Raw genomic sequence first — 57,671 nt, 5'->3', positions numbered from 1 at the left:
CTGGCATCGTCCTGCCCGGCCTGGTAGGGGCATTCGGAATCTTCCTGTTCCGCCAGTTCATGAGTACGATCCCGGATGAGTTGCTTGAAGCGGCAAGGCTGGATGGAGCCAGTGAACTGCGGGTTTTCTGGCAGATTGTCCTCCCTATGTCAAAGCCGATCCTGGCAGTCCAAGGAATCCTGACCTTCATCGCAGGCTGGAACAGCTTCCTATGGCCATTGATCATTGCGAATGATGAAAGCTTATATACATTATCAGTCGGGCTGGCGCTCCTAAAAGGACAATATGGAGGCAACTTTGCCCTGCAGATGGCCGGATCGACCTTCATGGTAGTCCCAATCATTATCATTTTCATGTTCTTCCAAAAACACATCATCGACGGTTACACGATTTCAGGAATGAAATAAGGCTGAGGAAAGGCAGGGAGTTTTGTGCTCCCTGCCTTTTCTTTTAATGCAACCAATTCATCAAACGTTTGATGAAGAGAAGCTGCCGCTTAATAAGAATGATTTTAAATCGCTAAATAAATCCTATTTGCCGCTAAATAACCGCCCGGTACCGCTAAATAACCGATTCGATCCGCTAAATCAACTCCGAGTTTTCTGAAAAACGGTCCACGATCGGCTGAATCGATCATTTTCACGCTTAAAAGAAGCCTGAAATCGCTAAATCATCAAACTTCCTGCTAAATTAATTAACTCCGCCTCCACCCTAGTGAATGGACTGTTTGATATTTGGCTGATTCCACACTATTATAGAGAAAACACATCTAAAAGGATGGGGAAAATGAACCAGAAGATTCTCCCGGCTTCATCAAATATGAAAGATTTTGAGCAGTTTTTGAAAAGTCCTTATGAGATTGGCGTTTTCCTCGAAATGCATGTCGCGCAGCTGAAGCATGTAAATGCGATGGCTGAAGCTGCGGGGAAGAAAATGCTATACCATATGGATATGATCCATGGAATCAAAGCGGATGATTATTCTACAGAATTCATTTGCCAGGAATATAAGCCGTATGGCTTGATTTCAACCAAATCGAACGTGATCCTGAAAGCGAAGCAAAAGGGTGTCATTGCCGTGCAGAGAATCTTCCTGCTCGATTCGCATGCGCTGGAAAAGAGCTACAAGCTACTTGAAAAAACGCGGCCGGATTTTATTGAAGTGCTGCCTGGCGGGATGCCCAAGCTTATTGCCGAAGTGAATGAACGGGTGAAGATTCCGTTGTTTGCGGGAGGCTTTATCCGAAGCGCGGAGGATGCGGAAAATGCGCTGGCAGCCGGAGCTGTTGCCGTGACAACTTCCAAACGGGAACTTTGGGACCGATTTTCCTGATATTGGTACTATTGGAATAATAATAATCAAAAATAAAATAAAAAATCCGTTGACAGCGTTTTCATTTTTCAGTATACTTCTACTACAAGTTAAGAAACGTGATGGAGAATGGGAGACTCACACAGATGCACTAGGGGTTTTTATGGTGCTTAGCTGTCGTGGGTCTCCTTTTTGTCTGTCCGTTTCCATACTTTGTAAGATTACAACATCGTTAAAAGGAAGGGGAATTGTGTATGACAGCTTTTATGGGAGAACTGATTGGCACTATGATCTTGATTGTTTTTGGTGCCGGGATTGGCGCTGGTGCATCTTTGAAGAAGACTTATTCGAACAGCCCTGGATGGATTGTCATTACCCTTGCGTGGGGACTTGCGGTTACAATGGGGGTATTTGCGGTAGGTTCGATCAGCGGCGCGCATCTTAATCCAGCGGTGACTTTGGCACTTGCGATAGACGGCTCATTCCCTTGGGCGGATGTTCCAGGTTATATGATTGCCCAGATGATTGGCGGTGTCCTTGGCGCTGTGCTCGTATTCTTCCACTACCTTCCACACTGGAAGGCGACGGATAATCCAGGTGCGAAGCTGGGAGTATTTGCAACAGGGCCGGCAATTCCACATACATTTTCAAATTTGTTCAGTGAAGTTTTCGGCACTTTTATCTTGATTCTCGGTATATTATTCATTGGGGCGAACAAGTTCACAGAAGGCCTCAATCCAATTGTTATCGGTTTGCTGATTGTCGCGATCGGTATGTCGCTTGGCGGAACAACTGGCTACGCGATCAACCCGGCTCGTGACCTTGGACCAAGGATTGCCCACTTCATCCTGCCGATCCCTGGAAAGGGCGGCTCTAACTGGGGCTATTCCTGGATTCCTGTTGTCGGCCCGCTTCTTGGCGGCGCAATGGGCGCTGTCTTCTATAAAGCGGTTTTCAAAGGAGAAGTTACTGGCTCGTTCTGGGTTGTTACCGGTATAGTTGCAGTAAGCCTTTTTGCAGCTTACGCTTTTGGGAAAAGAAGTGAAGGCGAGATGGACGCCTCCAAAATCACGGCATAGACGATCAGTAGGCTTTCTAACAAGACGATTCATTCAGCCTAGACAAGGCGAGGGAGAACCCCGGCATACATGAGGGGTACCTTGCTGGATCAACGCTGTAAAGCGTCAAGTCCGCAGGTCTTTGCTGGTACATCAAAGGGAAGGACCTAATCAATGAAAAGAATTTCAACGGGGAATAGACCTATATAGAAAAAGTATGTTAGGGGAGGATTTTTTTATGGAAAAGTTCATTTTATCTTTGGATCAGGGAACGACTAGTTCGAGAGCGATTCTTTTTAACAAGGCTGGAGAGATCATCCATGTTGCCCAGAAGGAATTCACGCAGCACTTCCCGAAGCCGGGCTGGGTAGAACATAACGCAAGCGAGATTTGGGGCTCTGTCCTTTCAGTCATTGCAAGCGTTTTATCCGAAGCGAATGTTAAGCCAGAGCAAATTGCGGGAATAGGGATTACAAACCAGCGTGAAACGACAGTAGTATGGGACAAAGAGACAGGAGTCCCTGTTTACAATGCGATTGTCTGGCAATCACGGCAAACAAGCGGTATCTGTGATGAACTGAAGGAAAAAGGCTATAACGACCTTTTCCGTGAAAAAACCGGCTTGCTAATCGATGCTTATTTCTCTGGTACGAAAGTGAAATGGATCCTTGACAACGTTGAGGGCGCAAGGCAGAAAGCGGAAGAAGGAAAGCTGCTGTTCGGCACGATCGACACCTGGCTGATCTGGAAGCTTTCAGGCGGCCGCGCCCATGTAACGGACTATAGCAATGCTTCGCGTACGCTAATGTTCAATATCTATGACCTCAAGTGGGATGAAGAGCTTCTGGACATCCTTGGCGTTCCTGCTTCGATGCTTCCGGAAGTCAAGCCTTCTTCAGAGGTATACGCACAGACAATCGACTATCATTTCTTCGGGAAAGAAGTGCCGATTGCCGGCGCAGCGGGTGACCAGCAGGCAGCATTGTTCGGCCAGGCATGCTTCGAGGAGGGCATGGCGAAAAATACTTACGGAACCGGCTGTTTCATGCTAATGAATACAGGAGAAAAAGCAGTGCGTTCCGAGCATGGCCTTTTAACAACACTTGCATGGGGACTGGATGGCAAGGTGGAATATGCGCTCGAAGGCAGCATTTTCGTCGCCGGTTCCGCGATCCAGTGGCTCCGTGATGGCCTGAGGATGCTGAAGGACGCAAAAGACAGCGAGGATTATGCAACAAAGGTAGAAACAACAGATGGCGTCTATGTCGTTCCTGCATTCGTAGGGCTTGGAACACCATACTGGGACAGCGACGTGAGAGGCGCGGTATTCGGCCTGACACGCGGAACAAGCAAAGAACACTTCGTCCGCGCGACACTTGAGTCCCTTGCTTACCAGACAAAGGACGTTCTTTCCGCCATGGAAGCTGACTCAGGAATCGAATTGAAGACACTCCGCGTCGATGGCGGCGCCGTGAAGAACAATTTCCTGATGGAATTCCAGAGCGATATCCTGAATGTTCCGGTCGAACGTCCAGTCGTCAACGAAACAACGGCGCTTGGCGCGGCTTACCTTGCCGGCCTTGCAGTCGGATTCTGGAAGGACCAGCAGGAAATCGCGTCGCAATGGGCGGTCGATCGCCAGTTCGAACCAACCATGTCCGACGAAAAGCGCGACGGCCTTTACGATGGCTGGAAAAAAGCAGTCAAAGCAGCAATGGCGTTCAAATAAATCGAGAATACGGGGTAAAAAGGTTCGCAAACAATTGAAAAATCTGTTATACTGGAGTTAAGTTAATAACCGGCAGGAGATACGGAGAGACCGCGAAGCATTACCAGTAAAAGGGTAGTGTGCTTTGCGGTCTCTTTTTTCTGTACACAATAAGGAGGAAAACATCATGTTCACAAACTTGAAACGCAATGAAATCATCGATAATCTGAAAAGCCAAACCTTTGATGTGCTAGTCATCGGCGGTGGAATCACCGGTGCGGGAACCGCGCTGGATGCCACTACCCGCGGAATGAGCACAGCCTTGATCGAAATGCAGGACTTCGCGGCAGGAACATCCAGCCGCTCTACAAAGCTTGTCCATGGCGGCCTCCGCTACCTTAAGCAATTGGATGTGAAAGTAGTTGCGGAAGTCGGGAAGGAAAGAGCGATCGTATACGAAAACGGGCCGCACGTGACAACACCTGAATGGATGCTGCTTCCTTTCCACCAGGGTGGCACGTTCGGAAGTTTCACAACCTCCATCGGCCTCCGTGTCTACGACTTCCTTGCTGGCGTAAAAAAGAGTGAACGACGCACTATGTTATCAAGGGAAGAGACGCTGAGGAGAGAGCCGCTCATCAAGAAGCAAGGCCTCAAGGGCGGCGGTTACTACGTAGAATACCGTACTGATGACGCAAGACTGACCATTGAAGTCATGAAAGCAGCCGTTGAAAAAGGCGTGACTGCCATCAACTACGCAAAGGCTGTGGACCTGGTCAAGGAAAACGGCCGCGTTGTAGGCGTATTGGTAAAGGATGAACTGACAGGTGAAACGTATCAAGTCCTTGCGAAAAAAATCATCAATGCGACAGGGCCATGGGTTGATGAGCTTCGTGTAAAAGATGGTTCCAAAAAAGGCAAACAGCTGATTTTATCAAAAGGTGTCCACGTCGTCATCGATCAATCCCGTTTCCCGCTGAGGCAGGCGGTCTACTTCGATACACCGGACGGCAGGATGATCTTCGCGATCCCGCGCAACGGCAAGGCATATGTCGGAACGACTGATACGTTCTACAACGGCGATAAAGCCCATCCCGAAATGACGTTTGAGGACCGGGATTACATCATCAAGGCGATCAATTACATGTTCCCTGATGTAAAAGCTACAGCCGCTGACGTCGAGTCCAGCTGGGCAGGGATACGTCCGCTCATCCATGAAGAGGGCAAGAACCCGTCCGAGATCTCACGTAAGGATGAAATCTGGGAATCCGATTCCGGCTTGATCACCATTGCCGGCGGAAAGCTGACTGGCTATCGCAAAATGGCCGAAACAATCGTCGACCTTGTCGCAGGCAAGCTGGAGGCAGAAACAGGAAAAAAATTCAAGCAGACCCAGACGAAGCACCTGCCAATCTCCGGCGGTAACTTCGGGGGCTCAGCGAGGTTCATGCCATTCGTGGCGACTGCGACTAAACAAGGTATGGACATCGGCCTTACCGAAGAAGAGGCAAGGCATCTTGCAGCCTTCTACGGTTCAAACGCGCTGATCGTATTCGGCCTGCTGAAGCAGAACTGGGATGAAATGAAAAAATACAACATGCCAACGGTGATATTCGCCAAGCTTCTGTACGGAATGGAAGCAGAAATGATCGCCACCCCAGTAGACTTCTTCTTCAGAAGGACCGGCGACCTGCTCTTCGACATCGACACTGTGAAGGAAACAAAGGAAGCCGTGGTTTCCTATATGGCTATCCAATTCGGCTGGGACGAAAAGCAGCTTGAAAAGCATGTGGCTGAACTGGTCACAGAAATTCAGAAGGCAGAAGAACCGATCAATCATTAATGGAATAGACCAGGCACCTTAACGACGAGGTGCCTGGTTTTCTTTTGAAATCAGCATCTCCATTTGAATTAGGTTGGCCATTGCAAAAAGGCCATCGTAAATTTGGCAAGACAGACATCGATCACGGCTGCTATTGGCTGCCGATTCTTCGAGGAGCAAGGCGGGGCTGAATTGTCAGCGTTATTCTTTTCAATTAGCAGGATGGTGGCCGCTCCATAAGCAAGAAACCCGCAAGATGCCGCGGTGTCCCACCTAACAGAATCTCCTAATTTCGAAAAGCGGATATGCTAGAATATAACTATTATTGAATATGATCGCCTCCTGGACAAAGGGGGTTTTTTCATAGAAAAGGGGGTCTACCTATGTACAAGATGGCCGTTCGGGTCTGCCAGGAAAACGGGCTGCATGTCCGCAGTGCTGCTACCTTCATCGCTCTGCTCCAGAATGCTGTTAAGGACCATGCGACCCTGAAAAAGATCCAGGTTGAACATCAGGGAAGACAGGCAGGCGTCACCAATCTATTGTCGCTCGTTTCATTAAAGGTGAAGCAAAACGATGAGATCACCCTGAAATTTGCTGAAGAGATTCCCGGAGAGCTTGAAAAGGAAATAGTGGAATTTTTCACGGAAACACCGAATGCGGACATCCAGGATCTGGAAGCGGACAGACTTTTGATGGAAAACTCGGTGATTATGCAGGAAGCCATTTCACATATGCCAAATGGGATGATTGTTGTAAACACCGAGAACATCATTACGTTTGTGAACGAGTCGGCAATCAGGCTGCTAGAGGTCCCTGCGGAGGAGCTCTTGAATAAACGAGCCATAGAGGTGATCCCGCATTCCCGTCTTCATGAAATCCTGCAAACGGGAGAAACGAGGTTTGCCGAAAAGCAGTCGCTTCAAAATCATACGATCCTTGCCAACCGCGCGCCAATCTATTTGGATGGCAGCATCATCGGAGCCGTCGCTATTTTCCAGGATATATCCGATTTTGAAAAACTAAGTACGGAACTCATCAGGGAAAGGGAGCTGCAGGAGAAGTTGAACCTTGTCCTTGATTCTGTCACCGATTTGATTGCGCTGACAGATGAAAACGGCCGGTATATGTATATGAATGAACAGATGGAAAAACTGCTTCAGGAAATGGATGAAAAGACTCTTGTCGCTAAACTCATCGGGGAGAAACCATGGAAAGAGCTCTTGTCCGGGAAGATCGCTTTTTACAACGATATGAAGATCATTCAACAAGAATCATATTTGGTAAAAGCGAATCCGATCATGGTTGAGGGCGATTTCCGCGGCATCGTTGTTTCACTTAGCCTGTACAATGAGGTCGAGTCCCTGATGAAGAAGCTCGAGATCATGCAGGAGCGGACGAAGTACCTCGAGATGGAGCTGTCGAAGCATCTCGACCTAGATGATGCCTTTTCCTCGATCATTGGCAGGAGCGGAGCGCTTTTCGAGAGTTTGTCGATTGCCAACAAGGTCTCAAGGACGATTTCGACTGTGCTGATCACTGGGGAAAGCGGGACGGGGAAAGAGCTTGTCGCCCGTGCGATCCATGAGTCGAGCAACAGGAAGCACAACCCGTATATCCGGGTGAACTGTGCTGTCATTCCCCGGAACCTGATTGAAAGTGAATTGTTCGGCCATGAAAAAGGGGCCTTCACTGGGGCTGATAAAACGCGCCAGGGAAAATTCGAGCTGGCGGACTCGGGGACCCTTTTCCTTGATGAAATCGGGGCCCTTGATATCGAATTGCAGGCAAAGCTCCTCAGGGTCCTGCAGGAAAGGGAAATCGAAAGAGTCGGGGGAAACAGAACCATCAAGCTCGATGTCCGAATCATCGCCGCGACGAATGAGGATTTACCGAAATTGATCGATGAAAGGAAATTCAGGGAGGATCTTTATTACCGCCTCAATATCATCCCGATCCATCTGCCGCCGTTAAGGAACCGCAAGGGAGATATCCCGTTGCTCGTCGAACACTTCCGCAAGCAATACAACAACCAGTTGGGAAAAAAGATCAAGTATTATGAAAAGGGCTTTTTCGAGGCGCTCGGAAGCTATGACTGGCCCGGCAATATCAGGGAACTGCAAAACATCGTCGAGTTGACGATGAACCTGACGGAGGACGAAACGCTTCATTGCAGGGATTTGCCAGCCTATATCCATCATCATGGCCAGACGGAGCCCCTGCTGGATCTGAAAGGGAAGCTGCTGCCGCTGGAGGCTTATGAAAAACAGATTTTTGAGCATGCAGTCCAATATTATCCTAGCTATAATCAATTGGCAAAGGCGCTCGGAATCACGCACAAGACAGCTGCAAGCAAAGTGCGGAAATATCAGCTCGACCACCTTCTTGGGAAAAAGTATCAACCTTCTTGATAAAAATTACCTGAATTTTTCATAAAATCTACTCCTTATGCCCGGTTTTTAATGGCACACTTCTTGCAACATCCTAACTGATAGAAAAAGGAGGGCTCCACATGAAAAAACTGATCAATCAGCCTGAGAACGTTGTTACAGAAATGGTGGCGGGATTCGTCGCCGCGTATCCTTCCAGATTAAAACAAGTGCCGGGAACAAATGTGATTGTCCGCGCGGATGCTCCTGTAAAGGGAAAAGTGGGAATCGTCAGCGGGGGAGGAAGCGGACATGAACCTGCGCATGGCGGCTATGTCGGACAAGGGATGCTAGACGGGGCGGTTGCTGGTGAGGTTTTCACCTCTCCCACACCTGACCAGGTCTTTGAAGCCATTAAAGCTGTGGACGGGGGAAAAGGCGTCCTGCTCATCATCAAGAACTACACTGGCGATGTGATGAACTTCGAAATGGCCGCCGAGCTTGCCGAAGCTGAAGGCATCACAGTCGAGAAAGTGATCGTGAACGACGACGCAGCGGTCGAGAATTCTACATATACAATTGGCAAACGGGGAATTGCCGGAACGGTGTTCGTCCATAAAATCGCTGGTGCCCTTGCGGATGCAGGAGGGACGCTTGAAGAAGTCACAGCGGTCGCGAAGAAGGCAATCGCCCATTCAAGCTCAATGGGCATGGCTTTGACACCGTGCACAATCCCGGCTGCCGGGAAGCCTGGTTTCTCGATTGGCGAAAATGAAATGGAAATTGGAATGGGAATCCATGGGGAGCCGGGGATTGAGCGGACCGGAATCAAGTCTGCCGATGAAGTGGCAGACATCCTGCTCAAAAAGGTCCTGGCCCAGCTGGAACTGGAAGGCCAAAGCAAGGTTGCCCTCATGATCAATGGCCTGGGAGCCACGCCGTTGATGGAACTGTACATTATCAACAACCGTGTTTCTGCCGTCCTGAAAGAAAAGCAGATAGCGGTCCATGAAACATTCATTGGCGAATATATGACTTCGCTTGAAATGGCAGGATGCTCGATTACCCTCCTTAAGCTGGACGATCAGCTGACAAGGCTGCTTGACGCGAAATCAGATACTGTCGCATTCAAAAAATAAACAAAGGAGCGTGGAACATGCCTTTCGGAATAGAAGATGCAAAACAATGGCTGACCGAACTGGACAGAGTCTATCAGCAGGAGAGAATGTATTTGACCGAGCTTGACCAGGCAATCGGTGACGGCGACCATGGAATCAATATGGCAAGGGGCTTCAGTGAACTCGGCAAAAAGCTTGAAACCGCATCGTATGAGGACCTTGGTTCCCTGTTCAGGGATGCAGGCATGGTGCTGCTCTCGAAAGTCGGTGGAGCATCCGGACCGCTGTACGGGACAGCTTTTATAAAAGCGGCAGGAGTCCTGAAAGATAAGCAGGAGGCCACGATCGAAGACCTGGCAGAGGCGATGGAGGAAGCGCTCAAGGGGCTGGAAATGCGAGGCAAGGCGAGTGCAGGGGACAAGACAATGCTTGACGTCTGGATACCTGTGGCCGGTTATTTGAAATCCCGGCAAGGCAATGCCGACTGGCAGGAACTGATGAGTCTGTCCAAAGAAAGAATGGAAGCAACAAAGGACCTGGAAGCGAAGAAAGGGCGAGCCTCCTATTTGGGGCAGCGTTCCATCGGGCATATCGATCCTGGTGCAGCTTCTTCCCATTTCCTTTTCACGGAACTGGCAAAAAGCTGCAAAGGAGCCCAGTTATGAGCAATGTAGGAATCGTGTTGGTTTCCCACAGCATGAAACTGGCAAGCGGGCTTTCAGAGCTGCTCGACCAAATTCAGCAAGATGTCCCGATTGCGGCCGCTGGGGGAACAAGTGAGGACGGCATCGGGACGGACGCATTCAGAATCAAAGAAGCGATTGAGTCAGTTTATACTGATAAAGGCGCTGTCGTCCTTTTCGATTTAGGGAGTGCCCTCCTCAATGCAGAGATGGCTCTCGAATTGCTTCCCGATTTTAACGATGTGAGAATTGCCGACGCACCACTGGTTGAAGGGGCCTATGCTGCCGTTATCCAATCCGGGATTGGCGGAACCGTAGAAGAGGTTGCAGCAGCAGCAGAGGAAGCAAAGAAGCTGGAAAAAATCACAAGATAGCTACTTCCGAGGTGAACATGATGCTAGAAAGAGAGATAACGATTTCGCTTGACAACGGCCTTCACGCAAGGCCGGCAGCCCTGCTGGTGAAGGGCTTGAGCAGATTCAAGAGCAATGTGGAATTCCAGGCAGGGAAGAAGAAGCTGAACCCGAAAAGCATCCTCAGCCTGATGTCATCAGTCATCAGGCAGGGGGAAACCATCCATGTGACAGTGGAAGGCAAGGATGAGAAGGAAACGATGGATTGGCTAGTGAAATTCTTATAAAAAGGTGAACATATGAGCTTGAATGGACAATATATAATACCGGCTGCAAAGAACGAACGTCAGTATGAACTATTTCTGGAAAGCAGTTATGAGTATGGGGTGTACCTGGACACAAATATTGCTCATTTAAAGCCGATTTCCCTTCAGGCTAAGGAGCATGGGAAAAAGATTCTGATTCATACGGATTTGATCCAGGGACTGAAAAATGATGAGTATTCCACAGAATACATTTGCCAGGAAATGAACCCGTTTGGAATCATCTCGACAAAGCCGAATGTGATTGCGAAGGCGAAGCAGCGGGGGCTGATGACAGTCCAAAGGGTTTTCCTCCTGGATTCACAGGCATTGGAAAAAAGCTACTCCATCATCAAAAAAACTCAGGCGGATTATATCGAGATCCTTCCGGGCATCCTTCCGGATTTTATCAAGACAATCGCAAAGGATATAAGCGTTCCCATCCTGACAGGCGGGCTGATCACGAAAAAGGAAGAGGTCGCCTGTGCCCTGGATGCAGGCGCAGAAGCCATTACCACTTCGGCGGTATCGCTGTGGAAAAATCTTGAGAATACTTCGTTGAAGAGGGAGGGAAACCCTGCTCGTTAACGAAACACGCTCCTGGAATGGCAGATTCCAGGGCGTTTTTTTAGCTTGCATTCCCGTTAAGTGTCCAGTTCTGGTGCCATAGTCACAGGATCATTCAGGTTACGAAACAATGCTTGAGTATCTGAAACAGAGACATTGTAGCAGTTTAAACATAAACGAGGCTGGTTGAAAGGGAGCAAAAGGCATCAGTCCCCTGCAGAAGGCGTTGAAGGGTACTGATGCCTTTTCTATGTATTACATTTGGTTTGCGAGAATGGTAACACCAGCGCTGAGCAAGACAGCCAGCAAAATGAAAGAAACATATATTAGCTTCTTTTTCAGCTCTCTCTTTCGCTGTGCTTCCTCTGGTGTAAGAAAATATTTCTTTGGCATCAAATCTCTCCTTTTTATTTTGATGACATAAGATTCATGGAAAAGAACCCAATTGTACTGTAAGAAAAGTTTAAAGTTTCCATCCTATATAGATATACGGACAATTCAAAATGAATTTAATAGGAATAATGTCATGATTTGTCGAAAAGGGGTTTAATATTGTAAAAACATTAAAAATTTATTGTCTTATTCCATGGTTTTCAACCCGATGCATGGGGTTTATCCGCCTTTGTGACGATTGCTTGCCTGGCAATCAGGAAGTTCAACTTCGATGGTCTGCCGTATGTGCTAGGCACCTTTTAATGCCATATATGCAGATATAATTGGGCATTACTCCCTAATCGCCGTTGCGAAATGCAGGAAGAATTCAACACTTGACCTTTCGTGCCATCATGTTTTATACTTTCTGTAACCGGTTACATATAAAAAGAACGGAGAGATTGAATTTGGTGACAATTCGGGAAGTGGCTAAGCGGGCTGGGGTTTCAGTGGCTACCGTATCAAGGGTCCTCAACGATAAAGGGTATGTCAATGAAGATACCAGAAAGACAGTTTTAGCCGCAATCGAGGAAATGAATTACCGTCCTAACTCCGTTGCGCGCAGTCTGTATAAGAAGAAATCGAAAACAATCGGGCTGATCGTGCCAGACATCACGAACCCTTTCTTCCCGCAATTGGCGAGAGCGGTTGAAGATGTGACAAACGATTCTGATTTCACCGTCATATTGTGCAACAGTGATGATAATCTTCAAAAAGAAATCCGTTATTTTGAAATGCTGCAGCAAAAATATGCTGACGGTGTACTGATTGTATCCAATACGTTAAAGCCAGAACACCTCAAGGATTTCAATTTCCCGATTGTTGCCCTCGACAGGCCATTGGATTCACTCATTCCTTATGTTACCTGCGATAATTACGAGGGTGCGAGAAGGGCGACGCTCCATCTGATTGAAAGCGGGTGCAGGAAAATCGCCCATATCAGGGGCCCGGAAACTATCACGAACGCAAATGAACGGTTCAGAGGCTTCAAGGGTGCCGCAAGGGAAATGGGCATCTATGATGATGATTTGGTCATTTCAGCAGGATACCAATTAGAAAGCGCGAAAAAGTCAGCCTTTCAACTTTTATCCAAATATCCGGATATCGATGGCGTGTTTGCCGGGAATGACGTCATGGCCATTGGCGTCATCAAGGCGGCAGAGCGATTGGGGTATGAAGTCCCCGCGGAATTGAAGGTAGTTGGTTTCGATGGGATCGAATTCGGGGAAATCGTGTCACCGGAGCTGACGACCGTCGCTCAGCCGATCTACAAGATGGGATCAACAGCAGCCGCATTATTATTGGACTTAATCGAAGGCAGGCCGATTTCACAGAAAGACTATACATTTGAAGTAGACCTGGTTGTGAGACGCTCCACACAAAAATAGGAAGGGGCATGGATGATGGCGAAAAGAATCACTGTCATTGGCAGTATCAATATGGATTTAGTGACACAGACGGACATTGTCCCGAAAATGGGAGAAACCGTCATCGGGAATCGATTTTTTACGATTCCCGGCGGAAAAGGGGCCAATCAAGCTGTAGCAGCAGCAAAAATGGGCGCAGACGTAAAGATGGTCGGGCTTGTTGGCGATGACGTTTTTGGCCAGGAGTACTTGCAGCATTTGCAAAAATATGAGATTGATGTGAGCGATGTGAAACCGGTTACACATGAAAAGACCGGGGTGGCGACAATCATTTTGGCAGAAGGGGAAAACTCGATCATCGTCGTCCCTGGAGCAAATGACCATCTGACGCCGGAAGTGGTGGCAGGCTATGAGGATGTCATAGCGGCAAGCGACCTTGTCCTTCTCCAGCTTGAAATACCGATGGAGTCAGTTGAACTTGCGGCAGGACTTGCCAAGAAGCATAAGAAGAAGGTCATCCTGAATCCGGCGCCTTTTAAGCCGCTATCGGGAACATTGATCGAAAATGCCGATTATATTACACCGAATGAATATGAAGCAGAGCTCCTGCTCCAGTCCGCCGCAAACCAGGATCTGATCAAGAAGAAGCTCATCATTACCAGGGGGGCGGAAGGCGTCGACTTCTTCGATGAAGGTGAAAGCATCCATCAAGATAGCTTCAAAGTCGAGGTCGTCGATACGACAGGTGCCGGGGATACGTTTAACGGAGCCTTGGCTGTTGCGCTCCTGGAGGATCGGCCGTTAAGCGAGGCTTGCGAAATCGCCGCAGCTGCCGGAGCTTTGTCCGTCACAAAGCTGGGCGCCCAGTCTGGAATGCCGACAAGGGCTGAAGTTGAATCATTCCTTCAGCAGAGAAAGGGTGAAGAAGCATGAAGAAGCAGGGAATCCTGAACAGCCATATTGCAGAAGTTTTAGCGAACATGGGCCACACCGATACGATTGTGATCGCGGATTGCGGATTGCCCATCCCCGAAGGCGTGAAAAGAATCGACCTAGCCCTGAAAATCGGTTCTCCAGGTTTTAAGGAGACGCTTGAAGCGATCATCGAGGATATGGCGATCGAAGAGGTAACCATTGCCGAAGAAATTTTTGAAAAAAACCCTGGAACTGCCGCATTGATAGAAAACCGTTTCGAGAAGATCGAGGCTGTGCCTCACGAGGAATTCAAGGTGAAAACAGCCAAAGCGAAGGCAGTCATTCGAACAGGGGAAGCAACTCCTTACGCAAATATCATTCTTCATTCCGGGGTGATCTTCTAATGGCTGGTTCTGAAATCATTAAAATGAAAGGGATTACAAAATCCTTCGGTCCTGTCCAAGTCTTGAAAAAAGTGGACTTTGACCTGAAAACAGGCGAAGTTCACGCCTTGATGGGGGAAAATGGTGCGGGAAAATCGACATTGATGAAAATCCTGACTGGGATCTATCAGAAGGATCTTGGCGAAATCAAAGTCAAAGGAAAGGAAGCAAGCTTCAAATCAGCTAAGGAAGCAGAGCTGGCGGGCATCACGGTCATCCACCAGGAATTGAATATCATTCCCTATCTGACCGTGGCGGAGAATATGTTCCTTGGCAAGGAAATCACCTTCGGGAAAACTGGGCTGATCAAGACGAAGGAAATGAAGAAAAAAACGAAGGAATATCTAAAACGGCTTGGCATCGATCTTGATCCCGAGGAAGTAGCAGGCAGCCTGTCTGTCGGACAGCAGCAAATGATCGAAATTGCCAGGGCTGTGGCCACCAATTCGGAAGTGCTGGTCATGGATGAACCGACAGCGGCCTTGACTGACCGGGAAATCGAGTCCTTGTTCAAAGTGATTTCCGGGCTCCGCGAGCAGGGGGTGGGAATCGTCTATATTTCCCATCGCATGGAAGAGATTTTCCGGATGTGCGACAGGATCACCGTGCTCAGGGATGGCCAATCGATAGGGACAAAAATCACCAAAGACACAAGCTTTGAAGAAATCGTCAAAATGATGGTCGGCAGGGAGCTGGGCGAACGTTTCCCGGCAAGATCAGCCAGGCCAGGGAACGAAAAAATCCGCATCGAGGATTTTTCTGCCGAAGGAGCGTTCGAGGATATTTCGTTTTCTGTCAGGAGCGGGGAAATCCTCGGTGTCGCAGGCCTGATGGGCGCTGGCAGGACCGAGATCATGGAGGGTATCTTCGGGAAAAGGCCGCTGAAGGGCGGCAGCATCTATATAGACGGAAACAAAGCACAGATCAGGCACCCATATGATGCCATCAAAGCCGGGATTGGTTTCATTACCGAAGACCGCAAGGATGAAGGACTTGTCCTCGGCCTGAGCGTCCGTGAAAATCTGGTCCTGCCGAGCTTGAAAAGGTTTTCGAAGAAAGGACTCATGTCCGATAAAAAAGAAGCGGATTACGTAAAAGGCATGATTGAAAAATTGAAAGTGAAGACATCCGGCGGGGAACAGATCGTGAAATCCCTGAGCGGTGGGAATCAGCAAAAGGTCGTGATCGGAAAATGGCTTGGCATTGACCCGAAGGTATTGATCCTCGATGAACCGACCCGCGGAGTCGATGTCGGAGCGAAGAAAGAAATCTATTCCATCATGAATGAACTGACAGAGAAAGGTGTCGCAATCATCATGGTTTCATCCGAATTGCCTGAAATACTTGGAATGAGTGATCGCGTCATGGTCATCCATGAAGGGAAAATGACAGCTATTTTTGACAGACAGGAAGCGGACCAGGAAAAAATCATGCAGGCCGCCACAGGGGGGAATATCCATGAAAAAAATTAGTATCTTCCAAAAGCTCGGACCGCTAATCGGCTTATTCTTAATCTTGATTATTTTATCTGTAATGAGCCCGGACTTTTTAAGAGTCAATAACATCTTTAACGTCCTTCGGCAGGTATCGATCAATGCATTGATCGCTTATGGAATGACATTTGTCATTCTAACCGGGGGAATCGACCTGTCAGTCGGCTCCATCCTCGCACTGTCCTCTGCATTGACAGCCGGGATGCTTGCAGGCGGGACCGATCCGATCCTTGCTTTGCTGATCGGTTTATTAGCCGGTACGGCCATGGGAGCCGTGAATGGTCTGATCATCACGAAAGGGAAAGTCGCTCCGTTCATTGCGACACTTGCGACTATGACGATTTTCCGCGGACTCACTCTTGTGTATACTGAGGGGCGTCCGATTACAGGGCTTTCGGATGCAGTGTCCTTCCAGATGCTTGGGAAAGGGTATTTCTTAGGGATCCCATTCCCGGTTGTCACCATGCTGGTTTCTTACGGGATCCTCTATTTCATCCTGCGAAAAACCACATTTGGACGAGGAGTTTACGCCATTGGCGGAAATGAAGAAGCTTCCTTGCTATCAGGTTTAAGGGTTGACCGCATCAAAATTGGCGTGTATTCGCTTGCCGGGCTTTTATCCGCGCTTGCCGGCATTACACTGACATCGAGATTGAATTCAGCACAGCCGACAGCCGGGGCGTCATACGAACTTGATGCCATTGCCGCAGTCGTGTTGGGCGGGACGAGTCTCTCAGGCGGCCGGGGCTGGATTTTTGGGACGCTGGTGGGCGCCTTGATCATCGGGGTCCTGAACAATGGCTTGAATCTGTTGAATGTTTCATCATTTTACCAGCAGGTTGTAAAAGGCGGCGTCATTTTGCTTGCAGTATTATTGGACCGCAAAAAAGCGGCTTAATAATAAAAATTTAAAGGGGGATTCACGAATGAAAGGTCTGTTGAAAGGTTTTTTGTTAGCGATTCTGGCAGTTGCGCTCCTTGCGGGATGTTCGCTTGAACAAGGTCCGAAGGAGTCTGAAGGCAAGAAGAAGGATGAGAAAATCAAAATCGGCCTCTCGATTTCAACGCTGAACAATCCGTTCTTTGTGACATTGAAAGAGGGCGCCGAAGAGGAAGCGAAGTCACAGGGCATTGACATTACAACAGTTGACGCACAAAACGATTCAGCGAAGCAGGTAAGTGATATTGAAGATTTAATCCAGCGCGGAGTGGATATCCTGCTGGTGAACCCGACTGATTCTGCCGCTGTCGCAGCAGCGATTGAGTCTGCCAACAATGCAAACATCCCCGTCATCACGGTGGATAGAAGTGCTGACGGCGGAGAAGTCATCGCCCACATCGCCTCAGATAATGCTGCTGGCGGTAAAATGGCTGGAGAGTTCCTCGCTGAAAAGCTTGGCGGCAAGGGGAAGGTAGTTGAGCTGGAAGGAATCCCAGGGTCTTCGGCGGCCCGGGAACGCGGAAAAGGTTTTAATGAAGCAATAGCAGGCGAAAATGGAATCGAGGTTGTCGCAAAGCAGCCTGCGGACTTTGACCGTTCCAAAGGACTTTCTGTAATGGAAAACATCCTTCAAAGCAAAAAAGACATCCAGGCCGTTTTCGCGCACAATGACGAAATGGCATTAGGAGCGATCGAGGCATTGAAAGCAGCAGGACTTGATGACGTCATCGTGGTTGGATTCGATGCAACAGACGACGCAGTAAAAGCAGTCGAGGATGGAAAAATGGGTGCGACTGTCGCCCAAAAGCCTGAATTGATCGGCCAGGAAGCAGTCAAGACCGCAATCAAAGTCAACAAAGAAGAAAAAGTTGAAGAATTCATCCCAGTAGAACTGGAATTGATCAAAAAATAACAGAGTCTTAACCTAAAGCAGGCAGCTCATCACTAAAGCTGCCTGTTTTTTATGGCGTGGAATCACTGGAGCAAGCAGTTGGCCTTCATTTCCATGCATGGCCCAAATAAAAAAAGTGGCCTCGTACAGCCACTTTGAATGTTCTATAATCTTTTTGCGCCAATAAATCTTTTTTTCCAGTATGAGTTATTCAGGCTTGAATAGGAAACGCCATTTGTAACAGAGTGGATCATTTGGCCATTGCCTATGTAGATCGCTACATGTGTTACTCTTTTTCCGCCGCCTGTTGCGTAGAACAGCAAATCTCCCGGCTGATAAGAGGTTACCTTTGTACCGGCTCTGCTGTACATGTCTGCAGCTGTGCGCGGCAGGGAAACGCCAGCCTTGCTGAATGAGTAGGTAACCAATCCCGAACAGTCAAACCCGCTTGGAGTGTTTCCGCCCCATTTGTATTTGACCCCAAGGTTGCTCTTGGCTACGGAGATGGCCGTCGCTTTATAATTGCTCGCTGCGGAAGCTTTTTTTGCAGCTGCCTTTTTTGCAGGCGCCTTTGAAACGCTCTTTGGAGCGATATATTTCGAACTTACATACCCTTTTTTCCCTTTGGCTGTAACCTGCGCCCATCCCTTGGACTGGGAGCTAACAGTCAACTGCTGGCCTTTTGCCAGTTTGGCGACAATGGCGCCGGAAGTAGAAGGTTTTTTCCTTACATTCAGGGAACCTGAATCGATTTTCACATAATACGTTTTTCCAGAGGCAGAGGCTTTATCGATCGACGGTGCAACAGTTGCTACTAAAGTGAAAAGCAAAAGTGCTGCTAGTATTCTCTTAAACAAGTAAGTTTACCCCCGTATGTCAGATTTAAACATAGTATATAGCGAGCGGGGTTACAGGCGAATAACAGGAAAATTACATTTAGATTACAAGTTTTTGCATAAAGCCTAAAAATCTTCCTGGAAACATCATTTTTTTCCTGAAAATCGCGTAATATAACTGTTTGGAATGTCAAAAAAGGTCAAATCCGCAAGCTGGGGGTTGAAATTTAATTGTGACAAAAATATAAATATCCCGACATAGAGAGAGGAATTTGAGGAAGGAGAAGATTGGAAGTTTCAGTATTTGAAATGCTGGATTAAAAGTCTTTCGTGCCTGACCCAGGCGGATACACTGGTTCCGGTGCCGGGGGTCAGGCACTGATTGTGGAAAGTTCATTCATGTTTGCTGCCTTTCTTGTTTTGTTTGCTGATGACGGTCAGTAATAATAGTTTTTCTTGTGGGCTCAGCATACTCCAGCTTCCGGCTTTGACTTTCATTTGATCACACCCCTTTAATTGTATGATTTTTACTTTTGTTCCTGTAATCTCTATATACCGCCTTCTCCTGTAAATGAAACAACAAAAGTTTCTACAAATTCCCAAGCAATTCATCAATCTGGGAAGGAGACTGTCGAATTTTTGTCCTGCCCTACGTCTCAAGCCCTAGTTTGAATTACGGATGCGGTCGGTGGAAATGGGGTGCAGGATGGAGTATTGTATAAATAAGGAAAACGTTTTTTATCTTTTACTGAAACATTCGTTTCCACCTATCCGTAGTAATAGGAAGGATTCTAAATAGGAGAGTCGATGTATATGAATACATTTGTTTCGTTCATAGTCCGGACAGCTGTAGCAATCCCGTCTTCCGTCTTCGTTTGGCTGGTCAGTTTCGCTGGGTTTGACCAGACGTTCCTGCTTTCTTCTTTATATGCTTTGATCGGGGGCGGCGTGGTCTATATGGGCATTGGCGCGTACATGAACCGCCTTTTCCTGAAAAAGCATGGCCTGACAAAGAAGGAATACAGATACATCAGGAAGAATCTTATAGATGCACAGCAGAAAATCAACAGGCTGCAAAAGGCTCTTTTCACGGTCCGCCATATCCGTTCGCTTAAACAGAGGATGGAACTTTTGCGGATGATCAAAAGCATCCAAAGGTTAAGCAAAAGGGAGCCGCGGAGGTTTTATAAAGCGGAGAAGTTTTATTTTTCACATCTGGACTCTGTCGTTGAACTATCCGAAAAGTATGCGTTCCTTTCTTCCCAGCCCGGAACGAATAGGGAACTGGAGCAATCGTTGTATGAGACCCAATATACATTGAAGGAACTGACTAAGGCCGTGGAAAAGGATATGCAGTATATCCTTTCCGATGATCTCGACCACCTCAACTTCGAAATCGATGTTGCCAGGCATTCCATCAAAAAGCTGGACGAAATTCCTGACGAAACCAGGAGGTTGAAATAATGGACGAAAAGAATACCAATCTGTTGAAGGACACAGATCACATCATGGATGATATCCTTGCCAATCCGTTCGGGGATGGACCAGAAATGCAGATGCAGACCGCGCGGCAGCAGGAAGCAAGGCCAGTAAAACTGATTGATGTCATCCCTGAGGAAAACAGGGCAAGGGCTTACCAATTGGCTGAACAAATAGACCCGAAGAACCATCAGGCGATGATCCAGTATGGCACACAGGCGCAAAGCAAGCTGCTGACGTTCTCCCATGCGATGCTCGAACATGTACAGAAAAAGGATGTTGGCGAAGTCGGCGAAATCATCAACGATTTGATGAAACGGCTTAGCGATATGAACCCAGAGGAATTGAGCATGGAAAAGAAATCGTTCCTATCCCGGATGTTTGGAAAGATTTCAGGCTCTGTCCAGGAAATCTTATCAAAGTACCAGAAGACTGGAGCGCAGATCGACCGGATCAGTGTCAAACTCGAAAGGAGCAAAAATGTGCTTCTTTCGGATATTGGCATGCTCGAGAAATTGTATGAGACGAACAAGGAATATTTCCATGCGTTGAACGTGTACATTGCTGCCGGGGAACTTAAGCTGGAAGAGCTGCACAATAAAACGATTCCCGAGCTGAAGCGCGCCGCCGAACAGACGCAGGACCAGATGAAGTTCCAGGAAGTAAACGATATGATCCAATTTGCGGACCGCCTTGATAAACGTCTTTACGACTTGAAGCTAAGCAGGGAGATCACGATCCAGAGCGCGCCGCAGATCCGCCTGATCCAGAACACCAACCAGGCGTTGGTCGAAAAGATCCAGTCTTCCATTGTCACGGCGATCCCTCTCTGGAAAAACCAGGTGGCCATTGCCCTGACATTGATCAGGCAGCGCCATGCAGTCGAAGCGCAAAAACAGGTGTCGAAAACGACAAATGAACTACTCCTGAAAAACGCCGAGATGCTGAAGACAAACACAATCGAAACCGCGAAGGAAAACGAACGCGGCATCGTCGATATCGAAACACTGAAGAAAACACAGGAAAACCTGATCACCACCCTGGAAGAAACCTTGAGGATCCAGGAAGAAGGCCGGGTGAAGCGCCGCCAGGCAGAACAAGACCTGTCTACGATGGAGAATGAACTGCGGCTGAAGCTGTTGGAGATCAAGGATAAATAACGAGGCAAAAAAGGGCAGCGGATCGTTGCCCTTTTTTGTTGTGGATACGGAGATTGCCGTCCGGCCAATAATGTTCCTTTACCCGTGAAAAATACTGAACATCGTCAGCCAGGAGTGGGCGTGCTTCGATAAAAACTTCCTAAAAAAAAGCCATCTGCAAGGATGGCTTTTGGACCGCTCTGTACTCTATTATTTGGCCTCGACGAATTTGGTGATCTTCAGGACATCGATTTTAGCATATTTGCCTTTGGATGCCTTTCGTTTCTTTTCCTTCACGATGATGGTAATCGTGTGGGATTTATTGCTAAGGTTTTTAGCGGTGTAGATTGGCTGCTTGTAACGGCGTGTTGCTGAATACAAGTCAACAGTCTTCACCTTTTTGCCATCCAGGTAGATGTCGGCAAAGCCGGATGCTGAATCTTTCATGGCCAGCACTGACACCCCTGTGCCTTTGAAAGTGTATTTGGCAGAGCTCTTGGCCTTGTTCGATTGTAAAATCGATCCGCCCGATGCCTTTGCAAACTTCTTGGCTTCCCATTTTCCAGTCCGTTTTACAAGCGAGGAGCCAATCTCGACGGATTGAGTCACCTGGACACTCATCGTCAATGTATACTGGCCCGAACCAGTTTTCGCACTTGGAACGAAGTAGTAATCCCCTGTTGCCGGCGCCTTGAATACGATTCGCTCGCTTGGCTTCGAAGTGGCTGCTATTGCTGCCGGCTTTGTTCCGTAAATTGTAGAAGTGCCAGGTTTGAACACGCTCAAGTTGAAATCGCTGCCGGAAGGGCCGGCCAGAAGGATTTCATACGTTTTCCCTTTTTCAAGGCGTTTTTTCCAGACATCGTGCGTATCCTTCAAAGATACATTCAATGTGCCTTTTGGTTTGCTGGTCTTCCATGGAACGCTGCTCTTGATGTCATCATCGTATTGGTAGGCTGCAGATAGGCTTGACATCGGTGTTTCCTCACCGTTCACCACCACGGAAACCGCATATTGATAGACCTTTCCAGCGCCCGCGGTCCTGTCCTCATAGGATGGGGAAGATGTTGTGCCAATCTTGATAAAACCGGGTTTTGACGCTTCTTTACGATAAACATGATAAGCGGCCAAGCCAGTCCACTTGACGGCAGACCATGTGATAACGGGCAGTTTCTTATCTTTGTGATAGGAGACCGCTGGCTTAATCGGATTGCTCTTGACGATGAAACGGTCGACGTTGATTCCCGCGGCACTTTTCCTGCCAGCAGGGTCGTTGCTGCCTGTCCAGGCAATTTTCACTTTATGTTTGCCGTACGAGCCAAAATCTTTCTTGAAAATGCTTTGTTTCGCCTTGAAAGAAGGGGAGTAGAGCGACACTGGCTTCTGTTTCACTCCATCGATGTAGACCTCGGCCATTCCTTGCTTGGCATCTTTGAAGCCCTGCCACTCAAAGCTATACCCGACAAAAGAGAAATGGGCTTCACCAGGCGAGTTCAAGAAACTGGCGGCAGAGTTGGAATGGTCTGGCTCCATTGAGACATCCCATTCGCCTTGATAACCAATAACAGGTGACTCGTTTTCGTAAATCCCCCCAAAGTTTCCGGCTGCAAGCTTATAATCGCCTTTCCCCTTGTAGGCATAGACATTGACGAAATAAAACCCGGTCACTGGCGCGATGAATTGGATCGCTTCATCGGATGTTCCCTCATTCTCGGAAAAGGCCACCAATCCATTGGCGTTCTGGACATTCTCCGATTCCTCATGGTAGACATACAGATCAAAATCCGTTCCCGCCTTTCCATTCAAAGCGAGGTTAAGTGCTTCACCTTCCTCTAGCATCACAGCGAAAACATCGTCCTTATCGGAAACGGCATCAAGGCTGCCTGGCTGGATATTCTTTGTCAGCGGCAATCCTGGAATGGTATTGTCGTTGAATGAATCAATCTTTGAAGACTTTACGATTTTACCTGTTCCGGCGAGCCCTTTCAAACCAGGAAGCGCAACCCCCTGGTGGCTCAAATAAAGTTTTGCGAACTCTGGCGGCATGCTTGGATAGAGCCCCGCGAACATGCCTGCTGCTCCTGTGGCATGCGGCGCTGCCATCGATGTGCCGCTGTAGTAGTCATACGCCTGGCTATAGTCGGAAAAGTATCCTAGTGCAAGCTTTGCATTAGGCTTGTTTGCCTTGATGAAATCAGCTGAAGGGAAAAGCATCACTTCATTGCTGACCTTGAATTCCGAACCTTCAAAGATCGACCCAGGCAAGCCTGCTGCATTCATATGCGGAGCCATATCAGGATAGACAGTCAGGTTCAGCATGGACTTCAAAAACTTTGAATCTTCGAGGCCCAATAGAGCATCCTGTCCGGAAAGCAGCAGGTTCCCGCCTGTTTTTAAGTAAGCTTCAAGCTGTGCAATATCGCTGTCAAGAAGTGTTCTCCAGTCATCCGTATTGATTCCGAATCCGTTCCCTGTAAACCAGATTACCGCCTGGTAATCGGCAAGCTTCTGTCCACCGAGGGATTTTTCAAGGGCGGATGAGGAATCGACCGTGATTGTGTCAAATGACGCACCATAATTTTTCAACAAGTCTTCATATACTGGGAGGAAGTCCTGGAAATAGGCTTCAAGCTCAGGTTCTCCCTTGAATTCTTCAGCTAGGTCGTGCTCATCATCCTGGACGATGAGGACCTTGGAGTTTGCTTTGTCTGCCAGCAGGTAATCCATTGTTTTGTTAAAAGCGGATTGGCGCTCGCTGCCGGAGAGCTTTTCAAACCCGATTCCATCCACTGCTGCTTTGAATCCGGATTCTGCTCCATCAACCTGGACAAATGCACCAAAATCGCCGATTACTTTCTTGATTTCATCAATCGGGAATTTCGGGACTGTGCTCAGGATGGCAGAGCCAGGGGCAGCGACATCCACCGAACGTTTCCCGTAATTTGAGAACCAGGCAAGCTTGCCCTGATTAGTCAGCGCAGCCACCGAAAGGATATTGGGGCTTTCAAAATTGGCAGGATAAGCGCCGCCTTCATCGATGTCCATGCCATCATTTCCGGCTGCAGCGACGAAGAGGCAGCCGCAGCTTGAAATCGCTTCTTCTAGCAGTGGGTCGTATTCGCCGCCGCCCCAGCTGTTATTTGTGATTTTCACGCCCATTTTCTTCGCATATTCAATGGCTGCGATGGCACCGGCCGTATTCCCACCCATAGGGCCAAGGAATTTGATCGGCATGATTTTCACATTCGGCGCCGCGCCGGCAACGCCGGTATTTGTGGCAAGGCTTCCCCCTTCAAGGGCAGCCGCAATCGTTCCGGATACATGGGTGCCATGCTCATCGCCGTCAAGCGGGTCATAGACCGTACCATCATTGTTATAGAAATCCCATCCATGGACATCGTCGATAAATCCATTCTTATCGTTGTCAATGCCGTCACCAGGGATTTCGCCTGGATTCGTCCAAATCCTCGACTTCAGGTCCGGATGGTTAATGTCAACACCTGTATCGATGACACCCACTACAACTTCTTTCAAGTTCCTGAATTTGGACCAGGATTCCGGGGCATCGATGTCAATATCAGGCACGCCGGATGTCCCTTTGATGGCCTGTCCTTTATTGTTCAGCCCCCATAGCTGGTCATCATAATTAGGAGCGATATCCGAGCCTGCGGAATAATATTTATAATTCGGCTGGACGGACTCGACAGCAGGATTGCCCTTCATCTCCTTTAGATAATCAGCCATTTTCTTCCCGGATGGGAATTTGACGACCTCTGAATTCAATGATTTGAATTGCTGGCCCTTTTTCAATGAATATTTTTTATAGAGGGAACTGATTTTCTCAGGGGTAGCATTTTTCTTATAAGTGATGATCAATTCTCCTGGAACTGCTTCCTGCTGGTCTGTCTTGCCTGATTTTCTTTCTTGCAATCTTTCTGCCAGCGAACTTTTGATCTTCTTTCCAGGTGGTACTCCAACACTTAAACTGTTTACTCTTGAATTGGTTGCCAACTGGCTTTTGCGTGTCTTCGCAGCCGTTTCGGCAGAACCTGGGCTTGCACCTGCCTGTAATAAACTAGAAAAGGCTAACATGGAAACGAGAGTCATAGAGAGCCACTTTTTCTTTTTCATCCGATACTCCTTTGTAAAATTAATAGATTGCTTAGATGGAATTATATAACATAATAGAATGGAATTTACAAAAAAGATTGCGACAAATCATGTCGAACATCGTAGAAAAAAAGCGGGAAAGATTTTCGGCAAATTTACTGAGGCACTTGTTTATTGAAAGCGCATCCGTTATACTTTAAATGTACAGAATATTGTATATTGATGTCGAGGTTGTGGTAGTATGAGTCGAATCGAGGAATCCCTCTATTCCAAGCATGGTTTGGCAGCGAAATACATTGCCAAAGAATTGATCGATGTGGCTGTCGGCCAAAGGATTCCCCGGGTCAGCGATTTTGCCGGGAAACTGTCACTGGGCAGGGGGACTGTCCAGGGAGCGCTGAAAATCCTGGAAGAAATGCGGGCAATCAAGCTGGAGCCACGGGGCCATTTAGGCACTTATCTGGTAAGGAGCGATCAAACTCTCCTGTATGAAGTGGCAGGCATCGGGCCAGTGATTGGCGTCATGCCCCTTCCATATTCACGGAAATATGAGGGACTGGCGACCGGAATCATAGAATCGCTTGAGAGGATCAATCAACGAACTGGACTGGCCTATATGCGCGGAGCGATACCAAGAACCGAGGCGCTGAAGTCGCGTCGATATGACTTCGCGATCATGTCGCTACTGGCAGCGGAAGAGGCGATGCGGAAAATTGACGGGCTTGAGATTTGCAAAACATTTGGACCTGAGACGTATGTAACCTCCCATAAAATTTTTTTCTCCGATGAACGCCATCATAGCATTGTTGGTGGCATGAAAGTAGGAATCGACTATTCTTCTGTGGACCAGGCTGAACTCACCTTGCTGGAATGCGAAGGGAAGAACGTAGAACTCGTCCAGGCGGGATACATGCAGCTGTTCTCGATGCTCAGCAAAGGAATCATTGATGCCGCTGTCTGGAATGCGGATGAGGAAAAAACGTGGCAAGCGTTCACTTCATCTGATTTCCATTCCGAAAAAGCCCGGCAGCTCGCTGCTAAGGCAACAACAGCCGTGATGGTGGCAGAATCCGTGCGTGAACGAATTAAACAGCAGCTTGAGCTGATTGATACCGAACAAGTGAAACAAGTACAAAATCTAGTTTTATCAGGAAAAAAACATCCCCACTATTAAGGAACAAGAAGTTCTTGTTTCTTATCGGATGAATATACTAAATACAGTATACTGGAGGCGAAAGAATGAATACAGAAGAATTAAATGAAAGGGTAAAAATTCTAGCGGAAAATGACGTGATTTCTTTTCGGGCTGCCGATCTGGCGAAGCAAGCTTTCAGACAGCTGCAGGAAAAGCTGCAAACAGAAGACATCCCGAATTCAGAAATGCTGTTTACCCATTTGGCAACGGCCATCACACGCATTGAAAGGGGGGAAGAAATCGGGGCGCCAATGTCTGGCATCCTCGAGGAAATCAAAACATCAAAGTTTTATCCAGATGCGCTCCATCAAATCGGCAGGATTGAGGAACTCCATCGGGACGCATTGCCAAAGGAAGAATGGGACTATTTATTGATTCATTACACAACTGTATTACAGCAATTTGAGGGAGGAATGAAAGAATGAAAATTGTGATTGGCGGGCAAGTGGATAAAAAAGAGATTGAAAGTTTAGTAAAGGAATATGACAGCACGATTGAAACGGTCATCAAGTCTGACCTGGATGCTGCGATGGCACTCAAATCCGGCCAGGCGGATTATTATCTTGGGGCCTGCCATACAGGAGGCGGCGGAGCGCTTGCGATGGCGATTGCCCTCCTTGGCAAGCCGAAATGCGAAACGGTATCGATGCCTGGCAAGAAGCCGGTTGCTGAAAAGGTTGTAAGCGCTGTCAACGAAGGGAAGGTTGCTTTCGGGTTCACAGCTGACCATAAAGAGGCTGCTGTCCCAATGATTCTCGAAGCAATCAAAAATAAAAACTAGTAATCTGGGGGGAAATCGGAATGGAAATGACATTGATTGTCTTGATCGGCGCTGTGGCCGCCGTATTGGCCAATATGAACATTGCGGTGTTCAATGACGGGCTGCGCCCGATTGTTTCTGAACACACTGAGGGGCGTCTGAACCGCAGGGATCTGGCGTTCACGGCTTTTGCGATGAGCTTTGGCCTTGTAATTGGATTCGGGATTCCTTTTACGCTTTCTGCAAGTATCATCCTTGTCCACAGTATCCTCCTTGGAACGGACATCATCGGCCTTTTGACACCGAAAAACAAATGGGGGACACCTGCGGCGGCCGTGATCGGCGGTGCCTATGGAGCTGGCCTGCTTGTCGGTTTGGAAGGCTTCGTCAAGTTATTCGATCATCTTCCACTTAATTTCATGGATGCGATGGGCCAGGTCGGCGCCCCTGTCGTTGTCACCTTCATGGCATTCCCGGCGCTGGCTGTCGCCATGCAGTTCAGCGTGAAAAAAGGAGTCATCACATTTATTGTTTCTGCGCTAGTCAGGCAGCTGGCTGTTTGGCTGAATACAAGCAAATTGCTGACGGTTTCCGGAACAGCGGTCACGTTGAACCAGGAAGGGATGGCACTCATAACAGGAATGGTCTTTTTATTAGTATTCGCCATGAAAGAAAAGCGGGATGAAGGTGCATCCATCGACCTTGCCGCTGTTTTCAGTGACAAAGTAGCCAAAATCAAAAAGAATGTCGCCTTTTTCATGGTGATCGGCGGTTTGATCGCAGCAGCGACGAATCTCGCCGTGATGGCCGGGGACCCGATTTCCCTTAACCTGCTGGCAGAAGGCAAGAATGCCGATGCTGGGATTGCCGCGGCTGCCCGCGCGCTTGGGTTCATCCCGCTGGTCGCAAGTACGGCAATTGCGACAGGGGTCTATAGCCCTGTTGGCTTCACGCTGATTTTCGTTGTTGGCTTATTCTCGCCTAATGTCTGGGTCGCTTTGATTGGCGGTGCCATCGTCATTTTCGGGGAAGTCATGCTGTTAAGCTCAATCGCGAGATTCCTGGATAAATATCCTGGTGTCCGCAACTCGGGGGAAAATATCCGCAGCGCGATGACAAAGATTTTGGAAGTCGCCCTATTGATCGGCGGCGCGAATGCCGCAAACGCCATCGCTCCTGGATTCGGTTTCTTCTTCATAGCAGGCTTTTACCTGCTGAACGAAGTTGCTGGCCGTCCGATTGTCAGGATGGCAGTAGGGCCTGTAGGCGCGATTGCTGTAGGAATCATTGCCAACATCCTCGTTGCGCTTGGTTTGATGGCAATCCCTCAATAACCGCAATACATGGATAAAGGAAGTGCAGCAGATGATTCAAACGGTTTTAGGAAAGATCAGACCTGAAGAACTGGGGATTTGCTCTGTTCATGAGCATTTATCGATTGACCTTTCCCGGATAAAAAAAGATCCGGATACCATTCTTGATGATGAACCCGGTATGCTGGAGGAACTGCGCGATTTCCGCCGTGAAGGCGGAAGGGCGATGGTCGAGGTCACGAATGATGGGATGGGGCGGGATGTTTTGCGGCTTAAAAGGCTAAGCGAGCAATCCGGCGTCCACATCATTGCGTGTACAGGGTTTTACAAGGACCCTTTCATCCCGGAGTATGCCCAAAATTGGTCAGCTGGCCAGTTCGCCGCGCATTTTATCAAAGAAGCGAAAGAAGGAATTGATGGCACCGGGATTTTGCCCGGTGTCATCGGCGAAGTCGGCACAAGCAAAAATGAGATCAAACCGATTGAGCGGGAGCTGCTGATTGGCGCCGCACTGGCCGGCAGGGAAACAGGCCTCCCCGTGACGACCCATACAACGCTGGGAACGCTTGGATATGAACAAGTCCAGCTCCTGACAGCCCATGGGCTCCCCGCCAATCAAATCATTATCGGCCACCAGGATTTGAACCCGAATTTCGCTGAAGTCCTGTCTGTCCTGGAAACTGGAGTTTATATTGATTTCGATACAATCGGCAAGGTGAATTACAGGCCGGACGAGGAACGGGTTGACTTCCTGCTTGAATTCATCAAGCGGGGGTTTGAAGAACAAATCCTCCTATCTGCAGACCTGACGAGGAAATCCCATTGGAAGAAGCATGGCGGCCCTGGGTATGGGCTGGTTCTCAGGGACTTCATTCCAAGACTGAAAGAACAAGGCGTGTCCCAGGAAACGATCGACCAATTCTTGATCGCCAATCCAGCCCGCGCTTTTTCCGTAAAGGAGAGATCATGAATGTCCGGCTATGATGCAAAGACGTTGAAATATGCAGATTCGGTACTGCCGAGTCTGTCCATTGAAGAAGCGAAAGAACTGCAATTCAAGCTTGTCCATATGATGAGCCGCCATTTCGAAGGGAAGCAATTTTTATCGATGGGAGATTTAGGCGTCTCCCCTAAGTGGAAACGGCCCGAGCAAACGGAACGGGTCGAACGGGCGATTGCCGATTTTTTCGGAACGGAGGCTTGCGCGCTTGCCAGGGGTGCGGGAACAGGAGCGATCCGCATGATCCTGAGCGCGCTCTTATCTGCTGGTGATAAAATGCTGATCCATACTGCCCCGGTCTATACGACGACAAAAGAAACCATCCGCATTCTCGGTATCCATACTGAGCAGGTTGACTTCAATGACCTTGCCGCTGTTGCCGAAACGGTGGAGACGACGGATTGCAAAGTGTTCTATATCCAGCACGCCCGTCAGCAGCCGACGGATACCTACAGACTGAAAGCGGTGATCGAGGTGGTTAAGGCAAGCCGCCCGGATCTTCCGATCGTCGTCGATGATAACTATTGCGCATTCAAGACACCGGGAATCGGGGTTGAGTATGGCGCTGACTATTCCACCTTCTCTGGCTTCAAGGTGCTTGGCCCCGAAGGAATTGGAATCATTGCCGGGAAAAAGGAAGCGCTCGATGTCATCCACGAACGCAACTATTCAGGCGGCGGGCAGGTGCAGGGATATGAAGCGATGGAGCTGCTGCGGATGATGACATTCGCCCCTGTTTCACTCGCGATTCAAAATGAGCAAGTCGAGGAGCTGTGCCGGCGCCTGAATGAAGGGGAGGTGCCGGGAATAAGAGCTGCCTACATGACAAATGCCCAATCGAAAAATGTGATTGTCGAACTTGAACAGCCGATTGCCCAAAAAGTGATTTCGTTAAGCGACAGCTGCGGAGCGGCAACCCATCCAGTCGGAGCGGAATCAAAATATGAAATCATCCCGATGATTTATCGGGTATCGGGAAGCTTCATCGAGTCGCAGCCGAAGCTGAAAGAGTATGGTTTGAGAATCAATCCGATGAAGGCCGGCGCAGCGACGATTGTCGACATCCTGAAAAAGGCGATACCGGCTGCGCAGGAACAATGATTGAACATCAGAGAATCCCAATGTAAGGGGGCAAGCTTCGTGTTTTTAGAGGTAACGAAAAGGAGAAACCCAAAACTCATCCAGGCAGGAGTCACCCTTCATCAAAATGGCGGGATTCCGCCCAATACGTATGTGATCGACCTGGATGTCTTACAGGAAAACGCCCGTCTCCTCGCTCAATCAGCGAAGACCCATGGCGTACAGCTTTATTTCATGAGCAAGCAGCTCGGCCGGCTTCCGCAAATCGGGCGGCTGATCGCTGATAACGGCATTGAAAAAGCCGTGTCAGTTGAATTCGATGAAGGGAAAAGATTGTTTGAGGCAGGTGTGGCAATTGGCAATATTGGGCATCTCGTCCAGCCAGGCAAGCACCAATGGGCTGAAGCCTTATCCTGGAACCCAGAAGTGGTCACGGTTTTTTCCATTGAGAGGGCAAAGCAGGTAGCAAATGAAGCGGCCAGGCAAGGAAAGGTCCAGGACATTCTTTTAAAAGTCTATGGAGAAAACGACCTCATTTATCCGGGACAGGAGGGTGGTTTCCGGTTGGAAAACCTCCCCGGAAGCCTTGCCGAATTGTCCGCATTGCCAGGAATCCGGGTTGCCGGAGTGACCACCTTCCCGAATTTCCAATTATCCCGGGACCTTCAGGCGATGGAGCCGACGGAAAATTTCACTACCCTGCTGAAAGCGAAGAAAATGCTGGAGGAAAACGGGATGAAGGCAGAGCAGGTCAATGGCCCAAGCGCGACTAGCTGCGAAACGATCCCCTTTTTGGCAGAGCAAGGTGTGACACATGGCGAGCCGGGACATGCCCTGACAGGAACGACTCCTTTGCACGCTTACAAGGACCTTCCCGAGAAGCCGGCGATCATTTATGTGACAGAAGTTTCCCATGAGGATGAGGAGCATCATTATGTCATTGGCGGCGGCTATTACGGAAGGTCAAACATCACCGGCTGCCTTGTTGCGGACAATGAAGAAGCGATTTTGGAGCAAAAGGTCCAGGCATTTGAATGTGCTCCTGAAGCCATCGATTACTATGGAAAAATAGGCAAACCAGAAGATTTCACAGTGAAAACGGGGGATACAGCCATCTTCGCCTTCAGGACACAGTTATTCGTCACCCGGGCCCATATTGCCCTTGTCAGGGGAATCCAGGCCGGGAAGCCCGAGCTGGTCCACTTTGAGAGGAAGTGTTAGGAATGGGAAAGCTGATTTTACTCGTCATCGACAGCTTCGGGATCGGGGCGATGGAGGATTGTGCAGAATTCAATCCACATGACTGCCGCGCAAATACGTACAAGCATATCCGGGAAACAGTCGATCACCTGAACATACCTGTCATGTACAATCTGGGATTAGGGACACTGGTGGATGGGAAAATCCCTCCACGGACGGCTTATGGACGGTCCAAATTAGCGCATCATGGCGCCGATACCTACCTGGGGCACCAGGAAATCGCCGGCAGCTGTCCGAAGCAATCAACAAAGCGACTGATGAAGGACATCCATGAGAACCTGGCTTCAGCCCTTCGCTCCGAAGGTTATGAAATCGCCTATCCATGGAAGGACCGGCCAGTCTTTACAGTGGACAATGCAGCAGTAGTCGGGGATAATCTGGAGTCCTCGCTCGGAAACATCATCAATATATGCGCAGACTTTAACAAGATGCCATTCGATAAGCTGAAAAAGGTAGGCAAAATCGTCAGGGAAAATGTGGACACAAGCAGGGTAATCGCCTATGGAAGCCCAAGGACTTCCATTGACCACATCCTTTCTGTCGTAAAAGAAAAGCATCCAGGCCAGTGGGGTGTCGACAGCCCGAAAGCAAAAGTGTATGGCGATGGCTATAACGTCTACCATATGGGTTATGGGGTCAATATTGACGGCCAATTCCCGATGATTGCCTCAAGACATGGCCTTAAAGTATACCGCATCGGAAAAACAGCAGACGTCCTCCATGGAGAAGGGCCGGCATTTCCGCTTGTCGAGACAAAAGAAGTGCTCGGCAAGCTAAAGGAAGCGTATAAGGAAGAAACAGGAGATGCCGCCTTCCTGGTGAACGTACAGGAATCCGACCTCGCCGGGCATTCGGAAGATCCCCGCTGGTACGCGGAAATCCTCAACTATACAGATGCCTGGCTTGCCGGCTTCATCCCTGAAATGGAAGAGGATGACCTGATCATCATCATGGCAGACCATGGGAATGACCCAACCATCGGCCATTCCAACCACACCCGCGAATACGTCCCGATCATGATCACAGGCAGAAAAGTCAGACAGAAAAACATAGGAACAAGAACAACCATGGCAGACGTCGGCGCCACGATGAGCGACTACTTCGGACTGCCGGCGACGGATCAAGGCGAGAGTTTTTTGGAGGGGGTCCTGTGAATTACATGATATACTAGACTACGAAGAAGGAATCCCCATTGGATTCCTTTTATTTTGGAATTAAGAATTATTTTTAAAGTATGAACCCCCTCAGCTTTTTTGCAATCTGTTTTTTTGTTATGATTTATTCTATAATCAATCCTAATGAGTTGTGTTTATTTTAAGTCGTTACCGGCTTCAAAATCAGGAGGTAAATAAAATAATGGCCATTTTAGTAACTGGCGGTGCGGGCTATATTGGCAGCCATACTTGTGTGGAACTGCTTGATGCAGGAAAAGAGGTTGTCATTGTCGATAATTTTTCTAATAGCAAACCGGAAGTGTTAAAGCGGATCAAGGAAATCACAGGAAAAGATTTCAAGTTTTATGAAGTGGATTTGCTTGACCGCGATGCCTTAGCGACTGTATTTGCGGAAAACCAAATCGAAGCGGTCATTCACTTTGCGGGATTAAAAGCGGTAGGAGAGTCTGTTGCGAAGCCGCTGCAATACTACCATAATAACCTTACTGGTACACTGATGCTGTGCGAGGTGATGCAGGAGCGTAATGTAAGGAACCTAGTATTCAGTTCATCTGCGACGGTATATGGCATGCCTGAAAAGATGCCGGTCTCCGAGGACTTCCCGCTTAGCACGACGAATCCTTATGGCAGCACCAAGCTGATGATCGAGCAAATTCTAAGAGATTTGTATGTTGCTGACAATAGCTGGAGCATCGCTCTCCTCCGCTACTTCAACCCGATTGGCGCTCATGAGAGCGGCCGTATTGGGGAGGACCCCAATGGGATCCCGAACAACCTGATGCCATATATTACGCAAGTGGCTGTTGGTAAACTTGAAGAATTGCAGGTATTTGGAAATGATTATGACACCATCGATGGAACCGGTGTCCGTGATTATATCCATGTAGTCGATCTTGCGACAGGCCATTTGAAAGCATTGGATAAAGTAATGAATACTGCCGGAGTGGATGCCTATAACCTTGGCACCGGGCAAGGTTACAGTGTTTTACAGCTTGTCAAAGCCTTTGAAAAGGCGTCCGGCAATAAAGTGCCATACAAAATCGTCAACCGGCGCCCTGGAGATGTAGCGGTTTGCTATGCCGACCCTGCAAAAGCAAAAGCTGAACTAAGCTGGGAGGCTGAAAGAGGAATCGAAGAGATGTGCCTTGATTCCTGGAGATGGCAGCAGAAAAATCCGCACGGATACACAGATTAATTGTTCACCTTAAAAACCTGCTTGGCAAATCAAGCGGGTTTTTAGGTTCAAAATAAGATAAACAATAATTTAATCCAGCCGAGAAATGAAATCCACAAAGGAATACTTAATGTGACTCCCCAAGAGAGCCCGGTTATGAAATTACCTTCATGCTCCAACATTATCACGCCCTCGGATTTTTTTACTATAATACCCTGACCTAGTACATTTAATCTCCTTTGTATATGGGTAATTTCCTTTTTTGATTCCAATTTCCTTTTATTTTTATGCCCAAAAAAGTTACAAAGTTTTTATAATTATCATTCAAAGATAATAGGGAAAAAGTAGAATTCATACGATATTTAGTAAATATTGTTTATTAATCTTTAAATATATGTAAATTTGTGTTAGTAATAAAAGATGAAAACCTTATTTTTGGAAATAAGTAATAAGAGAAGGTGCATCCTTTTGAAATTCCCATACAGTAAGAAATTTTGGCTATATAGCCTGGTCCTCTTCCTTGTAATTACTGTTGCCTGGGGACTGAAGACTTTATATTTTGTCCATGAGCTTGAATTGGTCCCGCACAAAAAATTCATACTGTTCGCATCCGGCGGATTCAGTCTAGCACTGCTCAGCCTACTTGTCTTAAAGAAATCTAAGTTGAGTTTAATAGTTGCCAGTTTGTTATATATTCTTTTCAATATCCTCCTTTACGCGGATGTTGTCTATGAAAGATATTATGATGCGATTCTTCACATTGAATTGGCGGGCCAGGCAAACCAGGTCGGTGAGGTGTTTGATTCCGTCATCAGCCTGATTTATAAAACGGATTATGCTTACTGGGTGGATGTTCCGGTTGTATTACTCTGCTTTTTCTGGTTCAACCGAAAAATGCAAGGAGAAAGGAAATCCTTTCTATCAACCGCTTTTTTTGGGACAGGTGTTGTAATGTTATTGTTCACAGCCTTTTTCCCGTTGAAAATGACTTTTTCAGATCAGTATATGGTTTCGTTAACTGGAGTCATTCCTGCACATATTTACACTGCGAGCCATTCGCTCCTTGTAGATACGGCTGCAGGCGAGCTGGTTAGTGAAGATTCGGCTAAATTGAAAGAAATCAGAAGTGAATTCAGGAAAAACCAAGAGCTGCAGAAACTCTCTCCTTACTATGGAAAATTCAAGGGGAAGAACCTGATCATGATCCAGGCAGAGTCGTTAAATACGTTCCCAATCGGGCTGCAGGTTGAAGGCGAAGAAGTGACCCCTCATATAAATGAGCTGATAGCTGCAAGCCATTATTACCCCAAAACCTATCTGCAGATTGGGCGGGGAAATACTTCGGATGCTGAATTCGTGGCGAATAATTCTTTATATCCAATGTCGACAAAAGGAATATACAAAACATATCCCCAAAATGATTATCAATCCCTGGCAACAGTTATGAAGAAATTAGGTTATCAAACCAGCGCGGCTCATGGAAACAGCCCTGATTTCTGGAATAGAAGGGCCGCCTATGGGAAACAGGGATTTACAGATTTTTACCATAATGGCCATCCTCTGGTTGATGACCGCGAAAATATTGGAATGGGAATTTCCGATGAGAGCATGTTTTCCCAGATGGTGGAAGTCTATAAAAAGAGCGAGAAGCCTTTTTATAATTTTATTATCACTCTCAGTGTGCATCGGCCATTCGAACTGCCAGAGGAGTATCAATCCCTGAAACTCCCGGATGAATTTGAAGGTACCTCAACAGGCCATTATCTGCAAAGTGTCCATTACTTTGATAAAGCCGTTGGCAAATTCATTGCCGATTTGAAAAAGGAAGGTCTCTGGGATGAAACGATCTTTGTTATGTACGGGGATCATTATGGGTTGCTCCCAAAAGACCAGCATGAAGTGAAAAACCTTTTAGGTGTTCCATTTGGAGAGAAAGAACAGTTCAATGTTCCGCTGATCATCCATCATCCAGGACAATCTGAAGGGAAGGTGAATGAAAAAACGGCGAGCCAAATGGATATATACCCAACGATTTCTTCTTTATTAGGAATAGAAGAACCGCTGTTTCAATTCGGGAAACCGCTCGATATCAAGCAAGAGGGCTTTGTTGGCTTTGCTTATGAAACAACAAAGCATACGTTCTATTCGGGTCGCTATAACTACCATGCTTCTCATAAAGGAACATTTGAAGCAGGAACTTGTCTCGATAATAAAGCGGGCGAGGCAACGGATTTAGAGGCCTGCCGCCCAGGCTACAACAAGGTAGTGAAGGATATTGAAACCTCAAGTTTCATCCTTGAAAACAACTTGATCAAGGAGATTATGAAGTAATGGAAAAAGGGATTCCTGCGAAAGGAATCCCTTTTTCCATTTATTTGTTCAGGGCATAGATAATCCCATTACCAACAGATCCCGTTCCGCCGAGGACCACGTAGCTTCTGTCCTTTCGGCTTCCAAGAACAGCTGCGACTGAACCTGGCAGTGCATCTCTGCCTGTAAGCAATAATGTTGTATTTTCTTTTGCAATCAGAACCGATCCGCTTAAGGCATCAGCAAAGGTTGAACCTGTCGCGATGAACAGTCTGTCAGCCTCTGGAAAATACTTTACATGGATATTCAGGGCTACCTCATACCTGTCTTTTCCCCCGATTCGAACTGGTTTAACCAAATGGCTATACACCGTCTTATTTACGCTGGCTTCACCGCCGACGACGATGGTCTCTTCGACTGGCCTGCTTTTTAAAACTTCGGCTGTCTCCACTGGAAGTTTGTCTGGCTTCGTCAATAGAATCGGGATGCCCTGTTTTGCGGCATAAGGAGCGATGGCTAGAGCATCAGGAAAGTTGATGCCGTTTGCGACAACTGCCTTTTTGAACGTTCCTAATTGCAGGGCGATATTCCGTGAAACTTCGAATCTATTTTTGCCGCCTATCCGTTTCACGCGCTTCCCCATAGTCTTCAATTCGTTCTCAACCTTGCCGCTGATGCTCCCTGTTCCTCCGACTAGAATGACCTCAGTTGCGCCTAAACGTGTAATTTCTTTCTTTGTTGCGGGATGTAAGCTTGACTGTCCTGTTAAAAGAAGCGGCGCATTTTTTTTGTATGCCAACGGTGCGGCTGACAAAGCGTCCGCGAAGGCATTGCTGTTACTGATGAATACAGTCGAGGCTGATGGCCAGCCCCTTTTTGATGCTTTCGCAGCAACCTCGAATCGGTCCATTCCTGAAATCCTTTCAGGACTTTGTGGTGACTGGACCATCCCGTAACCAAACCATGGATCCCTTCCTGGTGTGCCCAAATCGATTGCCGTTTTCCTCATTTGTTCCCTAAGTCTGGCATTTGACATGGAAGGGTACATTTCTTTTAATAATGCAAGATTCCCGGTCACGAAACCCGCAGCCATCGATGTTCCATCTAACCTGGCATATCGATTGTTCAAATATGTGCTAAGGATTCCAACACCGGGAGCGGCATATTCGATAGCATTACCGGTTGCAGAAAAATTCCCTCTTCTTTTTTGCTGGTCAACGGCAGAAACGGCAATAACTGAATCATACCTTGCCGGATAGGCTACATTGTCGCCGTAGCCTTCAGCATTCCCTTCATTCCCGCCAGCCGCAACGATCATGACGCCTGAGTTATACGCTTTTTTGATGGAATATTCAAGTGCTGGCGAATGGTCAAGTGAACCCAGGCTGAGATTGATGATATCGATATTATTCGTGATCGACCAGTCAATCGCTTTAACAATATCCGTTAAATAACCGTCCCCATTCTTATCAAGCACCTTTACAGCGTAAAGCAGGGCCCCAGGTGCAACACCTACCGTTCCGATGTCATTATTCCGCGCGGCCACGATACCGGCTATGTGGGTTCCGTGGCCGTTGTCATCGGAAAATGAGCTTGTATATGGCACGAAAGATTTCCCCCCGGCAATTTCCAGGTCTGGGTGAGGGGAAATGCCTGTGTCGATGATCGCTATTTTAATATTTTTTCCGGTAAAGCTGGCATGCCAGGCTTTTTGCGCCTGTACAGCAGTAGTGCTCCAATCTGAGGCTTGCGCTGCTGCCTCGGCTTTTTGTTCATTCTCAATTGAAATAACCGTCTTTGCTGCTGAAAAATCCCCAATCCTATCATTTGGTATTTCAATCAACGCAACAGGGATGTTTTCATATCTTTCAATAATAGTAGAACCAGTCTCTTTTATGACATTGTCATCGATCATTTCCTTGAATAAAACTAATTTTTGTACTTTGTTGTTTGGTGGAGATCCTTCAGGATGGGTGGGAAATACCAAGGAAATTGCAATAAGGATGCTCGCCAATACAGATAACTTTTTCATGAAAGTTTGCCCCTTTGATGTAACTTGCTGTGCTAATCATATCAAATCTGAAGACACAATATGTAATATTATTTTGTAAAAATTTGAAAACTTTCCTTTATTATCGGTAAAATTTTATATATATTGAGGGAATCGACAGAGAGATATATAATATACTTTCGAGACGAAAATTTGGATAAAATTAGGAAAGTGGGTATCGTTTAATGGCATTTTTCCTTTCTGCCCAGTTTTGGAGATTCGTGATTGTTGGCTTTATCAATACACTTCATTACTATATTCTCTATTTGTTTTTTTATCACTTGATTGACTTTCATTATATGGCAGCCCATATTATCTCTTTTTTAATCAGCATGGTAGGCTCGTTCTATTTGAATTCCTATTTTACTTATAAAGTCAAGCCGACATTAAAGAAGTTCCTCCAATTCCCACTGACCTACGTGGTGAATATATCAATCACGACCCTGGCAATCTGGCTGTTTGTCGACATTATGGGCTGGAGTGAAAATATTTCCCCGTTACTGGCGTCAGGGCTTGCAATCCCATTCACCTTTGTCGTTTCCAAGCTGATCCTTACGGAAGGCAGCCGTGCAAAAGTGAAGAAGGAGGCCTATGATGAATAAATTTACTAGCTTGATTGATAAATATATTGTTTGCCTGCTCGTCCTTATACCTATTCTTGGTTTCATTATTTTCTATCGCCTTGGAGAAAATGATTTGTTTTATATTTCCAGATTAGGGGATATAAAAGAGCAGTATATCCACTTTTTTAATTTATTCCATGAATTGGTGCGGGGCGGGGAGATGCCCTTTTGGGCTTGGAGCTACGGTCCGGGCGGAAGCTTCTGGAATGAATTTGGCTATTATATGCTCGGGGATGTTTTTATTTGGCCATTACTCCTGCTGCCCGTTGATTGGTTTCCCTATTCCTTCATACCTATGAGCATTCTAAAGCTGTTTCTCATGTCACTCGGAATGTATCTATTCTTGAAGGAGTTTGGAATTAAAAGGCATTTCTCATTCCTGGCAGGTTTGGCTTACAGTTTTTCAATCCTTTATTTCGAGTATTTTTATACCCATTACTTCTTCGTCAACTCTGCAGTCTTTTTCCCTTTTATACTGCTAGGTTATGAAAAGTATATTACGAGCAGTAGAAAGACCGTTTTGATTTGTTTCATCTTTCTTGCTAGCATCAGCAATTTTTATTTCCTGTTCATGACAACAGCAGGATTAGGAATCTACAGTATTTTCAGGTATTTTGCAAAATGGGAAACAGATAAATCGTTGAAGGGGTTCTTTCTGTTTCATCTTCGGCTTTCAGGAGTTTATTTACTTGGAATTGGACTGTCGATGTTAATATTACTTCCATCAGCCATAGGATTGTTCGAATCGAATTTTACCGTCCGACCGGAAAAACCTTTTTTTGAACCATATTTGGCGTTTAATGACTTAATCAAAAAGCTTTTATGGGATGGGGGGATAAGCTTCCTTCCGTTCATGACTGTACCGTTGCTCCTTATTAACGGAAAAAGGAAAATGGTTTTTGGATTGATGGCTATCTTGCTGGTTGCTTTGATAAGCATCCAAAATGTCAACAGTATAATCGGCGGGTTCAGTCTTCCTTTGGAATTCAGGTCGTTCTTTATATTCAATGTTTTTTTTATCATGCTGTCGGCCATTGCTATGAACGACTTTGCCATCAATAAAAAGAGGAATACTTTAGTTGTTAGTGTTTTAGCGGTGTGGCTTTTTACATGGATAGCTGATCATCCTTTTTCCAGGTATCCTGATTATCTGGAAGGCACCCCTTTAGTGTTCGCTGCCGGTTTAATCCTTTATGGATTTTTCCAAGCGAAAGTCTTGAAAGCTGTTTCTATTTTTCTGATGAGCATGAGTGTCCTCGCCTATAGTCTCCTTATTCCTTACAGTTTCGTGACTGATTTGATCTTTAAGAGCAAAGGGATCGAAATGGAGGACGAGTATCATAAAGGCGTTTGGGGGATCCTTCCGCTTCTGAGCGAAGCGGATTATACAAAGTTTTATGATAATGAAGAAGTGAAAGATGCGCTTGCGTATATAAAAGAAGATCCAGGATTTTACCGTCTCTATTTCAATCATCCTGGTGTGACAGCCCATAACTCATCAATGACATATAGCTACAATTCCTACTATACGTATAATTCGCTAGTCAAATGGAATCTTCAATATTTTGAGATGGATTATCTTGGGCAGTTGGGTAGCCGAAGCTTGAATTTATTGAGGGGCTATCCAAACAGTACAATTGTCAACACTTTGCTCAATAATAAATACTTCATATCCCTAACGGGTAATGGAGGGAGACTGTACGGGTATGAACAGATGGTGAATAAAGGGAAACTCGTCATTGAGAAAAACAAAAACTGGCTGCCGATTGGTTTTTTATATGGAAACGCAATGTCATATGAGGAACTGGATCAAGAGGAATTTTCATTAAAGGAGGAGTTCCTGTTGAGGAATATCACGGTCCCTGAAGATATCAAGAATAAATATAAAGTTTCCATGAATAATGAAATAGAAGGCCTTCAGGTCATCGGTTCCCTGGAAAATGCAGCATTCGGTTCCAATACCAATGTGACCGCCAGTGAAAAAGGGACATTAGTGGATTCCACAGAACCGATTGAAATCCTCCTTCCGTTGGAAGATCATCGTCTCTCGGACTTGAAGATTTTCGTAGATGCCATCCCATATACGAAAAATGAAGGTATGACAATTGATGTTTCAACCGATAAAGGTTTGTCCTACAGGCTTCAGAAGAATATGCGTGATAACCAATATTTAACCTCCCAATATTCCTACAGGCAAACAATCAACAAGGTGCTTTTCAGGATGGGAACGGACAATGACACGAAAGAAATCAAACTGATTATTCAGCCTGGAAAATTTCTCTTGAAGGATATAAAAGTGACTGCATCTGATTTTAGGGAATATGAACGACAAGTAAAAGAATACAAAGCGAACAGCCTACAGAATATTGCGGTTAAAAATAACAGCATAAAAGCCAAGGTGCGTGCGGGCAAAGATTCCTTCCTTTTTCTGTCCATCCCTTATTCGAAAGGATGGAATATATGGATTGATGGGGAGAAAGCAGAAACATTCCCGGCACACCATGCCTTTACCGGAGTATATGTTCCGGAAGGTGCCCGTGATATAGAAATGCAATATACACCAGAAGGCTTTAAAAGTGGATTAGTCATCACACTGTTAAGTATTGTCGTTTTAGTTTTTATGAAAAGAAAACAAAAAGCATTTGCTTTAGTTAAGAAGCAGAGAGGGTAGGACATGAAATTAATAACGATCTTAATACCAGCCTATAATGAAGAAGATGTGTTGGATCAGCTCTATGATCGATTAAGCCACGTGATTTCCGGGATTCCGGACTATGAGTTTGAGCTACTGTTCGTAAATGATGGAAGCAAGGACCGGACAATTGATATAATTAGAGAACTTCGCAAACTTGATAACCGGGTGTCTTTTGTTGACCTATCAAGGAACTTTGGTAAAGAAATCGCGATGGGAGCAGGATTTGACTATGCCCGCGGGGACGCTGTAATCATTCTTGATGCTGACTTGCAGGATCCACCAGAGATCATCCCCGAGATGATCAAATACTGGGAAGAAGGCTATGACGATGTTTACGCCAAACGCCGGAACAGGGAAGGGGAAACTTGGTTCAAAAAGTGGACAGCCTCTCAATTCTATAAAATCCTACAAAAAACAACACGCATTCCCATCCAGGAAAATACAGGTGATTTTAGGCTTCTCGACCGCAGATGCATTGAGGCACTTAAGAAAATCAGGGAAACACAAAGATATACAAAGGGAATGTTCAGCTGGATCGGTTATAACAAAAAGGAAATCCTCTTTGATCGGGACCCGAGAGCCGCGGGTGAAACAAAATGGAACTACTGGAAACTGACCGAACTTGCAGTGGAAGGCATTACTTCCTTCACAACCTTCCCGCTCAGGATTTCGTCTTTTGTTGGATTTTTCATCTCGGTGATTGCTTTTGTTTATATGATCTGGATCATTTTCAAAACCCTGGTATTCGGCGAAGAAGTAGCAGGCTACCCATCAATGATGGTCATCATCCTCTTCCTCGGTGGCATTCAGCTATTATCACTCGGAATCTTAGGCGAATATCTGGGAAGGGTTTTTAACGAAACAAAACAAAGGCCGCTTTACTTTGTGGATGAGTACAACGAAGAGAAAGTAAATGTGGGTAAAAGGGAAGTTAGTAGGTAAAGTGGACGGAAAGAGCTGGTATGGCTCTTTTTTTTTGGCGTGCCCAGGCAAGCCGTTAATTGCTAGTTGGTGAAAGTCCAATCTGAGTAAGTGCCAAGACGCTCAGTAGCTGACAGGCAGCTGGTGGAGAAATCCTAAGGTTGAAGCCCTGTGACAAAGTAACTCTCACCGCGGAGTGCGAGCGACCTGACAGGTTGTAACATAAAGTGAATCCTGCCGCCTCGTCAAAAGAACCTGCCATTCGGCAGCCAAAGAGAAGTCGAGCCTTGGGATGATAGTCGAAGACGCAGGAAGGTGTGAAGAACTTGGAAGGAACACCGAGGAATCTCTCGGGATATGGGGGACGACACGACATGTCAGGAAACGAATTAATTGAACTAGGAATCCCCTCCTAATCACTTTCTTATTAAAGTAAAGCTGAAACCTATAAGTGAAAACGAAGTGGTGAAAGTACGAGAGGGAGTCGGAATGGGTCATGGTACCCATGATGACAATGACAACACAACATTGTCTAGGGAAGGAGGGCGCATGCCAATATCCTGCTTCGTACATATGTCCAAAGGTGGTAAGAGTCAATGAATGTCTGGGAAGTGGCTAACTACACCAATAATGATAAAGCTTATGAACTCTAGAAGACGTTATATCTTTGTGCTTAGGAAAGTCCAACTTGAATATTTCACGCTTTGCTTTATATGACAAGGTTTATCGGCCTTACATCTTATGGGAAGCATAGTAACCTGTGAAACGAAAGAAAGGAAATGGAGGTGTCGATGGATAGACGAGTGGGGTTAGAATAATTGTTGATGGTGCTCTATTGATTCCCTCATCGAAGGGCTCTCCAAATTCTTAGAGCGTAAGGTTGACCGGATTCATAGCCTTCCAGCTCTTCCACAATTCCCATCAAGTGGACAAGGGAGTTCGATCCCGTGTACATTTTATAAAAAAATATGGGATAAGCTAGGACTTGGTCGCTTGCCCCGCAAGCTGGTGGATGGAGCGGAAATAGCCTCCCGTTATGACGAGACTATCTATGCCAAGGTCTTAAATCGGCTGATGGACCCAAAAAGTATATATGGTCTCTTCAAGAAGTAGATACAGAACCTTCATGCCAAAGACCTGTCCTCCATCCAACTGCACACTACTACCGCGCTGCTCCAAAAGTTTCGTCAAATTTGCTTGCTAGATTGATATTGTCGAAATACACTTAGATATTGATGTCGACTACCCAAAAGAAATTATTCTCGCTTTCCTGACATGGCTTAGTGAGCATATCTTTTCGAACGGAACTCGAATGAGCAGTCATGAAAATCAGCCTTGGATATCGGTTCTATGACCATCTTATTTACCTTCTGGACTACCGTTTTTTTAATCGTCGGGCTTCGCAACCGGATTGGGATTATAACATTTCTCTTTCAGTTCAAGGAAGATTTCATTTATGAATTTTCTTTTCCAATAATCCAGGACGATTTGAAATGAGCGCATTCCAAATCACTTTGTCGAAAAGTTGGTATGTATTCAAATTTTCAAATAGAACATAAAGGAAAAAATAATATTAATCCAATTAGGATTGTTAAAAAGGGATTTGCCATTGTTTAATCAACTTTGCCGGATTTCCACCAACTATAGAGTATGGAGCCACATTCTTAGTAACTACACTACCTGCTGCAACAATAGAACCATTTCCAATATTCACACCTGGTAAAATAAGTGAACCTGCTCCAATCCATACGTTATCTTCAATGTTTATTGGATTTGAAGTCCCTATTGTATGTATACGATTACTTACATTTTCAAAAGAAATATCATGCCCATTTCCATCAAAAATATTACAGTTTGCAGCAATTAAGCAATTACTTCCAATTTTTATTTGGTTATATGCGTGAATACAGGTACCGTGAATTCGAGTATTATCACCAATGATAATCTTGGCTCCTTCTTTATCTGCTAATAACTTTGTAGGGGAATAAAGGTTTAGATGATAACCTCTATTTGATGAATTCAGAGTTACATTTTCTCCAAGTTCCAAAAAAGACCCATTTCGTATGTCTATTAATGGGAGCCCTTTTATAATAAGGTTTCCTTTTGTTTTGATGTTTTTTTTGGATTTTATATAAATGAAAGTGTAAAAAGTGAAAGCTTTATTAATTAGTCTATGTATCATAATATTCACCTCAATTTTTAAAATATAGCATAAGGATCTTATAATTACAAAAAAATGTTACATGAGGTCTGGAAAGTAAATTTCAGTATAAAAATTCACTAGCGTTACGTAAAAAATGAATATTCAGTTTTATTCTCTTCCTTGTTTAGAGCCAAAAAAGGTAAATGCATAATTAAAGATAGTTTCATAAATGTGGAAATATTTTGCAACCAGACTAGGGCGACAGTAATGGTTTGCTTTTTTTTGGAATAGCTTTCGTTCTAACTTCCGAATCCAGACATGAGCCGGTTTCCATAATGACGCTCTTAAATACTGGCTGATCTGCAGGGTTTTTCGCTTACTGTCCGTTTCGATTTGTAAGAGAACGTGAAAACAATAAACGATCAACGCGATGAACACCTGATTATGGAATGCCCATTCACTCTGGCCATAGAAACTCTTGATATTCAGGTGATGATCCATTTAAAAAACAGTTCGAGAGCCCAACGAGATTTGTATGTCTCTGAAATTTCTTCAGCACTCAAATCGAATCGGTTCGTATGGAGTTCGTTTCCTTTTGAATCATGGATCTTCAAGAGGCGGCAGTTATTCTCGGCCCGGTCTTGCGCCGTACCGATCAGCACCATCCGATCAGACAAGACAGCCGAACAATCGGGGTGTTCAAAATCCTATATTAGTAGTATTTAAATTTTTCAGGCACCTTTTTATAACAAGAATATTACAATCTCCTTACATTTTTATCTGTAAGATATTTTAAAAAAATGAATTGAATGGTATAATAATGTAGATTTTTGTAGGAGATTGAAAAGAAACAATCAAAGAGGTGATAATTTAAATTGGTAAAGCTTACAGTTATAATGTCCACATATAATGCCGATGAATTTCTTGATGAAGCCCTGTCTAGCTTAACAAAACAAACCTTTCGAGATTTTGTCGTAAAAATAGTAGATGATAATTCAACTGATAATACAGTTTCTATAATTAATAATTGGACAAAAAAGGATAAGAGAATTAAGCTTGTTAAAGTTAATAATAAAAATAGAGGGTTAACTCAAAATCTCAATGAACTAATAAATGAGTCCACTTCTGAGTATATTGCGAGAATGGATTCAGATGACATATCACTACCTGAGAGATTTGAAAAACAAATAGCTTATTTAGAGAATAACAAACAGGTATCTATAGTTGGTACTTGGGCTTTTAATATAAATAAAAAAGGGGTTGTCAATAGTAAAAGATATGTTCCAACTGAGCATGACGATATATTTCGCATGATTGGTAAAGCTAATCCAATAATTCATCCAACTGTAATGTTTAGATTGAATGATATAAAAAAGATCGGTGGTTACGATGGAACATATAGAGTGGCACAAGATTACGACCTATGGTTTCGAAGTATGGCCAATGGTCTTTTATTGGCCAATATTCCGAGTTTCTTATTTAAATATAGGGTACTAGAATCTCATGTTTCTAAGCGTAGGATGAAACACAGAATTTTGGACGCTAAAATTAGATGGAAAGGAACTAAAGCATTAAAATTCCCTTTAAGAAAGAGGTTATTCTATACTTCTATTCCAATAATTCTTGGTTTAATGCCAGATTTCCTCAAAAAGTTAGCATTAAAATTTAGTAAGGTGTTAGATCCTCGTCAACGCTTAGGGGCCAAAGAAGAGCAAGTGTTGAAAAGTGAAAGTGTTAACTAATTATAAGGAAGTGCAATATGGCAAATAGTTTATGGGGATCTTTCTTTGTTTCTATTATAACAGTGCTAGTAACTACTCCCATAGTTATTCGCTTTGCAAAATGGTTTGGTGCGGTTGATAGCCCGAATAATAGAAAAGTGCACAAAAATATAATGCCTAGATTAGGTGGGTTGGCAATCTTCGTCGGAGTAGTTGGAGGCTTTTTCTATAGCGGCTTGTATAATGAAAGTTTAACAGCTATTAGTCTCGGTGCAATATTAATTGTCATTTTAGGTGTAATTGACGATAAGTATTCACTTTCTGCAAGGGCTAAACTTATTGTCCAATTGTTGGCAGCTGGAATTGTCGTAAGTTCGGGGTTGAGAATAGAAATCCTACAACTTCCTGGCTTAGGTTTAGTTGACCTTGGGTTTGCGTCATATCCCCTTACTTTATTATGGATAGTTGCAATAACCAATGCAATAAATTTGATAGATGGTTTAGATGGGCTAGCTGCTGGAACATCAATAATAGTAATAAGTACTATTGCAGTTATGGCCGCTTATAGTGGCAAATATTTAATATTATCTCTTTCAGTCATTCTTATAGGAAGCACTTTAGGATTCTTATTCTATAATTTCCATCCTGCCAAAATATTTATGGGTGATACTGGCTCTCTTTTTTTAGGATATTGTATTGGAGTTCTTTCATTATTAGGCCTATACAAAACAGTAACCTTATTTAGTTTTGTTGTTCCAATAATAATATTAGGAGTTCCAATTTTTGATACGGTATTTGCGATTGTTAGAAGGGTAATCAATAAAAAATCTATAGGATCTCCTGATAAAAATCATCTTCATCACAGACTGTTATTTCTAGGTTTTTCACATAAGAATACAGTTTTAATAATTTACGGATTAAGTTTCATGTTTAGTATCATTGGAATATTATTATCTAGAACAACAATGTTTCAGACAGTTGTTATTGTTTTTGCTTTAATGATATTGTTAGAGATTCTTGCAGAAATAATCGGTTTAGTCAACCTTAAGTATAAACCTTTAATAAAAATGTATAAGAAAATGACTGGAAAAGGCCATCTCTAGGTTGGTCTTTTATCTTTTTAAAACAAAAATTAAAAGGAAGAAACGGTCGGTTACTAATATGAAAAAAACAAGTACTTTCACACGTAATATCACAATATTAATGACAGGTACTGCTTTAGCACAAGGTCTTAGCTTAGCTTCTGCACCACTACTAAGTCGGCTATACTCTCCGTCTGCTTTTGGTATATTAGCGGTATTTACTTCTATTATTAGTATTTTAACAACAATTTCTACTCTTAAACTCGAGTTGGCAATAGTTCTACCTAAAGACGATAAGGAAGCTACACACATAAATTCCGTTGCAATCATAATAACTGCTTTTGTTAGTATGCTAAGTTTTTCTATGGTAATTTGGGATGACATAACAACAAATATTTTTAATATTGAGAGTATAAAACCGTATTTGATTTTAATACCTTTTTCTATATTTTTAATGGGGGTTTATAATACTCTGAATTATTGGAGCACACGAAAAAAAAGTTTTAAGAGAATATCAGTTTCACAGACGACGAGATCACTTGCAATAGTAGTTTTTCAGACAGTAGCTGGCTTTTTAAAGCTCGGTCCGATTGGATTGATTTTGGGACAATTAATTGGACAGCTAACAGCAACATTTGTACTATTCTTTCAAATATTTAAAGATGAAAAGAATTTTATAAATACTCCAAGTATACGGACTATACGAAGAATTTTAAATAAATATAAAGATTTTCCTTTATATAATGCTCCTCAAGCTTTTATTAATTCTCTTTCTCAGAATGTACCTTCTTTTATACTTATCATGTATTTTTCGTCTACAATTGTAGGGTTTTATGCAATATGTATCAGACTTTTAATGCTACCAATTAATTTAATTGGGGAGTCAGTGAGAAGAGTTTATTATCAAAAAGCAGTAGAAATTAAAAATTCTGAGGGTAATGTTTTCTTACTGTATAAAAAAGTGACCAAAGTTCTTGCCGTAATTGGACTAATACCTATAACAATAGTTGTTATTTTCGGCCCCGATCTCTTTTCTTTTGTACTAGGGGATAAATGGTATGAGGCAGGAGTATACGCTAGGTGGATGGCATTTAGTCTATATTTAGGCTTTTTGAATATTCCTTCTGTAGTTTCTATTCAAATGTATGGTTTACAAAGATTTTTATTATTATATGAAATTGGGTTACTAGGTTTTAGAATTGTTAGTTTAGTAGCGGGTGGAGTATTAAATAATCCTTTATTAAGTATAGTTTTCTATAGTATAGTCGGATTTTTATTTAATTCTATATTAATAATTTTTGTGTATCTTAAGGTAAGAAAGTACCAATTAATAAGAAGCCAAATAGAAGGAGCCTAAAAATGAATTCACTTAAGCGCTTGATGTATGTAATGAAGCTTAATGCTCAAGGTATGACCTTGAAGAACTTAAAGCAACTTGAACAGATTCAGTCATTTCCTATTGAAAGAATAAGAAAGATTCAGAATTATAAATTAGAAAAATTAATTTTACATTCATATCGCAATGTTCCATACTACTCAAAAATATTCGATGAATTTGGACTAGTCAGAGAGGGTAAGGTTTATTTAAATAGATATAAAGAACTCCCTATATTAGAAAAATCCATTCTAAAAAATAGCTATGATCAATTACTATCAGTTGACTTTAATGAGAGAAAACACTTTAAAAATAGTTCTGGGGGATCCACAGGAGAACCGGTTTCATTTGTTCAAGACAAAGAATACTATGAGTGGATGATGGCGGTTAAGTTTTTATTCAATAAATGGGCAGGAATAGAGTTTGGTGATAGTTTATTAAGATTGTGGGGGTCAGAGAGAGATTTATTTGTTGGTCAAGAAACAGTTAAGACAAAAGTAAGTAGATGGTTGAAAAATGAAGACTGGATAAATGCCTTTCGCATGACAAACAAGGATATGAATGAATTTGTAGAAAAAATTAATAAAATGAACCCGGATCATATCCTTGCATATGTTGAAAGTGTATATGAATTATCAAAGTTTATTGAAAGAAGTAATAAGAATGTTGTATCACCAGACTCAATAATGACTTCTGCAGGAACATTGTTTCCTCATATGAGAAAAACAATTGAAAGGGTTTTTAAAACAGAAGTATATAATCGGTATGGATCTAGGGAAGTGGGAGATATTGCTTCTGAATGCAATTACCACAATGGGCTCCATATTTCTTCATTGACTCATTATATTGAGATTGTTAAACAAGATGGTTCTATTGCTCGTGATAATGAGGAAGGAGAAATCATTATTACGCCTTTAACTAATTACTCAATGCCTTTGCTAAGGTACAGGATTGGAGATACTGGAATAATAAGTAATCGAGTGTGTGGGTGTGGAATTAATTTTCCTGTTTTAGAAAAAGTAACTGGTCGTGTTACCGATCGATTTATTAAATCTGATGGGAGTGTAGTTGTTCCAGAATTTTTGATCCATGTTGTAGGAGTAGTTTTATATGATAATTGGATTAAAAAGTTTCAAGTAATTCAGAAAGCATATAGTAGTGTACAAGTGAAAATAGTACCTGCTGAACCAATGGAAAATATTGAGATCATTAATAAAAATCAAATAGACGAAATCAGGAAAAAAATAAAAGTTGTTATGGGCGAAGATTGTAAAGTTGAATTTCATTTTGTTTCAGATATTCCCCCCTCAAATTCAGGTAAATATCGGTATATCATATCGGAGGTGGAAGTATTGTGAAGAAAATTGATATATTTATTAGTTCTCTTCGAGGAGGGGGAGCTGAAAGGGTTTGTGTAACTTTAGCTAACGAACTAAGTAAGAAAGGCTATGAAGTTAGATTAGTTACTCTTAACTTAAAAGATTCAGTTTACGATAAGCAATTAAATAAAGAAGTAAATTTAATTGATTTAAATATAGATAAAGCTAGAAATAGCTTTTTAGCTATGTATAAAAATATTAAAAAAAACAAGCCTCAAAAAATACTTGTTTTTAACCATGAGTTAGCAATTTTATTAGTAATGATAAGAGGAATATCACGGTTGGATTTTTCAATTATCTCTAGGAACATTAACGTATTAAGTGTGAAGCGAGATAAAGAAAAATCTTTATGGCACAAATACTTTGTGCATTATCTTATTAAAATGCTATACAAAAAAGTTAATAAAGTTATTGCTCAATCAAAAGGTATGAAAGAAGATTTAATTAAACACTATGGGTTTAACAAAAAAAATGTTTATGTTGTTAATAATCCTGTTTCAGAAGAAATTGAAAAATTTGTTGAACATGTTGAAAAGAAAGAGAATGAAGTGATTTTTGTAGGAAGGCTCTCTAAGCAGAAAGGGATAAATTATCTTTTAGAATCTTTTCGTATAAGCTTATCGCAGATACCAAACATGCATTTAAGGATAATTGGAGAAGGTTCTTTAAAAAACGAAGTTATAGAAATGATTAATCAACTGGGCCTTAGAAACAATGTTCATTTAGAAGGTTTTTCGAACAATATCGGATATTATTATTCCAAAGCAAAAGTTACTATACTATCTTCTGTATATGAGGGATTCCCAAATGTATTAGTAGAGTCAATAACATTAGGTACACCTGTTGTTTCGTTCAATACACCAACAGGACCAAGTGAAATAATAATTGATGAAATCAACGGTTATTTAGCAGAGTATTTAAATGTTGAAGATTTATCAAGAAAACTTGTAAAAGCATATAAAAAAGATTGGGAAAAAGAAAAAATCGTTAAATCTTCACTGCGATATAGAAAAAATACGATTGTAAAAGAATATATTAAGATTTTGGAGGCAAACTAATGTTACCTCAATATATTTCATATAGAAATAAATATATTATAACTATAGTTGGAGCATCCTTGCTTTTCACTTTCGGAATTAAAGGGCCATTTTTTTATTTAAATTGGTTAAGTGGTATTTTTATAATAGCAATATGGGGAATATATGATTATTACAAAAATGAGCATAAGATACAAAAAGAAGATTTAATTCCAATAGGATTATTAATTTTTTGGCTTATTTTTCCTATAATTTTAACGTTTAATTCCCATGACAAAATTTTGCATTTAAAATACATTATTATTTCCTTTTTTTATATAGTTGTTTGTTATATATTCATAAAAAAAATATTTATACAAAAAACTAATCTACTTTACTTTTTAATTTCAATGAATGTTATATGGTTAGGAGCAAACTTAGTTCTATTAATATTTTTTCTTTTTGGAATTATACAATATGAAAATGGATATTTTTCAGGTATCTTTTTTAATAGAAATCAGTTTGCTGTTTTAACTGGAAGCTTAAGTGGAATGCTATTCTATTTTATAAATGATTACCAAATGAAACTTAAAAAATGGATTATGATATCCGTTGCTTTTTCTGTATTAATGATCCTTGTAAGCTCTTCGTTAAAAGGTCTGTTTGTTATAGGGTTGATGTTAGGGTTAAAATTTTTTTTAGAATTAACAGCCAAAAAGAAGGTATTATTTATTTCGGCAATAACTGTAGTAATAATAGTATTATTTTTCATCGATAATCCAGTTATGGACCGAATTAATAGATTTATGTTGGCAATAACAGAACCCCATTTATTGAAAACTAGTGAAAGTGCCTTTAATCGAATTTGGTTAATGAAAGAAAGTTGGGGAATTATTCAGGAGAATTTCTTGACGGGAATAGGAATGAATAATTCAATATTATATTTGTATCCTCCTTACTTGTATTTCTTCAATGAAAATCCTCCTATTGGAACTTACTCTCATAATAATTATATTGAAATGTTCTTAAATGGTGGGATTTTTACTGTTTTATTTTATTATTTGCCGATTACCTATTTGTTCATAACTTCATTAAAGAAAATTCATGAATTTTCTTTAATGAAGTTAGTATTTACTCTAATATCTATTAAGCTAGTAATTGACTTAGCACAAGTTAGTTATTTTGATTTTGGAGTAACTTTTATTACTGTATTTGCTTTTGTAGTTTATTATAATCCAACAATGATAGAAAAAAGGAGTGACTGAGGATTAGGATATTGTATATAGTATCGACATTAAAACGATCTGGACCAATAAATGTACTTTTAAATATTGTTAAGTACTTAAACAGAGAAACGTTTAATCCTATAATTTTGACGTTATCACCTGAGCCAAGTGATAGTTTAAAGGACGAATTTGAATCAATTGGTGTTAAAGTGGTGCAACTAAATGGAAGTATTAAAAGGGGATTACTAACAACAGGCTTTCAAGTTCACACCTTTATTAATCGAGAAAAAGTAGATTTAATTCATAGTCATGGTATCAGACCAGACTTTTTTTCAATAATATCAAGACCAGGAGTTCCCACTGTATCTACTCAGCACAACTTTGTTTATAATGATTATCCAATGAGATATGGGAGATTCTTTGGATTTATAATGGCTTTTTTTCATACAAGAATTATTAAGTTAATAGATTTTCCTATTGCATGTTCAAAAAGCATAGAGGAAAATTACTGTAAATACACAAAAAATATAAGGAGTATACAAAATGGTGTTGATCAAGAATTGTATCATCCTGTTAGTCATGAAGAAAAAATTAGGCTACGAACAAAACTTATGTTGCCCTTAAATAAAAAGATTATTGTTTCTGTTGGACATCTGTCTAAATCAAAAGACCCAGAAACAATTATTAAAGGATATGTTAAAAGTGAACTTTCTAATGATTCTGTTCTGCTATTTTTAGGAAATGGTCCTGAGCTAGAACGGTGTCAAACATTATCTAAAGAGAACGAAAATATAATCTTTTTAGGCAGGGTTAATAATGTTCACCATTATTTAAAATGTGCAGATTATTTTGTTTCTGCTTCTCTTGCAGAAGGATTGCCTAATGCAACTCTTGAAGCTTTAGCTTGTGGGTTACCTGTTATCCTATCAGATATTAAACCTCATCTAGAAATATTAGATTATAAACAAATTGCTGGTTATGTTTTTTTAACAAAGAATCCGAAGAGTCTATCAGATGTCTTTAATAAACTATTATTTACCAATCAAAAGGAGCTTTCCGATGCAGCAGAGTTAATTATAAAAAATAAGCTAAACGCAAGACTTATGTCACAAAAATATCAAAATTTATATATAAAAAGTTATAGAGGGGGAGAATTCTTTTGGCGATCTTAGTAACAGGTACTGCAGGATTTATTGGGTATCATTTAACACAGCGATTACTTGCAGAAGGTTATAATGTCATTGGAATTGATAATAAAAATGATTATTATGATGTTTCTTTAAAAGATAGTCGGCTTTCACAATTTAAAGGAAAAAAAGGATTCATTTTTAGAGAATTAGATTTAGCAGACAGAAAGGGTATTGAGGATTTATTTAAAGAATATAATTTTTCTACTGTAATAAATTTGGCAGCTCAAGCAGGTGTAAGATATAGTTTGAAAAATCCTCATGCATATATTGATTCAAATCTTGTTGGTTTTACAAATATACTTGAAGGGTGCAGAAACTTTAATGTTAAACATTTAATCTATGCATCATCTAGTTCTGTTTATGGAGCTAATACAAAAATGCCTTTCTCCGTTCATGACAATGTAGATCACCCAGTTAGTTTATATGCTGCTACAAAGAAAGCAAACGAATTGATGGCACATACCTATAGTCATTTGTATGGAATACCTACGACAGGTCTCAGATTTTTTACCGTTTATGGTCCATGGGGAAGACCGGATATGGCGTATTTTTCATTTACAGAAAAGATTTTAAAAGGTGAGCCTATAAAAGTCTTTAATCATGGAAAAATGAAGCGAGACTTTACTTATATAGATGATATTATTGAAGGCATTGTAAGGTTAATTGACAAAGTACCTCAACCCAATAACAAATGGGATAAAGAGAATCCTGATCCTGCCACTAGTTACGCCCCATATCAGATTTATAACATAGGGAATAACAAACCAGTAGAACTTTTGGAATTTATTAACACTTTAGAGGATTTACTAGGTAAAAAAGCTATTATGGAGTTTCTACCCATGCAAGCTGGAGATGTGAAAGCAACCTATGCAGATATTGAAGATCTTGAAAAGGCGGTCGGTTACAGTCCTTCAACAACAATCCGAGATGGTTTGAGCAATTTTGTAAAATGGTATAAATCTTACTATGGTGAAACTTTTATTAGCTAATGACTTTTAAAAGTATTTAGGTTATAATTGGATTTGATTTTGTAAGAATTTGTATTAATACTCAAACTTTTCATTAAGTAATGTTTAGCCTTTTCCAAGGAGGAATTTTATAAAAATGAATATACGTAAGGCAATTATTCCGGCGGCGGGTCTGGGAACCAGATTTTTACCAGCAACTAAAGCTCAACCGAAAGAAATGCTGCCAATCGTGGATAAGCCTACAATTCAATATATTGTAGAAGAGGCAGTACAAGCGGGGATAGAAGATATTATCATAGTAAGCGGCAGAGGAAAGCGTGCAATTGAAGACCACTTTGATAAATCTTATGAGTTAGAAGAAACTTTGGCAAAGAAGAACAAGTTAGAAATTCTTGAAGAAATACAATCAATTTCAAATATGGTTAATATTCATTATATCCGTCAAAAAGAACCAAAAGGATTAGGGCATGCGATATTTTGTGCCAGTCGTTTTATTGGTAATGAACCCTTTGCAGTATTGTTAGGCGATGATATAGTACAAGCAAAAAAGCCTTGTTTGAAACAAATGATTGAAGTTTACGACAGATATCATTCATCCGTCGTTGGTGTTCAACATGTGCCAGTAGAAGATGTGTCAAAGTATGGAATTATTGCTCCGAAAGGACAAGCGCTAGATAATAAGATAATTCCAATAAAATCATTAGTAGAAAAACCCAGTCGAGAAAAAGCACCATCTTCCTATGCAATTATGGGACGATATATTTTGCGTCCCGAAGTTTTTGATATTTTGAGTACTTTACCTCCTGGAGCTGGTGGCGAAATTCAATTAACAGATGCTATAAATATTTTAAATAAAAGCCAAGCTGTACTAGCTTATGAATTTGATGGAATTCGATACGATGTTGGAGATAAATTAGGATTTATAAAGGCCACGGTCGATTTTTCGCTAAACAGGCCAGAATTACGTAAAGATGTAATCGAATATCTTAATGCTGTTTTAAAAAGAGAATCAGTAATACAATAAATTATATTCTACGAGGAGAAAAACATGAATATTTCAGTTGTTGGTACAGGCTACGTAGGCTTAGTAACCGGGGTTGCGTTATCTGAAATCGGCCATAAAGTCACATGTATCGATATTGACGAACAAAAAGTAAATAGTATGAGGATGGGAATATCCCCAATATATGAGCCGGGGCTAGAAGAATTAATGAGCAAAAACATCAATGAAGGTAGATTATTCTTTACAACTGACCATAAAATAGGATTTACTAACGCTGATGCTATCTATATTGCAGTAGGAACCCCACAAAAGGCTGATGGCTCTGCAGATCTCAAATATGTTGAGGCAGTCGCAATGAGTATTGGGATTAATATTCAGCATGACATTGTGGTTGTCACAAAAAGCACAGTTCCTGTAGGAACTAATGAATTTATAAAAACTATAATAATGAACAATTTGCATTATAATGTTAAAGTAAGTGTGGTATCCAATCCTGAGTTTCTTAGAGAAGGTTCAGCTGTATATGATACCTTTAATGGCGACCGAATTGTTATAGGAGCAGAAGATGCAGAATCTGCAAGTTTAATCGAAGAAATTAACAAGCCTTTTGGGATTCCGGTCTTCAAAACAGATATTAGAAGTGCAGAAATGATAAAATATGCTTCTAATGCTTTTTTAGCAACTAAGATTAGCTTTATTAACGAAATAGCAAATATTTGTGATAAAGTAGGAGCAAATGTAAATGATGTAGCTCTTGGTATGGGACAAGATAAAAGAATCGGCAATCAATTTTTGAAAGCCGGAATAGGATATGGGGGGTCTTGCTTCCCCAAAGATACTCATGCTCTAGTACGAATTGCTCAAGAAAATAAATATGATTTTAGTTTGCTTAAGTCTGTGATTAATGTAAATAATAATCAACAGCAGCTTTTAGTTAATAAAGCAATTGAACGGTTTGGTGACATCAGCGGTAAAAGAATTGCTTTATTAGGCCTCGCTTTTAAACCTAACACAGATGATATGCGTGAGGCACCCTCGATGGTTATTTCAAAGTTACTATTAGAGGCAGGTGCTAATGTGATAGGCTACGACCCTATTGCTATTGAAAACGCAAGAAAAGTGTTGCCTGTTGAATTAGAGTATGGTAAAAACCTTCATGATACATTAGCTAATGCTGATATGGCTTTTATACTAACTGAGTGGGAAGCTATTGAAAATTTCGATCTTTCACTTTTCGAACGTATTATGCGGAACCCGGTTGTTTTTGATGGTAGAAATATATATGATTTAGAAAAAGTGAAAAAATATAATATAGAGTATCATTCAATTGGCAGAAAGACTTTAATGCATGAAATAGAAGCAGTAGTACAATAATTTTCTACCACTGATATTCAGGGAAACCTAGGAAAATGACAGTTCTCCTAGGTTTTTTAGTACTGTGTATTATTATACAAACTGCTTGTTACGATTCAATTGAAAAATCATTTCAATTTAGTTACATATAAGTGTATAGATTTAATTAAGAATCAACTTCTTCTCAGGATATTGTAGATAACATCATAAAAAACAATATTACCGGGGAGAAAAATGGAGCTGACTGTTTTTGACACCCTTATATTTCCGAAAGTTGACGGTGTTGCCTGTCCAGAATTAGTCGATTATAATGTCCGTATAT

General features: G+C 43.3%; 46 protein-coding genes and 2 pseudogenes (1 of these 48 running past the window's edge). 42 read left to right on the top strand and 6 right to left on the bottom strand.

What is annotated here, in order from left to right; translation table 11 throughout:
• The 11 genes from JJQ88_RS12100 to JJQ88_RS12050 form a co-directional block, all read left to right on the top strand.
• Positions 1 to 407 carry the final stretch of a carbohydrate ABC transporter permease gene (locus JJQ88_RS12100; protein ID WP_481748303.1) on the top strand. It extends 424 nt beyond the left edge of the window, so the window shows 407 of its 831 coding nt (coding positions 425-831); its start codon lies off the left edge, out of view; its stop codon occupies positions 405 to 407.
• 379 nt (positions 408 to 786) lie between these two features.
• A complete protein-coding gene (locus JJQ88_RS12095; RefSeq protein ID WP_210366160.1) occupies positions 787 to 1,332 on the top strand; it encodes a glycerol-3-phosphate responsive antiterminator in 546 nt (181 codons plus the stop codon).
• Positions 1,333 to 1,565: 233 nt separating this feature from the next.
• Entirely contained in the window at positions 1,566 to 2,390 is an 825-nt protein-coding gene (locus tag JJQ88_RS12090) for an MIP/aquaporin family protein (protein WP_210366159.1), read from the top strand.
• A 217-nt stretch (positions 2,391 to 2,607) separates the two neighbouring features.
• Entirely contained in the window at positions 2,608 to 4,098 is a 1,491-nt protein-coding gene (gene glpK / locus JJQ88_RS12085; RefSeq protein WP_210366158.1) for a glycerol kinase GlpK, read from the top strand.
• 166 nt (positions 4,099 to 4,264) lie between these two features.
• Positions 4,265 to 5,920, top strand: coding sequence for a glycerol-3-phosphate dehydrogenase/oxidase (locus JJQ88_RS12080; RefSeq protein ID WP_210366157.1), 1,656 nt, complete (start codon positions 4,265 to 4,267; stop codon positions 5,918 to 5,920).
• 362 nt (positions 5,921 to 6,282) lie between these two features.
• Positions 6,283 to 8,310, top strand: a complete 2,028-nt coding sequence (locus JJQ88_RS12075; protein ID WP_210366156.1) for a sigma 54-interacting transcriptional regulator — start codon at positions 6,283 to 6,285, stop codon at positions 8,308 to 8,310.
• Positions 8,311 to 8,411: 101 nt separating this feature from the next.
• A complete protein-coding gene (gene dhaK, locus JJQ88_RS12070; protein WP_210366155.1) occupies positions 8,412 to 9,407 on the top strand; it encodes a dihydroxyacetone kinase subunit DhaK in 996 nt (331 codons plus the stop codon).
• A 17-nt stretch (positions 9,408 to 9,424) separates the two neighbouring features.
• Complete coding sequence (gene dhaL / locus JJQ88_RS12065; RefSeq protein ID WP_210366154.1) at positions 9,425 to 10,051, top strand: dihydroxyacetone kinase subunit DhaL; 627 nt, start codon at positions 9,425 to 9,427, stop codon at positions 10,049 to 10,051.
• Positions 10,048 to 10,443 (top strand): dihydroxyacetone kinase phosphoryl donor subunit DhaM, encoded by a 396-nt coding sequence (gene dhaM, locus JJQ88_RS12060; RefSeq protein ID WP_210366153.1) that lies wholly within the window; start codon positions 10,048 to 10,050, stop codon positions 10,441 to 10,443. Before dhaL ends, dhaM begins: the two co-directional genes overlap by 4 nt.
• Before the next feature lie 20 nt (positions 10,444 to 10,463).
• Positions 10,464 to 10,709, top strand: a complete 246-nt coding sequence (locus JJQ88_RS12055) for an HPr family phosphocarrier protein (RefSeq protein WP_210366152.1) — start codon at positions 10,464 to 10,466, stop codon at positions 10,707 to 10,709.
• 12 nt (positions 10,710 to 10,721) lie between these two features.
• Positions 10,722 to 11,312 carry a glycerol-3-phosphate responsive antiterminator gene (locus JJQ88_RS12050; protein ID WP_210366151.1) on the top strand — a complete coding sequence of 197 codons (591 nt, stop codon included), beginning with the start codon at positions 10,722 to 10,724 and terminating at the stop codon, positions 11,310 to 11,312.
• A gap of 234 nt (positions 11,313 to 11,546) precedes the next feature.
• Here JJQ88_RS12050 and JJQ88_RS12045 read toward each other — a convergent pair whose 3' ends face one another.
• Positions 11,547 to 11,684, bottom strand: coding sequence for a hypothetical protein (locus tag JJQ88_RS12045; protein ID WP_210366150.1), 138 nt, complete (start codon positions 11,682 to 11,684; stop codon positions 11,547 to 11,549).
• Between the two features lie 446 nt (positions 11,685 to 12,130).
• Here JJQ88_RS12045 and JJQ88_RS12040 point away from each other — a divergent pair, with 446 nt between their 5' ends.
• The 6 genes from JJQ88_RS12040 to rbsB are packed head-to-tail and all read left to right on the top strand — an operon-like array spanning position 12,131 to position 17,794.
• Positions 12,131 to 13,111, top strand: a complete 981-nt coding sequence (locus tag JJQ88_RS12040; protein WP_210366149.1) for a LacI family DNA-binding transcriptional regulator — start codon at positions 12,131 to 12,133, stop codon at positions 13,109 to 13,111.
• Between the two features lie 12 nt (positions 13,112 to 13,123).
• Positions 13,124 to 14,023 (top strand): ribokinase, encoded by a 900-nt coding sequence (rbsK, locus tag JJQ88_RS12035; protein ID WP_210366148.1) that lies wholly within the window; start codon positions 13,124 to 13,126, stop codon positions 14,021 to 14,023.
• Complete coding sequence (gene rbsD / locus JJQ88_RS12030) at positions 14,020 to 14,409, top strand: D-ribose pyranase (protein ID WP_210366147.1); 390 nt, start codon at positions 14,020 to 14,022, stop codon at positions 14,407 to 14,409. Before rbsK ends, rbsD begins: the two co-directional genes overlap by 4 nt.
• A complete protein-coding gene (locus JJQ88_RS12025) occupies positions 14,409 to 15,920 on the top strand; it encodes a sugar ABC transporter ATP-binding protein (protein ID WP_210366146.1) in 1,512 nt (503 codons plus the stop codon). The genes rbsD and JJQ88_RS12025 overlap by 1 nt, the downstream gene beginning before the upstream one ends.
• On the top strand, positions 15,907 to 16,839 hold the full coding sequence (locus JJQ88_RS12020; protein WP_210366145.1) for an ABC transporter permease subunit: 933 nt from the start codon (positions 15,907 to 15,909) through the stop codon (positions 16,837 to 16,839). Before JJQ88_RS12025 ends, JJQ88_RS12020 begins: the two co-directional genes overlap by 14 nt.
• 28 nt (positions 16,840 to 16,867) lie before the next feature.
• Positions 16,868 to 17,794: a ribose ABC transporter substrate-binding protein RbsB gene (gene rbsB / locus JJQ88_RS12015; RefSeq protein ID WP_210366144.1), complete on the top strand. Its 927-nt coding sequence runs from the start codon at positions 16,868 to 16,870 to the stop codon at positions 17,792 to 17,794.
• Between the two features lie 143 nt (positions 17,795 to 17,937).
• On the opposite strand, the gene JJQ88_RS12010 is transcribed toward rbsB, so the two are convergent.
• Entirely contained in the window at positions 17,938 to 18,630 is a 693-nt protein-coding gene (locus JJQ88_RS12010) for a C40 family peptidase (protein ID WP_210366143.1), read from the bottom strand.
• Positions 18,631 to 19,422: 792 nt separating this feature from the next.
• Between JJQ88_RS12010 and JJQ88_RS12005 the strand changes: the two genes are divergently transcribed.
• Together JJQ88_RS12005 and JJQ88_RS12000 are read left to right on the top strand one after the other, a co-directional pair.
• A complete protein-coding gene (locus tag JJQ88_RS12005) occupies positions 19,423 to 20,073 on the top strand; it encodes a 5-bromo-4-chloroindolyl phosphate hydrolysis family protein (RefSeq protein WP_210366142.1) in 651 nt (216 codons plus the stop codon).
• Positions 20,073 to 21,248, top strand: coding sequence for a toxic anion resistance protein (locus JJQ88_RS12000; RefSeq protein WP_210366141.1), 1,176 nt, complete (start codon positions 20,073 to 20,075; stop codon positions 21,246 to 21,248). Before JJQ88_RS12005 ends, JJQ88_RS12000 begins: the two co-directional genes overlap by 1 nt.
• A 189-nt stretch (positions 21,249 to 21,437) precedes the next feature.
• On the opposite strand, the gene JJQ88_RS11995 is transcribed toward JJQ88_RS12000, so the two are convergent.
• Positions 21,438 to 25,358: a S8 family serine peptidase gene (locus tag JJQ88_RS11995; protein ID WP_210366140.1), complete on the bottom strand. Its 3,921-nt coding sequence runs from the start codon at positions 25,356 to 25,358 to the stop codon at positions 21,438 to 21,440.
• Positions 25,359 to 25,578: 220 nt separating this feature from the next.
• Here JJQ88_RS11995 and yhfZ point away from each other — a divergent pair, with 220 nt between their 5' ends.
• From yhfZ to JJQ88_RS11945, 10 genes are all read left to right on the top strand, one after another.
• Positions 25,579 to 26,511: a GntR family transcriptional regulator YhfZ gene (yhfZ, locus tag JJQ88_RS11990; protein ID WP_210366139.1), complete on the top strand. Its 933-nt coding sequence runs from the start codon at positions 25,579 to 25,581 to the stop codon at positions 26,509 to 26,511.
• Between the two features lie 65 nt (positions 26,512 to 26,576).
• Positions 26,577 to 26,957 (top strand): PRD domain-containing protein, encoded by a 381-nt coding sequence (locus tag JJQ88_RS11985; RefSeq protein ID WP_210366138.1) that lies wholly within the window; start codon positions 26,577 to 26,579, stop codon positions 26,955 to 26,957.
• Positions 26,954 to 27,313, top strand: a complete 360-nt coding sequence (locus tag JJQ88_RS11980) for a DUF2620 domain-containing protein (protein ID WP_210366137.1) — start codon at positions 26,954 to 26,956, stop codon at positions 27,311 to 27,313. Before JJQ88_RS11985 ends, JJQ88_RS11980 begins: the two co-directional genes overlap by 4 nt.
• A gap of 20 nt (positions 27,314 to 27,333) precedes the next feature.
• Positions 27,334 to 28,626 (top strand): YhfT family protein, encoded by a 1,293-nt coding sequence (locus tag JJQ88_RS11975; protein ID WP_210366136.1) that lies wholly within the window; start codon positions 27,334 to 27,336, stop codon positions 28,624 to 28,626.
• Positions 28,627 to 28,657: 31 nt separating this feature from the next.
• A complete protein-coding gene (locus tag JJQ88_RS11970) occupies positions 28,658 to 29,575 on the top strand; it encodes a phosphotriesterase family protein (protein ID WP_210366135.1) in 918 nt (305 codons plus the stop codon).
• Positions 29,576 to 30,706, top strand: coding sequence for an aminotransferase class V-fold PLP-dependent enzyme (locus JJQ88_RS11965; protein ID WP_210366134.1), 1,131 nt, complete (start codon positions 29,576 to 29,578; stop codon positions 30,704 to 30,706).
• Positions 30,707 to 30,745: 39 nt separating this feature from the next.
• On the top strand, positions 30,746 to 31,906 hold the full coding sequence (locus tag JJQ88_RS11960; RefSeq protein ID WP_210366133.1) for a YhfX family PLP-dependent enzyme: 1,161 nt from the start codon (positions 30,746 to 30,748) through the stop codon (positions 31,904 to 31,906).
• Between the two features lie 2 nt (positions 31,907 to 31,908).
• Positions 31,909 to 33,099 carry a phosphopentomutase gene (locus tag JJQ88_RS11955; protein WP_210366132.1) on the top strand — a complete coding sequence of 397 codons (1,191 nt, stop codon included), beginning with the start codon at positions 31,909 to 31,911 and terminating at the stop codon, positions 33,097 to 33,099.
• Positions 33,100 to 33,301: 202 nt separating this feature from the next.
• Positions 33,302 to 34,315: a UDP-glucose 4-epimerase GalE gene (gene galE / locus JJQ88_RS11950; protein WP_210366131.1), complete on the top strand. Its 1,014-nt coding sequence runs from the start codon at positions 33,302 to 33,304 to the stop codon at positions 34,313 to 34,315.
• A gap of 447 nt (positions 34,316 to 34,762) precedes the next feature.
• A complete protein-coding gene (locus tag JJQ88_RS11945) occupies positions 34,763 to 36,625 on the top strand; it encodes an LTA synthase family protein (protein WP_210366130.1) in 1,863 nt (620 codons plus the stop codon).
• A 40-nt stretch (positions 36,626 to 36,665) separates the two neighbouring features.
• On the opposite strand, the gene JJQ88_RS11940 is transcribed toward JJQ88_RS11945, so the two are convergent.
• Entirely contained in the window at positions 36,666 to 38,636 is a 1,971-nt protein-coding gene (locus JJQ88_RS11940) for a cell wall-binding repeat-containing protein (protein WP_210366129.1), read from the bottom strand.
• 203 nt (positions 38,637 to 38,839) lie between these two features.
• Between JJQ88_RS11940 and JJQ88_RS11935 the strand changes: the two genes are divergently transcribed.
• From JJQ88_RS11935 to JJQ88_RS11925, 3 genes are read left to right on the top strand one after another with little or no spacing between them, the layout of a single operon-like run.
• Positions 38,840 to 39,256 carry a GtrA family protein gene (locus JJQ88_RS11935; RefSeq protein ID WP_210366128.1) on the top strand — a complete coding sequence of 139 codons (417 nt, stop codon included), beginning with the start codon at positions 38,840 to 38,842 and terminating at the stop codon, positions 39,254 to 39,256.
• Positions 39,249 to 41,948: a YfhO family protein gene (locus JJQ88_RS11930; protein WP_210366127.1), complete on the top strand. Its 2,700-nt coding sequence runs from the start codon at positions 39,249 to 39,251 to the stop codon at positions 41,946 to 41,948. Before JJQ88_RS11935 ends, JJQ88_RS11930 begins: the two co-directional genes overlap by 8 nt.
• Before the next feature lie 3 nt (positions 41,949 to 41,951).
• Positions 41,952 to 42,914, top strand: coding sequence for a glycosyltransferase family 2 protein (locus JJQ88_RS11925; protein ID WP_210366126.1), 963 nt, complete (start codon positions 41,952 to 41,954; stop codon positions 42,912 to 42,914).
• A gap of 1,591 nt (positions 42,915 to 44,505) precedes the next feature.
• Here JJQ88_RS11925 and JJQ88_RS21875 read toward each other — a convergent pair.
• Together JJQ88_RS21875 and JJQ88_RS11915 are read right to left on the bottom strand one after the other, a co-directional pair.
• Positions 44,506 to 44,655, bottom strand: a pseudogene (locus tag JJQ88_RS21875) (DapH/DapD/GlmU-related protein); the annotation flags it as partial.
• A 669-nt stretch (positions 44,656 to 45,324) separates the two neighbouring features.
• Positions 45,325 to 45,722 (bottom strand): annotated as a pseudogene (locus tag JJQ88_RS11915) (transposase); the annotation flags it as partial.
• Positions 45,723 to 45,911: 189 nt separating this feature from the next.
• On the opposite strand from JJQ88_RS11915, the gene JJQ88_RS11910 reads away from it, so the two are divergent.
• From JJQ88_RS11910 to JJQ88_RS11865, 10 genes are all read left to right on the top strand, one after another.
• A complete protein-coding gene (locus JJQ88_RS11910; protein ID WP_210366125.1) occupies positions 45,912 to 46,778 on the top strand; it encodes a glycosyltransferase in 867 nt (288 codons plus the stop codon).
• A gap of 17 nt (positions 46,779 to 46,795) precedes the next feature.
• The gene (locus tag JJQ88_RS11905) at positions 46,796 to 47,860 is read left to right on the top strand and encodes a glycosyltransferase family 4 protein (RefSeq protein WP_210366124.1); all 1,065 of its coding nucleotides are present in this window, start codon (positions 46,796 to 46,798) and stop codon (positions 47,858 to 47,860) included.
• Between the two features lie 58 nt (positions 47,861 to 47,918).
• Positions 47,919 to 49,196, top strand: a complete 1,278-nt coding sequence (locus JJQ88_RS11900; protein WP_210366123.1) for a lipopolysaccharide biosynthesis protein — start codon at positions 47,919 to 47,921, stop codon at positions 49,194 to 49,196.
• Positions 49,197 to 49,198: 2 nt separating this feature from the next.
• Positions 49,199 to 50,572: a phenylacetate--CoA ligase family protein gene (locus JJQ88_RS11895; RefSeq protein ID WP_210366122.1), complete on the top strand. Its 1,374-nt coding sequence runs from the start codon at positions 49,199 to 49,201 to the stop codon at positions 50,570 to 50,572.
• Complete coding sequence (locus JJQ88_RS21530; RefSeq protein WP_210366121.1) at positions 50,569 to 51,651, top strand: glycosyltransferase; 1,083 nt, start codon at positions 50,569 to 50,571, stop codon at positions 51,649 to 51,651. The genes JJQ88_RS11895 and JJQ88_RS21530 overlap by 4 nt, the downstream gene beginning before the upstream one ends.
• The gene (locus JJQ88_RS11885; protein ID WP_210366120.1) at positions 51,651 to 52,874 is read left to right on the top strand and encodes an O-antigen ligase family protein; all 1,224 of its coding nucleotides are present in this window, start codon (positions 51,651 to 51,653) and stop codon (positions 52,872 to 52,874) included. Before JJQ88_RS21530 ends, JJQ88_RS11885 begins: the two co-directional genes overlap by 1 nt.
• 11 nt (positions 52,875 to 52,885) lie before the next feature.
• Positions 52,886 to 54,007 carry a glycosyltransferase gene (locus tag JJQ88_RS11880; RefSeq protein WP_210366119.1) on the top strand — a complete coding sequence of 374 codons (1,122 nt, stop codon included), beginning with the start codon at positions 52,886 to 52,888 and terminating at the stop codon, positions 54,005 to 54,007.
• Positions 53,995 to 55,014 (top strand): NAD-dependent epimerase, encoded by a 1,020-nt coding sequence (locus JJQ88_RS11875; protein WP_210366118.1) that lies wholly within the window; start codon positions 53,995 to 53,997, stop codon positions 55,012 to 55,014. The genes JJQ88_RS11880 and JJQ88_RS11875 overlap by 13 nt, the downstream gene beginning before the upstream one ends.
• Positions 55,015 to 55,129: 115 nt before the next feature.
• Positions 55,130 to 56,017 (top strand): UTP--glucose-1-phosphate uridylyltransferase GalU, encoded by an 888-nt coding sequence (galU, locus tag JJQ88_RS11870; RefSeq protein ID WP_210366117.1) that lies wholly within the window; start codon positions 55,130 to 55,132, stop codon positions 56,015 to 56,017.
• Positions 56,018 to 56,041: 24 nt separating this feature from the next.
• The gene (locus JJQ88_RS11865) at positions 56,042 to 57,370 is read left to right on the top strand and encodes a UDP-glucose dehydrogenase family protein (protein ID WP_210366116.1); all 1,329 of its coding nucleotides are present in this window, start codon (positions 56,042 to 56,044) and stop codon (positions 57,368 to 57,370) included.
• Positions 57,371 to 57,671 lie beyond the last annotated feature (301 nt).

Origin of the sequence: Bacillus sp. REN3 (genome assembly GCF_017912555.1) — a bacterium.
In the GTDB taxonomy this organism is placed as follows: domain Bacteria; phylum Bacillota; class Bacilli; order Bacillales; family Cytobacillaceae; genus Mesobacillus.
This window is presented reverse-complemented; position numbering and strand designations above follow the sequence as displayed.

Bases quoted from the DNA above. Each gene is read 5' to 3' on its own strand.
- JJQ88_RS11930 (WP_210366127.1), top strand. From the start codon at position 39,249: ATGAATAAATTTACTAGCTTGATTGATAAATATATTGTTTGCCTGCTC.
- JJQ88_RS12055 (WP_210366152.1), top strand. From the start codon at position 10,464: ATGCTAGAAAGAGAGATAACGATTTCGCTTGACAACGGCCTTCACGCA.
- dhaM (WP_210366153.1), top strand. From the start codon at position 10,048: ATGAGCAATGTAGGAATCGTGTTGGTTTCCCACAGCATGAAACTGGCA.
- rbsK (WP_210366148.1), top strand. From the start codon at position 13,124: ATGATGGCGAAAAGAATCACTGTCATTGGCAGTATCAATATGGATTTA.
- JJQ88_RS12000 (WP_210366141.1), top strand. From the start codon at position 20,073: ATGGACGAAAAGAATACCAATCTGTTGAAGGACACAGATCACATCATG.
- yhfZ (WP_210366139.1), top strand. From the start codon at position 25,579: ATGAGTCGAATCGAGGAATCCCTCTATTCCAAGCATGGTTTGGCAGCG.
- JJQ88_RS12090 (WP_210366159.1), top strand. From the start codon at position 1,566: ATGACAGCTTTTATGGGAGAACTGATTGGCACTATGATCTTGATTGTT.
- rbsD (WP_210366147.1), top strand. From the start codon at position 14,020: ATGAAGAAGCAGGGAATCCTGAACAGCCATATTGCAGAAGTTTTAGCG.
- JJQ88_RS12050 (WP_210366151.1), top strand. From the start codon at position 10,722: ATGAGCTTGAATGGACAATATATAATACCGGCTGCAAAGAACGAACGT.
- JJQ88_RS11985 (WP_210366138.1), top strand. From the start codon at position 26,577: ATGAATACAGAAGAATTAAATGAAAGGGTAAAAATTCTAGCGGAAAAT.
- JJQ88_RS11995 (WP_210366140.1), bottom strand. From the start codon at position 25,358: ATGAAAAAGAAAAAGTGGCTCTCTATGACTCTCGTTTCCATGTTAGCC.
- JJQ88_RS11965 (WP_210366134.1), top strand. From the start codon at position 29,576: ATGTCCGGCTATGATGCAAAGACGTTGAAATATGCAGATTCGGTACTG.
- dhaK (WP_210366155.1), top strand. From the start codon at position 8,412: ATGAAAAAACTGATCAATCAGCCTGAGAACGTTGTTACAGAAATGGTG.
- JJQ88_RS12095 (WP_210366160.1), top strand. From the start codon at position 787: ATGAACCAGAAGATTCTCCCGGCTTCATCAAATATGAAAGATTTTGAG.
- JJQ88_RS12020 (WP_210366145.1), top strand. From the start codon at position 15,907: ATGAAAAAAATTAGTATCTTCCAAAAGCTCGGACCGCTAATCGGCTTA.
- dhaL (WP_210366154.1), top strand. From the start codon at position 9,425: ATGCCTTTCGGAATAGAAGATGCAAAACAATGGCTGACCGAACTGGAC.
- JJQ88_RS11935 (WP_210366128.1), top strand. From the start codon at position 38,840: ATGGCATTTTTCCTTTCTGCCCAGTTTTGGAGATTCGTGATTGTTGGC.
- JJQ88_RS11970 (WP_210366135.1), top strand. From the start codon at position 28,658: ATGATTCAAACGGTTTTAGGAAAGATCAGACCTGAAGAACTGGGGATT.
- JJQ88_RS11975 (WP_210366136.1), top strand. From the start codon at position 27,334: ATGGAAATGACATTGATTGTCTTGATCGGCGCTGTGGCCGCCGTATTG.
- JJQ88_RS12025 (WP_210366146.1), top strand. From the start codon at position 14,409: ATGGCTGGTTCTGAAATCATTAAAATGAAAGGGATTACAAAATCCTTC.
- JJQ88_RS11955 (WP_210366132.1), top strand. From the start codon at position 31,909: ATGGGAAAGCTGATTTTACTCGTCATCGACAGCTTCGGGATCGGGGCG.
- rbsB (WP_210366144.1), top strand. From the start codon at position 16,868: ATGAAAGGTCTGTTGAAAGGTTTTTTGTTAGCGATTCTGGCAGTTGCG.
- JJQ88_RS12045 (WP_210366150.1), bottom strand. From the start codon at position 11,684: ATGCCAAAGAAATATTTTCTTACACCAGAGGAAGCACAGCGAAAGAGA.
- JJQ88_RS12005 (WP_210366142.1), top strand. From the start codon at position 19,423: ATGAATACATTTGTTTCGTTCATAGTCCGGACAGCTGTAGCAATCCCG.
- galU (WP_210366117.1), top strand. From the start codon at position 55,130: ATGAATATACGTAAGGCAATTATTCCGGCGGCGGGTCTGGGAACCAGA.
- JJQ88_RS11895 (WP_210366122.1), top strand. From the start codon at position 49,199: ATGAATTCACTTAAGCGCTTGATGTATGTAATGAAGCTTAATGCTCAA.
- JJQ88_RS11885 (WP_210366120.1), top strand. From the start codon at position 51,651: ATGTTACCTCAATATATTTCATATAGAAATAAATATATTATAACTATA.
- JJQ88_RS11925 (WP_210366126.1), top strand. From the start codon at position 41,952: ATGAAATTAATAACGATCTTAATACCAGCCTATAATGAAGAAGATGTG.
- glpK (WP_210366158.1), top strand. From the start codon at position 2,608: ATGGAAAAGTTCATTTTATCTTTGGATCAGGGAACGACTAGTTCGAGA.
- JJQ88_RS11980 (WP_210366137.1), top strand. From the start codon at position 26,954: ATGAAAATTGTGATTGGCGGGCAAGTGGATAAAAAAGAGATTGAAAGT.
- JJQ88_RS12080 (WP_210366157.1), top strand. From the start codon at position 4,265: ATGTTCACAAACTTGAAACGCAATGAAATCATCGATAATCTGAAAAGC.
- galE (WP_210366131.1), top strand. From the start codon at position 33,302: ATGGCCATTTTAGTAACTGGCGGTGCGGGCTATATTGGCAGCCATACT.
- JJQ88_RS11905 (WP_210366124.1), top strand. From the start codon at position 46,796: ATGGCAAATAGTTTATGGGGATCTTTCTTTGTTTCTATTATAACAGTG.
- JJQ88_RS11900 (WP_210366123.1), top strand. From the start codon at position 47,919: ATGAAAAAAACAAGTACTTTCACACGTAATATCACAATATTAATGACA.
- JJQ88_RS11865 (WP_210366116.1), top strand. From the start codon at position 56,042: ATGAATATTTCAGTTGTTGGTACAGGCTACGTAGGCTTAGTAACCGGG.
- JJQ88_RS11940 (WP_210366129.1), bottom strand. From the start codon at position 38,636: ATGAAAAAGTTATCTGTATTGGCGAGCATCCTTATTGCAATTTCCTTG.
- JJQ88_RS12075 (WP_210366156.1), top strand. From the start codon at position 6,283: ATGTACAAGATGGCCGTTCGGGTCTGCCAGGAAAACGGGCTGCATGTC.